General features: G+C 54.0%; 58 protein-coding genes and 2 tRNA genes (1 of these 60 only partly in view). 24 read left to right on the top strand and 36 right to left on the bottom strand.

What is annotated here, in order from left to right:
* Window positions 1-507 carry the 5' portion of a D-serine/D-alanine/glycine transporter gene (cycA, locus tag AC07RN_RS11120; protein ID WP_478336358.1) on the bottom strand. 903 nt of this gene lie to the left of the window's left edge, so 507 of the gene's 1410 nt are visible here — the first part of the coding sequence; the start codon lies at window positions 505-507; its stop codon lies off the left edge, out of view.
* A 307-nt stretch (window positions 508-814) separates the two neighbouring features.
* A complete protein-coding gene (fklB, locus tag AC07RN_RS11115) occupies window positions 815-1435 on the bottom strand; it encodes a BamJ family beta-barrel-assembly machinery protein (protein ID WP_012015790.1) in 621 nt (206 codons plus the stop codon).
* A gap of 254 nt (window positions 1436-1689) precedes the next feature.
* Here fklB and AC07RN_RS11110 point away from each other — a divergent pair, with 254 nt between their 5' ends.
* Window positions 1690-2322 carry an OapA family protein gene (locus AC07RN_RS11110; protein WP_478336357.1) on the top strand — a complete coding sequence of 211 codons (633 nt, stop codon included), beginning with the start codon at window positions 1690-1692 and terminating at the stop codon, window positions 2320-2322.
* 40 nt (window positions 2323-2362) lie between these two features.
* On the opposite strand, the gene AC07RN_RS11105 is transcribed toward AC07RN_RS11110, so the two are convergent.
* From AC07RN_RS11105 to rpsF, 5 genes are all read right to left on the bottom strand, one after another.
* Window positions 2363-3301, bottom strand: a complete 939-nt coding sequence (locus tag AC07RN_RS11105) for a DMT family transporter (protein ID WP_012015788.1) — start codon at window positions 3299-3301, stop codon at window positions 2363-2365.
* A 152-nt stretch (window positions 3302-3453) separates the two neighbouring features.
* On the bottom strand, window positions 3454-3903 hold the full coding sequence (gene rplI, locus AC07RN_RS11100) for a 50S ribosomal protein L9 (RefSeq protein ID WP_012015787.1): 450 nt from the start codon (window positions 3901-3903) through the stop codon (window positions 3454-3456).
* 41 nt (window positions 3904-3944) lie between these two features.
* On the bottom strand, window positions 3945-4172 hold the full coding sequence (gene rpsR / locus AC07RN_RS11095) for a 30S ribosomal protein S18 (protein WP_000135199.1): 228 nt from the start codon (window positions 4170-4172) through the stop codon (window positions 3945-3947).
* A 4-nt stretch (window positions 4173-4176) separates the two neighbouring features.
* Window positions 4177-4491: a primosomal replication protein N gene (gene priB / locus AC07RN_RS11090; RefSeq protein ID WP_006178996.1), complete on the bottom strand. Its 315-nt coding sequence runs from the start codon at window positions 4489-4491 to the stop codon at window positions 4177-4179.
* Window positions 4492-4497: 6 nt separating this feature from the next.
* A complete protein-coding gene (gene rpsF, locus AC07RN_RS11085) occupies window positions 4498-4893 on the bottom strand; it encodes a 30S ribosomal protein S6 (protein WP_011915632.1) in 396 nt (131 codons plus the stop codon).
* A gap of 344 nt (window positions 4894-5237) precedes the next feature.
* On the opposite strand from rpsF, the gene yjfY reads away from it, so the two are divergent.
* Complete coding sequence (yjfY, locus tag AC07RN_RS11080) at window positions 5238-5513, top strand: DUF1471 family protein YjfY (RefSeq protein WP_478336356.1); 276 nt, start codon at window positions 5238-5240, stop codon at window positions 5511-5513.
* A gap of 108 nt (window positions 5514-5621) precedes the next feature.
* Here yjfY and yjfP read toward each other — a convergent pair whose 3' ends face one another.
* On the bottom strand, window positions 5622-6347 hold the full coding sequence (yjfP, locus tag AC07RN_RS11075; protein ID WP_478336355.1) for an esterase: 726 nt from the start codon (window positions 6345-6347) through the stop codon (window positions 5622-5624).
* 139 nt (window positions 6348-6486) lie between these two features.
* Between yjfP and bsmA the strand changes: the two genes are divergently transcribed.
* The 3 genes from bsmA to AC07RN_RS11060 all read left to right on the top strand — a co-directional run bounded on the left by bsmA (window position 6487) and on the right by AC07RN_RS11060 (window position 9343).
* Window positions 6487-6816 carry a biofilm peroxide resistance protein BsmA gene (gene bsmA / locus AC07RN_RS11070; protein ID WP_072241921.1) on the top strand — a complete coding sequence of 110 codons (330 nt, stop codon included), beginning with the start codon at window positions 6487-6489 and terminating at the stop codon, window positions 6814-6816.
* Window positions 6817-6952: 136 nt separating this feature from the next.
* The gene (gene yjfN, locus AC07RN_RS11065) at window positions 6953-7240 is read left to right on the top strand and encodes a DUF1471 family protease activator YjfN (protein WP_011915628.1); all 288 of its coding nucleotides are present in this window, start codon (window positions 6953-6955) and stop codon (window positions 7238-7240) included.
* Between the two features lie 171 nt (window positions 7241-7411).
* Window positions 7412-9343 (top strand): methyl-accepting chemotaxis protein, encoded by a 1932-nt coding sequence (locus tag AC07RN_RS11060; protein ID WP_478336354.1) that lies wholly within the window; start codon window positions 7412-7414, stop codon window positions 9341-9343.
* Here the strand turns inward: AC07RN_RS11060 and AC07RN_RS11055 are convergent.
* The gene (locus AC07RN_RS11055) at window positions 9340-10962 is read right to left on the bottom strand and encodes an isovaleryl-CoA dehydrogenase (protein ID WP_478336353.1); all 1623 of its coding nucleotides are present in this window, start codon (window positions 10960-10962) and stop codon (window positions 9340-9342) included. The genes AC07RN_RS11060 and AC07RN_RS11055 overlap by 4 nt on opposite strands.
* A 192-nt stretch (window positions 10963-11154) precedes the next feature.
* Here AC07RN_RS11055 and AC07RN_RS11050 point away from each other — a divergent pair, with 192 nt between their 5' ends.
* The gene (locus tag AC07RN_RS11050; protein WP_478336352.1) at window positions 11155-12444 is read left to right on the top strand and encodes an MFS transporter; all 1290 of its coding nucleotides are present in this window, start codon (window positions 11155-11157) and stop codon (window positions 12442-12444) included.
* A 68-nt stretch (window positions 12445-12512) separates the two neighbouring features.
* Here the strand turns inward: AC07RN_RS11050 and rlmB are convergent, their stop codons facing one another.
* The 14 genes from rlmB to nnr all read right to left on the bottom strand — a co-directional run bounded on the left by rlmB (window position 12513) and on the right by nnr (window position 28364).
* Window positions 12513-13247: a 23S rRNA (guanosine(2251)-2'-O)-methyltransferase RlmB gene (gene rlmB / locus AC07RN_RS11045; RefSeq protein ID WP_235134589.1), complete on the bottom strand. Its 735-nt coding sequence runs from the start codon at window positions 13245-13247 to the stop codon at window positions 12513-12515.
* Window positions 13248-13349: 102 nt separating this feature from the next.
* Entirely contained in the window at window positions 13350-15824 is a 2475-nt protein-coding gene (gene rnr, locus AC07RN_RS11040; protein ID WP_011915623.1) for a ribonuclease R, read from the bottom strand.
* Window positions 15825-15862: 38 nt separating this feature from the next.
* A complete protein-coding gene (nsrR, locus tag AC07RN_RS11035; RefSeq protein WP_011915622.1) occupies window positions 15863-16288 on the bottom strand; it encodes a nitric oxide-sensing transcriptional repressor NsrR in 426 nt (141 codons plus the stop codon).
* A 190-nt stretch (window positions 16289-16478) separates the two neighbouring features.
* Window positions 16479-17777: an adenylosuccinate synthase gene (locus AC07RN_RS11030; protein WP_011915621.1), complete on the bottom strand. Its 1299-nt coding sequence runs from the start codon at window positions 17775-17777 to the stop codon at window positions 16479-16481.
* Window positions 17778-17878: 101 nt separating this feature from the next.
* A complete protein-coding gene (locus AC07RN_RS11025) occupies window positions 17879-18076 on the bottom strand; it encodes a DUF2065 domain-containing protein (protein WP_011915620.1) in 198 nt (65 codons plus the stop codon).
* A gap of 72 nt (window positions 18077-18148) precedes the next feature.
* Window positions 18149-19153, bottom strand: coding sequence for a protease modulator HflC (gene hflC, locus AC07RN_RS11020; protein ID WP_011915619.1), 1005 nt, complete (start codon window positions 19151-19153; stop codon window positions 18149-18151).
* A gap of 2 nt (window positions 19154-19155) precedes the next feature.
* On the bottom strand, window positions 19156-20421 hold the full coding sequence (hflK, locus tag AC07RN_RS11015; RefSeq protein WP_011915618.1) for an FtsH protease activity modulator HflK: 1266 nt from the start codon (window positions 20419-20421) through the stop codon (window positions 19156-19158).
* A gap of 58 nt (window positions 20422-20479) precedes the next feature.
* Window positions 20480-21760 carry a ribosome rescue GTPase HflX gene (gene hflX, locus AC07RN_RS11010; RefSeq protein WP_235134587.1) on the bottom strand — a complete coding sequence of 427 codons (1281 nt, stop codon included), beginning with the start codon at window positions 21758-21760 and terminating at the stop codon, window positions 20480-20482.
* A 75-nt stretch (window positions 21761-21835) separates the two neighbouring features.
* Window positions 21836-22147 carry an RNA chaperone Hfq gene (gene hfq / locus AC07RN_RS11005; protein ID WP_011915616.1) on the bottom strand — a complete coding sequence of 104 codons (312 nt, stop codon included), beginning with the start codon at window positions 22145-22147 and terminating at the stop codon, window positions 21836-21838.
* Window positions 22148-22232: 85 nt separating this feature from the next.
* Window positions 22233-23183, bottom strand: coding sequence for a tRNA (adenosine(37)-N6)-dimethylallyltransferase MiaA (gene miaA, locus AC07RN_RS11000; RefSeq protein WP_407438363.1), 951 nt, complete (start codon window positions 23181-23183; stop codon window positions 22233-22235).
* Window positions 23176-25017 carry a DNA mismatch repair endonuclease MutL gene (gene mutL / locus AC07RN_RS10995; protein ID WP_478336351.1) on the bottom strand — a complete coding sequence of 614 codons (1842 nt, stop codon included), beginning with the start codon at window positions 25015-25017 and terminating at the stop codon, window positions 23176-23178. Before mutL ends, miaA begins: the two co-directional genes overlap by 8 nt.
* A gap of 9 nt (window positions 25018-25026) precedes the next feature.
* Window positions 25027-26367, bottom strand: coding sequence for an N-acetylmuramoyl-L-alanine amidase AmiB (gene amiB / locus AC07RN_RS10990; RefSeq protein WP_478336350.1), 1341 nt, complete (start codon window positions 26365-26367; stop codon window positions 25027-25029).
* A 16-nt stretch (window positions 26368-26383) separates the two neighbouring features.
* Window positions 26384-26845 (bottom strand): tRNA (adenosine(37)-N6)-threonylcarbamoyltransferase complex ATPase subunit type 1 TsaE, encoded by a 462-nt coding sequence (tsaE, locus tag AC07RN_RS10985; protein ID WP_133631910.1) that lies wholly within the window; start codon window positions 26843-26845, stop codon window positions 26384-26386.
* Window positions 26838-28364 (bottom strand): bifunctional ADP-dependent NAD(P)H-hydrate dehydratase/NAD(P)H-hydrate epimerase, encoded by a 1527-nt coding sequence (gene nnr, locus AC07RN_RS10980; protein WP_478336349.1) that lies wholly within the window; start codon window positions 28362-28364, stop codon window positions 26838-26840. Before nnr ends, tsaE begins: the two co-directional genes overlap by 8 nt.
* Here nnr and queG point away from each other — a divergent pair.
* A complete protein-coding gene (queG, locus tag AC07RN_RS10975; protein ID WP_478336348.1) occupies window positions 28363-29502 on the top strand; it encodes a tRNA epoxyqueuosine(34) reductase QueG in 1140 nt (379 codons plus the stop codon). The genes nnr and queG overlap by 2 nt on opposite strands.
* 271 nt (window positions 29503-29773) lie before the next feature.
* Here queG and AC07RN_RS10970 read toward each other — a convergent pair.
* The 3 genes from AC07RN_RS10970 to orn all read right to left on the bottom strand — a co-directional run bounded on the left by AC07RN_RS10970 (window position 29774) and on the right by orn (window position 30810).
* Window positions 29774-29849: transfer RNA gene (locus AC07RN_RS10970), tRNA-Gly, on the bottom strand.
* A gap of 97 nt (window positions 29850-29946) precedes the next feature.
* Window positions 29947-30022, bottom strand: a tRNA-Gly gene (locus tag AC07RN_RS10965).
* A gap of 242 nt (window positions 30023-30264) precedes the next feature.
* Entirely contained in the window at window positions 30265-30810 is a 546-nt protein-coding gene (gene orn / locus AC07RN_RS10960) for an oligoribonuclease (protein ID WP_011915609.1), read from the bottom strand.
* A 107-nt stretch (window positions 30811-30917) separates the two neighbouring features.
* On the opposite strand from orn, the gene rsgA reads away from it, so the two are divergent.
* The 3 genes from rsgA (at window position 30918) to mscM (ending at window position 36431) form a co-directional block, all read left to right on the top strand.
* Window positions 30918-31970 (top strand): small ribosomal subunit biogenesis GTPase RsgA, encoded by a 1053-nt coding sequence (gene rsgA / locus AC07RN_RS10955; protein WP_190275361.1) that lies wholly within the window; start codon window positions 30918-30920, stop codon window positions 31968-31970.
* 97 nt (window positions 31971-32067) lie between these two features.
* Window positions 32068-33036, top strand: a complete 969-nt coding sequence (gene asd, locus AC07RN_RS10950; protein WP_133631914.1) for an archaetidylserine decarboxylase — start codon at window positions 32068-32070, stop codon at window positions 33034-33036.
* Between the two features lie 83 nt (window positions 33037-33119).
* Window positions 33120-36431, top strand: coding sequence for a miniconductance mechanosensitive channel MscM (gene mscM / locus AC07RN_RS10945; protein ID WP_478336547.1), 3312 nt, complete (start codon window positions 33120-33122; stop codon window positions 36429-36431).
* A gap of 43 nt (window positions 36432-36474) precedes the next feature.
* Here the strand turns inward: mscM and epmA are convergent, their stop codons facing one another.
* Complete coding sequence (gene epmA, locus AC07RN_RS10940) at window positions 36475-37452, bottom strand: elongation factor P--(R)-beta-lysine ligase (protein ID WP_449554869.1); 978 nt, start codon at window positions 37450-37452, stop codon at window positions 36475-36477.
* A 308-nt stretch (window positions 37453-37760) separates the two neighbouring features.
* On the opposite strand from epmA, the gene frdA reads away from it, so the two are divergent.
* The 6 genes from frdA to AC07RN_RS10910 all read left to right on the top strand — a co-directional run bounded on the left by frdA (window position 37761) and on the right by AC07RN_RS10910 (window position 42853).
* Window positions 37761-39551, top strand: a complete 1791-nt coding sequence (gene frdA, locus AC07RN_RS10935) for a fumarate reductase (quinol) flavoprotein subunit (protein ID WP_478336347.1) — start codon at window positions 37761-37763, stop codon at window positions 39549-39551.
* Window positions 39544-40278 carry a fumarate reductase iron-sulfur protein gene (frdB, locus tag AC07RN_RS10930; protein WP_011915603.1) on the top strand — a complete coding sequence of 245 codons (735 nt, stop codon included), beginning with the start codon at window positions 39544-39546 and terminating at the stop codon, window positions 40276-40278. The genes frdA and frdB overlap by 8 nt, the downstream gene beginning before the upstream one ends.
* Before the next feature lie 10 nt (window positions 40279-40288).
* Complete coding sequence (gene frdC / locus AC07RN_RS10925; protein ID WP_011915602.1) at window positions 40289-40684, top strand: fumarate reductase subunit FrdC; 396 nt, start codon at window positions 40289-40291, stop codon at window positions 40682-40684.
* Between the two features lie 10 nt (window positions 40685-40694).
* Entirely contained in the window at window positions 40695-41054 is a 360-nt protein-coding gene (gene frdD / locus AC07RN_RS10920) for a fumarate reductase subunit FrdD (protein ID WP_011915601.1), read from the top strand.
* A gap of 61 nt (window positions 41055-41115) precedes the next feature.
* Entirely contained in the window at window positions 41116-42258 is a 1143-nt protein-coding gene (gene blaLAQ, locus AC07RN_RS10915; protein ID WP_478336346.1) for an LAQ family class C beta-lactamase, read from the top strand.
* A gap of 64 nt (window positions 42259-42322) precedes the next feature.
* The gene (locus AC07RN_RS10910; protein WP_235134577.1) at window positions 42323-42853 is read left to right on the top strand and encodes a lipocalin family protein; all 531 of its coding nucleotides are present in this window, start codon (window positions 42323-42325) and stop codon (window positions 42851-42853) included.
* On the opposite strand, the gene sugE is transcribed toward AC07RN_RS10910, so the two are convergent.
* Window positions 42850-43167 carry a quaternary ammonium compound efflux SMR transporter SugE gene (gene sugE, locus AC07RN_RS10905; protein ID WP_011915598.1) on the bottom strand — a complete coding sequence of 106 codons (318 nt, stop codon included), beginning with the start codon at window positions 43165-43167 and terminating at the stop codon, window positions 42850-42852. The genes AC07RN_RS10910 and sugE overlap by 4 nt on opposite strands.
* A gap of 264 nt (window positions 43168-43431) precedes the next feature.
* On the opposite strand from sugE, the gene AC07RN_RS10900 reads away from it, so the two are divergent.
* Entirely contained in the window at window positions 43432-44031 is a 600-nt protein-coding gene (locus AC07RN_RS10900) for a LuxR C-terminal-related transcriptional regulator (RefSeq protein WP_449554871.1), read from the top strand.
* A gap of 46 nt (window positions 44032-44077) precedes the next feature.
* On the opposite strand, the gene ecnB is transcribed toward AC07RN_RS10900, so the two are convergent.
* The 3 genes from ecnB to efp all read right to left on the bottom strand — a co-directional run bounded on the left by ecnB (window position 44078) and on the right by efp (window position 45088).
* Complete coding sequence (gene ecnB / locus AC07RN_RS10895; RefSeq protein ID WP_011915596.1) at window positions 44078-44224, bottom strand: lipoprotein toxin entericidin B; 147 nt, start codon at window positions 44222-44224, stop codon at window positions 44078-44080.
* A 106-nt stretch (window positions 44225-44330) separates the two neighbouring features.
* Window positions 44331-44462 carry an entericidin A/B family lipoprotein gene (locus AC07RN_RS10890; protein ID WP_449554930.1) on the bottom strand — a complete coding sequence of 44 codons (132 nt, stop codon included), beginning with the start codon at window positions 44460-44462 and terminating at the stop codon, window positions 44331-44333.
* Between the two features lie 59 nt (window positions 44463-44521).
* Window positions 44522-45088 carry an elongation factor P gene (gene efp / locus AC07RN_RS10885; RefSeq protein WP_011915594.1) on the bottom strand — a complete coding sequence of 189 codons (567 nt, stop codon included), beginning with the start codon at window positions 45086-45088 and terminating at the stop codon, window positions 44522-44524.
* Between the two features lie 41 nt (window positions 45089-45129).
* Here efp and epmB point away from each other — a divergent pair, with 41 nt between their 5' ends.
* On the top strand, window positions 45130-46158 hold the full coding sequence (gene epmB, locus AC07RN_RS10880) for an EF-P beta-lysylation protein EpmB (RefSeq protein ID WP_478336345.1): 1029 nt from the start codon (window positions 45130-45132) through the stop codon (window positions 46156-46158).
* A 119-nt stretch (window positions 46159-46277) separates the two neighbouring features.
* On the opposite strand, the gene AC07RN_RS10875 is transcribed toward epmB, so the two are convergent.
* From AC07RN_RS10875 to AC07RN_RS10865, 3 genes are all read right to left on the bottom strand, one after another.
* The gene (locus AC07RN_RS10875) at window positions 46278-46631 is read right to left on the bottom strand and encodes a DUF4156 domain-containing protein (RefSeq protein ID WP_011915592.1); all 354 of its coding nucleotides are present in this window, start codon (window positions 46629-46631) and stop codon (window positions 46278-46280) included.
* A gap of 154 nt (window positions 46632-46785) precedes the next feature.
* The gene (gene groL, locus AC07RN_RS10870) at window positions 46786-48429 is read right to left on the bottom strand and encodes a chaperonin GroEL (RefSeq protein ID WP_011915591.1); all 1644 of its coding nucleotides are present in this window, start codon (window positions 48427-48429) and stop codon (window positions 46786-46788) included.
* 43 nt (window positions 48430-48472) lie between these two features.
* Complete coding sequence (locus tag AC07RN_RS10865; protein WP_011915590.1) at window positions 48473-48766, bottom strand: co-chaperone GroES; 294 nt, start codon at window positions 48764-48766, stop codon at window positions 48473-48475.
* A gap of 178 nt (window positions 48767-48944) precedes the next feature.
* Between AC07RN_RS10865 and yjeH the strand changes: the two genes are divergently transcribed.
* Window positions 48945-50186 carry an L-methionine/branched-chain amino acid transporter gene (gene yjeH, locus AC07RN_RS10860; RefSeq protein ID WP_478336344.1) on the top strand — a complete coding sequence of 414 codons (1242 nt, stop codon included), beginning with the start codon at window positions 48945-48947 and terminating at the stop codon, window positions 50184-50186.
* Between the two features lie 32 nt (window positions 50187-50218).
* On the opposite strand, the gene AC07RN_RS10855 is transcribed toward yjeH, so the two are convergent.
* Window positions 50219-50692, bottom strand: coding sequence for an FxsA family protein (locus AC07RN_RS10855; RefSeq protein WP_235134573.1), 474 nt, complete (start codon window positions 50690-50692; stop codon window positions 50219-50221).
* Between the two features lie 334 nt (window positions 50693-51026).
* Between AC07RN_RS10855 and aspA the strand changes: the two genes are divergently transcribed.
* The 5 genes from aspA (at window position 51027) to AC07RN_RS10830 (ending at window position 56609) form a co-directional block, all read left to right on the top strand.
* Window positions 51027-52463 carry an aspartate ammonia-lyase gene (aspA, locus tag AC07RN_RS10850; protein WP_011915587.1) on the top strand — a complete coding sequence of 479 codons (1437 nt, stop codon included), beginning with the start codon at window positions 51027-51029 and terminating at the stop codon, window positions 52461-52463.
* 118 nt (window positions 52464-52581) lie between these two features.
* Window positions 52582-53883: an anaerobic C4-dicarboxylate transporter gene (locus AC07RN_RS10845; protein ID WP_011915586.1), complete on the top strand. Its 1302-nt coding sequence runs from the start codon at window positions 52582-52584 to the stop codon at window positions 53881-53883.
* A gap of 112 nt (window positions 53884-53995) precedes the next feature.
* A complete protein-coding gene (cutA, locus tag AC07RN_RS10840) occupies window positions 53996-54319 on the top strand; it encodes a divalent cation tolerance protein CutA (RefSeq protein ID WP_011915585.1) in 324 nt (107 codons plus the stop codon).
* A complete protein-coding gene (locus tag AC07RN_RS10835) occupies window positions 54295-55986 on the top strand; it encodes a protein-disulfide reductase DsbD (protein ID WP_478336343.1) in 1692 nt (563 codons plus the stop codon). Before cutA ends, AC07RN_RS10835 begins: the two co-directional genes overlap by 25 nt.
* Window positions 55987-56033: 47 nt before the next feature.
* A complete protein-coding gene (locus AC07RN_RS10830) occupies window positions 56034-56609 on the top strand; it encodes a transcriptional regulator (RefSeq protein ID WP_011915583.1) in 576 nt (191 codons plus the stop codon).
* On the opposite strand, the gene AC07RN_RS10825 is transcribed toward AC07RN_RS10830, so the two are convergent.
* Window positions 56606-57196 (bottom strand): LysE family translocator, encoded by a 591-nt coding sequence (locus tag AC07RN_RS10825; RefSeq protein ID WP_478336342.1) that lies wholly within the window; start codon window positions 57194-57196, stop codon window positions 56606-56608. The genes AC07RN_RS10830 and AC07RN_RS10825 overlap by 4 nt on opposite strands.
* Window positions 57197-57227 lie beyond the last annotated feature (31 nt).

Below are 57227 nucleotides of genomic sequence, written 5' to 3'. Positions count from 1 at the left end.
GATTTTGATCATCGCGAACCAGAACTCCATCTCACCGAACATTTTGACGGTCGCAAGGTTAAGGCTCAGCAATAGCACGATCACCGCCAGCGACGCGACCCAGTCTGACAATCCGGGGAACCAAAATTGCGCATACGCGGTAATGGCGACAACATCGGCCATTCCGGTCACGACCCAGCAGAACCAGTAAGTCCAGCCGGTAAAATAGCCCGCCCACGGTCCGAGCAGATCGGAGGCAAAATCGCTAAAAGATTTGTATTCGAGATTCGAGAGCAGCAATTCACCCATTGCTCGCATCACGAAGAAAAGCATAAAACCGATGATCATATAGACGAATATGATGGATGGCCCGGCAAGACTGATGGTTTTACCTGACCCCATAAACAGCCCGGTACCAATGGCACCGCCGATGGCGATAAGCTGAATATGACGGTTTGTGAGATTGCGCCGCAGCGACTGTTCAGACGAAGCCTCTTCATCGGCGACGACTTTAACCTGATCTACCATGTGATTTTCCTGTTGTACCTGTCTGTGTTGTTTAGGCTCTTCTGGCCTTTAATGACGTCAAAACGCGACGATCCCTGATACAAGGACTCGTCGATAGTAGGTAAGAATCGGCAGGATGAATACTGTGAATTAGAGATTATGTTAATAATATGTTTAAAGTGAGTGTCATATCACTTGTACAATGCAAAACAGCTCACAAAAATACACGCAAAGCGTGCATATGCAAAATAAAATGTTGATATCACTGTAACTTTAGGTTTTATCACGCATTTTCCTCTCCCGAAGCGGGAGAGGAAAAGCGCGTCGATTACAGGATTTCCAGCAGCTCGACTTCAAATACCAGGGTGCTGAATGGTGGGATAGATGCACCCGCGCCACGCTCACCGTATGCCAGGTTTTGTGGGATCGTCAGTTCCCATTTAGAACCAACCGGCATCAGGGTCAGCGCTTCGATCCAGCCAGGAATCACGCCGTTAACCGGGAATTCTGCCGGTTCGCCACGCGCAACGGAGCTGTCGAACACGGTGCCGTCGATCAGTTTACCGGTGTAGTGCACGCGAACGTGGTTGGTGCGAGCCGGGATTGCGCCTTCGCCCTGAGTAATCACACGGAACTGGAGGCCAGATTCGGTGATATTCACGCCTTCGCGCTCACGGTTTTCTTCAAGATATTTCACGCCGTCAGCAGCCATTTCTTCAAAACGCTCACGACGAACGGCATCAGCACGCTCGTGGATTTCACGCAGTGCGCGATGAACAACGTCTACTGGCACTGCTGGCTGTTTGCCTTCCAGCGCGTCAGCGATACCCGCCACCAGCGCTTCAGGTAACAGTCCTTCCAGGCCGGATTCGCTCAACTGCTGTCCTACCTGCAAACCGATACCGTAGCTTGCCTGCGCTTCGATAGTGTCAAAAGTCGGGGTGGTCATGGGGGCTTCCTTCCATCACATTTAAAGTAGCGGGCAGCATAGCAGCCACGCCCTTACGGGTAAAACTTTGTCTTAAGTTAAGATGACAAACCGCCGCGAAACAGAAACAATAGGGCGTACCAGGATTTTTCCCAAACGTGGGACAGTGAAGGCGGCTTTGCTACGCCATTCAGGCAGTTAGCGAACTATACTTCTGAGAACAGGATATCGACCCGTGGATGACGGGTAAAAAGACGCGGAGCAGGAGGAGAGCCATGCCCGGGCGATTTGAACTGAAACCTACCCTGGCGAAAATCTGGCATGCGCCAGACAATTTTCGCATCATGGACCCGCTGCCGAACCTCCATCGCAGAGGCATCATCATTGCCGCCCTGCTGGTGGTGGTGGGCTTCCTGCTTCCTTCAGGCGATGACAGCGATACCGCGCCAGCGAGCCGCAACGCGCAGCTGGATATCCAGTCACAATCACAACCACAGCGCGATCAGCAGCCCATGCAGACACAGCTGGTGACACCGTCAAACGATCCCGGTCAAGTCGCGCCGGTTGAACCTGAACCGATCCAGGACGATCAGCCTCAGGAACAAGCCGCCGCACCACAGGCGCAGCAACCTACGGGTATCGACCAGCAATGGCGTTCGTATCGCGTCGAGCCTGGAAAGACGATGGCGCAACTGTTCCGCGACCACAATTTGCCGCCGACGGACGTCTATTCCATGGCGCAGGTAGAAGGGGCAGGTAAACCGCTCAGCAATTTGCAAAACGGTCAGATGGTGCAGATCCGCCAGAATGCCAGCGGCGTGGTGACGGGTTTGACGATTGATACCGGAAATGGCGAACAGGTGTTATTCACTCGCCAGACTGACGGGAGTTTTATCCGCGCGAAGTAATTCTCAGCCCGGTGACGCAACGTTCACCGGGCCTGGTTTTTTAGGCGGCCTTTTTACTGACTTTATTCACCCACCAAATTCCTGAACACACCAGCACCAGCGCGATGGCATATTTGATATCCAGAATATTTTCGCCAAGGAAAATGGCGGACAGCACCGTGCCTGCGACAGGTATGACAAAGTTGAACGGGGCGATCATGCTGACGCGGTTAACTTTCAGCAACATGCTCCATAGCGCAAAAGCGACGGAAGATAAGAGCGTCAGGTAACCCAGGATTGCGACGGCCTCCATGCTGTGCACTTCCAGCGTCCCGCCCGTCGAATAGCCGCCAACTACCAGCACCAGTCCGCCGATCGCCAACTGCCAGCCGGTCATCACGGTGGGATCGACCGTTTGGGAAATACGCTTGCCGTACAGCGTGGCGGCAGAGAGAATAAAAGCGGCCAGAACCACAAAGCCATCGCCTTGCCAGACAAAACTAAAGTCCATCAGCCCACTGTTGAAATTCACCAGCATCACACCCGCGAACCCCAGAATACAGCCAATGGTTTTGTTATAGCTGAGCTTGTCGTTTTGATAGATAAAATGCGCCAGCAGGACGCTGAAAAAGGTCCCGGTGGCGTTCATGATCGAACCTTTCACGCCCGTGGTATACGCAAGGCCAATATAAAAGAACGTGTACTGTATCGTGGTTTGCGTCAGTCCCAGCAGAGAGAGCTGCCCAAACTGTCGCGGGGTGAGTCTGGCGATGGGTTTACGCTGGGCGAGCGCAAAGATCAGCAGTAACAGCCCTGCGAAAAGAAAACGGTAACCTGCAAATACCACTTTAGACGGAATGTCATCGGTAGCTATCTGGAAGAGTTCATAACCGCTTTTAATTGCCGGATAGGAGCTACCCCACAGCAGACAACATAACGTCGCGCAGGCGTAAGCAACATTTTTACGGGCAAAAACGGGCACAGGCGGAGCGGAGTTCATGGCAGATCTCAAAAATAAAATGACGTTTCAATTCATTATCAGAGATTGCGGCAGCAATTGCTACCCTACAGGGAGAGTTGTGAGAGGTGCGGTGAGACAAAAAGCAAAACGCCGGCACAAGGCCGGCGCTTTTACGCTAACTCAGTAATAAATTACTCAGCTACAACGTTTACTACCAGTTTAGCGAACACTTCGCTGTGAACCTGGAAGTCCACTTCGTGCTCACCAGTGGTACGCAGAACGCCGTTCGGCATGCGAACTTCGCTCTTAGCCACGTCAACGCCAGCTGCAGTTACAGCGTCAGCGATGTCGCGAGTACCGATAGAACCGAACAGTTTACCTTCGTCGCCAGATTTAGACGCGATAGTAACGGTGCCCAGTGCGTTGATTGCTTCAGCGCGAGCGTTAGCAGCCGCCAGAACGTCAGCCAGTTTGGCTTCCAGTTCAGCACGACGTGCTTCGAAAAACTCTACGTTTTTCTTAGTAGCAGGAACAGCTTTACCCTGTGGAACCAGGAAGTTACGAGCGTAGCCCGCTTTAACGTTAACCTGATCACCCAGGCTGCCCAGGTTTGCTACTTTATCAAGCAGAATAACTTGCATTACCTTATCCTCTTAAAGTCGTATTAATGGACTGTGCCCGATTACTGATGACGATCAGTGTACGGCAGCAGAGACAGGTAGCGTGCGCGTTTGATAGCGCGAGCCAGCTGACGCTGATATTTTGCACGAGTACCGGTGATACGGCTTGGGACAATCTTACCGCTTTCGGTGATGTAGTTTTTCAGCGTTGCGATATCTTTATAGTCGATCTCTTGAACGCCTTCCGCGGTGAAACGGCAGAACTTGCGACGACGGAAATAACGTGCCATATGGCTAGTCTCCAGAATCTATCAAATCAATCTGCTCGGCATGCAGAACCATTTTGCTCAGACCGTTCTTTGCCTTGTGGCAAGAAATGAACCCCTGAACGGTTACTGCGCTACCGACCGTTATACTGTGAGTAATGGCCTGGTTTTCGTGTCCGCTAATAATAACGGGCATTTGGCACCACGCCTGCCGGTGAAACCCGGCTTCCTCCTGCACAGAACGATGCTCAAGCACGAACTGGCAATGAGGAATTCCTGATGGGCTGACCTTACGAAGGGGGGTCCTGCACACGGTACCGGACAACACCAGACGGTTGGTCATCAGAAATTACTCTTCAGAATCCCCAGCATCAGAATCATCTGCGGTTTCGTTTGCGAAATCATCGCGACGCTCACGGCGCTCGTCTTTCGCTTTAACCATCGGAGATGCTTCAGTAACTGCGTTTTTAGTACGCATTACCATGCTGCGGATAACGGCGTCGTTAAAGCGGAAGTTAGTTTCCAGCTCATCGATCGCTTCCTGCGGAGCTTCAACGTTCAGCAGAACGTAGTGAGCTTTGTGCAGTTTGTTGATCGGATAAGCCAGCTGACGGCGACCCCAGTCTTCCAGACGGTGGATCGTGCCTTCTGCTGCAGTGATTGCACCAGTGTAGCGTTCGATCATACCCGGAACCTGTTCGCTCTGGTCAGGATGGACCATAAAAACGATTTCGTAATGACGCATCGAATTGCTCCTTACGGATTATTCAGCCTCCTGTCTGGGTCAGCCGAGGCCCATGGAGGCAAGGAACGTTGTTAAAGGTCGGCTGAAAAATTGACGCGCCATTCTAATTGCGAACCCCCATAAACTCAAGCTGAATGCACAAATAATTCGCACAAAGCGCAAAGCCAGTCTAAGTGGATGATTTAAAATTAATCACATTCGAAAGCGCCATTTTTTTGAACAACAGCATCAGAAATGGTCGCGATTGCCCGCCAGATAAGCGATTACACTTTAATCAGACCCCATCCAGACACGACAGGAGAGGCCAATAACCGCAAACAGTACGTCGTCGTGGAGTACCGATCATGAAAAATATCGTAATCGTCATTTTGGCTGCGCTTGTGCTGAGTACAAACGCAATGGCAGCCATCAAGATAGACGGCCAACAGGCCAAAAATATGGATGATGTGCACAGCTTAGGCGTGATTTATATCAATCATAATTTCGCCACTGAAAGTGAAGCAGATCAGGCGCTTAATGAAGAGACCGATGCGCAGGGCGCAGCCTATTACCATGTGGTTTTAACGCGCGAACCCGGCAGCAACGGCAATATGCATGCAAGCGCAGATATCTACCGATAAGACTTGAACGTTAGCACCAGGAAAGCCAAAAACGAAAACATAATCCTAGTTTGACTTGCCCCCTGCCCGGGGGGCTTTTTTTATCCGCACCTGGTGTAAAACTTGGGTTTACAGGTGCTGGCGAAAGAACGCAACCGTGGCATCCAGCGCCGTTGGCGTGATGCGATGCTTAACACCCGCTTCCCACAAACACGTTAGATTTTGATCCAGTCCATCGCGTATTAAGGCTTGCTGCAAACGGAACGTCTCGCCAGCAGGCACGACGTCATCCGCTTCACCATGCCAGAGCAGCAACGGGCGATCGGCCAGACGCGGCAGCGCATGCGTGACCTCCCAGTCCGCGAGTGGAGAAACGCTTGCGTCAATATCGCCCGTCGGCGGGAAAAGCGTGTGAGCAAGCGTGGTGAAATAGCCCGACCCCATCAGGCTCGCGACGCATTTCACTTCCGGGTAACGTGTCATGATCCCCAACACCGTCATGCCGCCCATTGAACCTCCTGCTACGGCTAGTCGGTCATCAGCCACCCATCCCGCCTGATATAACGCATCTCGTAATCCGCTAAACTCCACCAAATTGCCGTGCAGAATGGGCCAGAACTGGCCCAGTCGCGCCTGTTCATCACCTGAAAATCGCGCGCCATGATCGGGGGCATCAGGCATCACGACACGAAAGCCCGCCTGCGCCAGTGCCACGGCAAAATAGCTGTACACCAGTTTTGATGACGTAAAGCCATGATAAAAAATAACAACCGGCAACGGCTGCTCACGCATTCCCGCCGGAAAAGCGTGTAGAATTTCGTGTTCGCCAAGCCGCTGCGTTGTAAGTTCAATCATGGTCGATCCTCTTGTCTGATGGGTGATTCATAATGTTGAGAACTGGATTACGCTTTCACGACATTTTCATTCGAAATTTATGTCACAGATAACAGTTTGGGAACATTCCCCCAAAAGGAAATTCGCAGACATCTACACTATGACTATCAGGAAACGAGATATGGTTATGCGCAGGTTCGCTGCTTTATTGCTGGTGTCGCTATTAATGGGCTGTAGCGCGTTGCAAGGCACGCCACAACCCGCTCCCGCGGCCACCGATCATCCTCAGGAAATTCGCCGTAATCAGACCGAAGGATTACAACGACTGGGTACCGTCAGTGCGTTAGTTCGCGGTTCACCGGCGGATGCAGAGGATGAAATAAAAGCCAAAGCTGTCGCTGCGAAAGCAGATTATTACGTCATCATTATGATTGATGAAACAATCATAACGGGACAGTGGTACTCACAAGCCATTTTGTACCGCAAATAACTGTCAGCATTTAAACGACATTTACACTGCTTTGCGTCCATAGACGTTTTCCTGTCCACAATAAACTCCATGCCTGTGACAAAGGAAGTGAGTTTATTTGCGAAGGATTGCCCGGCGGATACCGGAGAAATGTGAAATGGAGCTGACAATGAAACGATCTCTTGCTTTGACCTCACTGCTGCTCTCAGCTGGGCTGATGAGCACCACCGCGCAGTCAGCGGAATTTGCCAGTGCGGATTGCGTCACAGGCTTAAATGAAATTGGTCTGATCTCCGTGACTAATATTTCAGGGAGCCCGCAAGATGTTGAACGTGTGATTGCCTTAAAAGCGGATGAACAAGGTGCTTCGTGGTATCGCATCGTCCAGATGCAGGAGGACCGACATGCCGATCAGTGGCGAGTGCAAGCCATTCTCTACGCCTGAAACGCTCCCAAAAAAGCCACTTAATTTTAGTGGCTTTTCTATTTTTACAAATCGTTTATCTTGACTGTTGCTTATTCATTACATCAATGTAACATTTTGTTACATAAGTTTGGTAAATGTTATCCCCGCTCTGCCGTTGAACTGCCATACCTTTTCGACAATGAGCAATTTATGATCAATTTTTTCCGCCGTTCTGGTTTGGGCACCAAGCTTTCGCTGCTTACCGGTACGAGCGTTGCTACGCTCTTCCTGTTATTCACCTTTCTCCTGAGTCAAAAAGCCAGCCAACAGCTCGAAGCCCTTGCTGTGGAAGATCTGCATAACCAGTCCACGGGCGTGGTGGATATGGTCGAGATGTTCAACACCAGCCTTAGCGAAGAAGTCGAGAGTTACACCAAACTCTTCGGCACATTTCTGCCCCAACCGCTGAGCAGCGATGCCAGCCAAATGCGTACCATTAACGGGCAAAATGCACCTTTGCTGAAAGGAGGTGAAACTGAACTCCACGAAAACAATACCTTTTCTGATGATTTCCTGAACCGTACCGGCGCGATTTCAACCCTGTTTGTCCGCAGCGGTAATGACTTTATTCGTGTGGCGACGTCACTGCGCAAAGAAAACGGCGATCGCGCCATCGGCACCGTGCTGGATAATTCCAGCGCCGCGTTTGGCTCCGTGAGCAAAGGCGAAGTCTATCGCGGTCTGGCATTGCTGTTTGGCAAGCGCTACATCACCCAGTATCAGCCGGTTAAAGATGCGAGCGGCCAGGTGATTGCAATCGTTTTTGTCGGCGTTGATATCACCCGTTCCTGGAACGTGATGCGTGAAAAGATCCTCAATCGCCGCCTCGGCGACAGCGGTCATTTCTATGTGTTAGATCGCGGCAACGGCAAAACGCGCGGGCAATACCTGTTCCACTCCAGCGAAGAAGGAAAATTGCCGAAGTGGGATAACGAGATTCAGCAGCAACTTCTGAGCGGAAAATCCGGCACTCTGGAACGTCAAAGCGACGATGGCCGTACGCTTAAAATGGCGTATACGCCGTTGCCAGGCTGGAACTGGACAATCATCGGTGAAGTGGATAAATCCGTGTTGCTGGCCAACGTCAACGCCATGCGCGATCGCTTCCTGCTGGCGGGAATCGTGATCTCCGCCCTGTTCGCTGCGCTGTTTGTCGTGATTATCCGTCGCTGGTTAACCCGTCCACTGCGCGACGTTATCGATTTAGCTCGTCAATACGCTGCGGGCGATCTTCGGGCGGAACTGCCCGTCACCCGTCAGGACGAAGTTGGCCAGTTGATCGGCGCGATTAACGGCATTGGCGCCGGATTGCAGCAGATCGTTCAGCAGGTTCGCGAAGCGGCAGGTGAAATCCACCAGGGGACTAACGCACTGGCTTCCGATACCGGTGAAATCTCTGAGCAGATTAATAAACAGGCGAGCAGCGTTGAAGAAACGTCGGCGAGTATGGAGCAACTTGCCGCGACTGTGCAGCAAAATGCGGCAAACATGGAGCAAACTCAGCAGTTGGTTGGTGAGACCTCACGCGCCGTGCATCACGGCGGAGAAACCGTCGGAAACGCGGTCGCGACGATGGATGATATTCGCGACGCATCGAAACGTATCGAAGACATCACCCGCGTGATTGAGTCCATCGCGTTTCAGACCAATATCCTGGCGCTGAACGCCGCGGTGGAAGCTGCGCGTGCGGGTGAGCATGGCAAAGGTTTTGCCGTTGTCGCCCAGGAAGTGCGTGCGCTGGCCGCCCGCAGTGCCAATGCGGTAAAAGAAATCGAGCAGTTGATCGGCGATACGCTGAAGAAAGTGAGCGAAGGCCACCAGCTTTCCGAGCAAACCCAGCACGCGATGGCGTCGATCATTACGCATATCGATAACATCAACCAGTTGGTGACCGAGATTAACCACGCGTCGCATGAGCAATCTGCGGGGATACATCAGGTCAACCTGGCGATGACCCACATTGGCGAAGCGTCGCATATCAACGCCGATCGCGTTTCACGCAGCGAGCAAACTGCACAAACGCTGCGGGAGAAGGGATCGCATCTGGCTGAAGTGGTCAGCATTTTCCGCTTAAAACACTAAACCACCCGCCCCGTGGCGCGCAGCAGTAGGTCATTTTTGACCTGCTCGCTCAGCACCAGGCTGCCACGGGCATCCAGCATCATGCGGCACCACGCCTGCGCCACCGGGGGCGATGCGTGCCGCAGCATTTGTGCACCTGCGCCCAATAAAAATATCAGCTGGCTGATCTCCCGCCCCTGCGACTCCTGAGGCTTACGCAGCTTCTGCTGCAGCTGCCGCCAGCTGCGATCAAAATGTCGGTCCTGCCCTTTTACCTGGGCAAAATCCTCCTGTAGTACGTCGAGAATGGCAGGTTGCTTCGCCAGGACGCGCAAAACGTCCAGGCACATAATGTTGCCCGACCCTTCCCAGATGCTGTTCACCGGCATTTCGCGGTAAAGACGCGGCAATTCACTCTCTTCGCAATAGCCTGCGCCGCCCAACACTTCCATCGCCTCCGCCACAAAGGGGATTCCCGCTTTACAGACGCTGTATTTCGCGGCAGGCGTAAAGAGCCGCGCCCAGGCGGTTTCCTGCGGGTCTTCGCGCTGATCCCAGGCGCGCGCCAGACGAAACAGCAGCGCGGTTTGCCCTTCAAGCTGAAGGGCCATGCGACTCAGCACTTCGCGCATCAACGGCTGATCGACCAGATTTTTGCCAAATGTCTGGCGCTGGTGAGCGTGGTACAGCGCAACAGAAAGCGCACGGCGCATCAGCCCGTGACTACCCAACGCGCAGTCAACGCGCGTCAGTCCACCCATTTTGAGGATCTGGCGTACGCCTTCGCCCTCCTCCCCCAAAATCCAGCCAGAAGCCTCCATGAACTCCGCTTCGCTGCTGGCGTTGGAGCGATTGCCGAGCTTATCTTTCAGGCGTTCCAGCCGCACGGCGTTGCGCTGCCCGTCAGGTAATATGCGCGGGACGAAAAAGCATGAAAGCCCCCCTTTTGCTTGCGCCAGCACCAGATGCGCATCGCTCTGAGGCACGGAGTAAAACCATTTATGTCCCACCAGCCGATAGCTGCCGTCACTGCATTTTTCGGCGCGCGTGGTGTTGCTCAGGACATCCGATCCGCCCTGTTTTTCGGTCATTCCCATCCCGATTAAGAGTCCGCGTTTTTGCCCACCAGGCGCGATATGCGGATCGTAACGATCGCTCATCAGCGGCGTCAGCCAGTCGTGAAAAGGTTTAGGGAGGGATTGCTGTAATAATGGCGTCGCGGCAAACGTCATGGTCACCGGGCAAAGCGTCCCAGCTTCCACCTGCGCATGGAGAATGAATCGTGCCGCGCGCGCGACAAACGATCCCCTCCGGGCCTGATCTTCCCACGCCAGATTATGGACCCGATTCGCACACAGCCCCTGCATGAGCAAATGCCACGCCGGATGAAACCGTACATCGTCCAGCCGCTCGCCCGCAGCGTTATAGCGTAAAAGTTCAGGGGGATTTGCGTTAGCAAGCCTGCCTAGCTCCAGCGATTCCGCCGTGCCCAACTGCTGGCCGATACTGGCGAGCAACTCTATGTCCCACTCCGCCCCCTCGCGGATGACGGCGTCGCGTAGCGCGCAATCGGAAAGAAACAGATTACTGTTGGAAAGGGGTAACGGCTGATTAAAAACGGTATGTGTCTGCCAGTGCATGGTGCGTCCCTCCTTCAATGGCAATGAAGGTCATTATGGACAACGACCGCGGAAGCTGCATGGGAGTCGGGTCACAAGGCAGCGATCTTGCTGAGATCATTCGTGAAACAGGTCACACAATATAAGAATAAACTATTTCACTCTGGTCATTCTGTTGAATAATTTATTCTCACCTTCCAGAAGAGAATCATTATGCAATCTTCCCAACGTGCGCCGGATGCGCATAAGCGCGCTTTAGTTGCAGGCTCTATTGGTAACTTTATCGAATGGTATGAGTTTGCGGTGTATGGCTTTATGGCCACCGTTATTGCGAAAAACTTCTTCCAGCTTGAAGGTGAAGCAGGAACGACCAGCCTCATTCTGACCTACGCTTCGTTCGCGATTGCGTTTTTCTTCCGCCCGTTGGGCGCGGTGGTGTTCGGGCGAATGGGCGACCGCATTGGGCGTAAACCCACGTTGATCATTGTGCTGGTGCTGATGACGCTCGCGACGGCGGCGATCGGTATCGTGCCGGTCTACGCCAGCATTGGCATTGCCGCGCCGCTTCTCATCACCGGGCTACGCATTTTACAGGGGCTGTTTGCGGGGGGTGAATATGGCGGCGCTGTGTCGCTGATGACCGAATTTGCCCCGCGCGGCAAACGCGGGCTTTACGGTGCATGGCAGTCCTTTACCGTGGCGCTGGGTCTGTTAGCCGGTGCAGGAATTGTGGCGCTGCTTTCTGCCGTCCTCACACCCGAAGCGCTGCACGACTGGGGCTGGCGCATTCCGTTCTTCCTTGCGCTGCCGATGGGCGTGGTCGCACTTTGGCTGCGGGTCAGCATGGAAGAGACGCCAAGCTTTGTGAAGCAGCAGGAAAACCCGGTCGTTGCGAAGGCGCAGGCCGGTGCGGCGCTCAAGGCCATCGTGATGGGGATAGGACGCGTGATGGTGTGGTCGGCTGCGGGTTATACCTATCTGGTCATCATGCCCACCTATCTACAGTCGGCGCTGCACACCGGCTTTAACCAGGCGCTGCTGATTGCCGTGATCTCGAATGTCGGATTTGCGCTAACCATTATTCCATCGGGGATATTGAGCGACCGAATCGGTCGTCGCACGGTGATGCTGATCGCCACTGGGCTATTGCTGGTTCTGGCGCTACCGCTGCTAAAAGTGTTACAGGCCGAGTCCACCACGCTGGCGATTAAAGCTATTGTCGTGCTGATTGCAGGCGGTTTGGTGGGAATGCTGGCAGGGCCAGGACCGGCGATGCTGTCGGAGATGTTCCCGACGCGCGTGCGTTACACAGGGCTTGGGCTGGCGTATTCGTTGTCGAACGCGATTTTCTCAGGCTGTGCGGGCTTAATCATTACAGGCTTGATCAAACAGACGGGTAATCTGGATATTCCGGCGTACTACGTGATGGCGACAGCGGTGGTCAGTATGGCGGCGCTAATGACGCTTAATAAAGATGACCATTTGCGGTCGTTAGAGGAGTAAGGTTGCCACTGTCTGGCGCTCTAACCCACGGAGAAAAAATAAGGCCGTCCTGTGGACGGCCTTACTGTTTATTTGGTGCGCTGACGAACCGCTTCAAACAGGCAAATCCCGGTCGCAACGGAGACGTTCAGAGACGACACGCTACCCGCCATCGGGATGCTGATCAGCTCATCGCAATGTTCGCGAGTCAGACGACGCATACCTTCGCCTTCTGCGCCCATCACCAGTGCCAGACGGCCAGTCATTTTACTCTGGTAAACGGTATGATCGGCTTCACCCGCCGTACCGACGATCCAGATATTCTCTTCCTGAAGCTGACGCATAGTGCGCGCCAGATTGGTCACGCGGATCAACGGAACGTTTTCCGCTGCGCCACAAGCCACTTTCTTCGCCGTCGCATTCAGTTGCGCCGCACGATCGCGTGGAACGATCACCGCATGCACACCTGCTGCATCGGCACTGCGCAAACACGCGCCGAGGTTGTGTGGATCGGTCACGCCGTCGAGGATCAGGAAGAACGGGTTATCCAACTCGGCAATCAAGTCCGGAAGATCGTTTTCCTGGTACTGACGACCCGGTTTCGCACGGGCAATAATCCCCTGATGGACCGCACCTTCACTTTTCTCGTCGAGGAACTGACGGCTAGCCAGCTGAATTACTACGCCCTGAGCTTCCAGCGCATGGATCAGCGGGAGCAGACGTTTGTCCTCACGGCCTTTCAGAATAAACACTTCCTGAAAACGCTCTGGAGCGCGCTCCAGCAGGGCCTGCACCGCGTGGATGCCGTAAATCATTTCACTCATTGATGGACTCGTCTTTCACTCTGTTAACGGATCACCCTCACCCCAGCCCTCTCCCACAGGGAGAAGGAGGAAAATGCTCCCATGGGAGGGGTGAGGGAAAAATTACTCAGCGATTTTTTTCTTCGCTGCGCGTTTTGCTTTGGTGGCAGCGGCTATTTTTTGCGTTTTAGCCGACGGTTTTTTCGCGCCTTTTTCCGCTTTCTCAGCTTTCGCTTTTGGGGATTGTGGAGCTTTTGGCTGTTTCGGTGCTGCTTTGCCTTTGTCACCCCGGAAAGCGCTGTCTGGCTCGAAGTTCACCTTTTTACCTGCCTGACGACGTTTGCCGTTGCTCTTACCGCCAGACCCTTTTTTCGCACTTTCACGCGCGGTTTTACCCACATTACGCGGCGCGCGTTCGCTGGAAATCAGGCTGAAATCAATCTTACGCTCGTCCATATTCACGGCTTCAACGCGCACTTCTACGCGATCGCCCAGACGATACGTTTGACCGCCGGACTCACCGGTCAGGCGTTGTCCCACCTGATCGTAACGATAGTAATCGTTGTCCAGCGAGGAGACGTGCACCAGACCATCGATGAACAGCTCATTGAGACGGACGAAGAAACCAAAGCCGGTCACGCTGGCAATCACGCCTTTAAAGACGTTGCCCACCTGATCCAGCATAAAGTCACACTTCAGCCAGTCCGCAACATCACGCGTGGCTTCATCGGCGCGACGTTCCGCCATAGAACAGTGCTGACCTAACTGCAGCACCTCTTCCATCGAATAATGGTAGCCGCCGGTTTCAGTGGTATTGCCCTTATGCCCCTGCTCTTGCGCTACCAGATATTTAATGGCGCGGTGCAGTGACAGATCCGGATAACGACGGATCGGCGAGGTAAAGTGCGCGTAAGACTGCAGCGCCAGACCAAAGTGACCACGGTTTTCCGGATCGTAAATCGCCTGTTTCATCGAACGCAGCAGCATGGTTTGCAGCATTTCTGCGTCAGGCCGATCGGCGATCGCAGTCAACAGTTCGGCGTAATCACGCGGCTCTGGCTTGCTGCCGCCTGGCAATTCAAGACCCAGCTCCGCCAGAACAGAACGGAAAGAGGTGATGGCTTCGGTCGTCGGCTTATCGTGGATACGGAACAGCGCAGGCTCTTTGGCTTTCTCAACGAAACGCGCCGCCGAGATGTTGGCTAAAATCATGCATTCTTCGATAAGCTTGTGCGCATCGTTACGCTGGGTCTGCTCGATACGTTCGATACGGCGCTCAGCGTTAAAGATGAACTTGGCTTCTTCACTCTCAAAGGAGATCCCGCCACGCTCTTCGCGCGCTTGCTCCAGCGTTTTGTAGAGGTTGTGCAGCTCTTCGATGTGTTTAACCAGCGGCGCATATTGCTCGCGCAATTCCTGATCGCCCTGCAGCATATGCCAGACTTTGGTATAGGTCAGACGGGCATGCGAGCTCATCACCGCTTCATAGAATTTGTAGCCGGTTAAGCGCCCTTTGGTAGAGATGGTCATTTCACAGACCATACACAACCTGTCGACCTGCGGGTTCAGAGAACACAGGCCGTTGGAGAGCACTTCTGGCAGCATCGGTACGACCTGCGACGGGAAGTACACCGACGTACCGCGACTGCGCGCTTCGGCGTCGAGCGGCGTGTTAGGGCGAACATAATAGCTGACATCAGCAATCGCCACCCACAAACGCCAGCCGCCGCCGCGTTTCTTCTCGCAGAATACGGCGTCATCGAAGTCACGCGCATCTTCGCCATCGATAGTCACCAGCGGCAAATCACGCAAGTCCACGCGACCGACTTTGGCTTCTTCCGGCACCTGTTCGTTCAGATCTTTGACCTGTTCTTCAACCGCGTGCGGCCAGACGTAAGGGATTTCATGCGTACGCAGCGCCATGTCCACAGCCATGCTGGTACCCATGTTATCGCCCAGCACTTCCACGATTTTACCGATCGCCTTGGTACGGCGGGTTGGACGTTGGGTGAGTTCAACCACCACCACAAAGCCCATTCGCGCGCCCATTACCTCTTCCGGTGGGATCAGGATGTCGAAGCTCATACGGCTGTCGTCCGGCACCACAAAGCCCACGCCGGCATCGGTAAAGTAACGACCGACAATCTGGCTGTTTTTAGGCACCAGCACACGCACCACGCGCGCTTCGCGACGGCCTTTACGATCGGCCCCCAGCGGCTGCGCCAAAATCTGGTCGCCATGGATGCACATTTTCATCTGTTCAGATGACAGGTACAGATCGTCTTTACGCCCTTCGACGCGCAGGAAACCGTAACCATCGCGGTGACCGATAACGATGCCTTTCAGCAGGTCGAGACGTTCTGGCAGCGCGTAGCACTGACGGCGGGTAAAGACCAACTGACCGTCACGTTCCATGGCGCGTAGACGGCGGCGAAGGGCTTCAATTTGCTCTTCACCTTCAATATTTAATTCAACGGCAAGTTCTTCACGATTGGCGGGTTTTTCGCGCTTTGTTAAGTGTTCGATGATGAACTCGCGGCTTGGGATAGGATTCGCGTACTTTTCTGCTTCGCGGTCCTGGAAAGGATCATGTGACATAGCGGTTCCTCCGTTGTCAGCTCCGGCGAAAATTTTCTTCATTCCACCAGCAATAATTTATACAGCGGTTGATTCTCTTCAACCAAATCGGCCAGCGTGTAGTTATCCAGTTCCATAAGGAAACTTTGCACAGCCTTAGAAAGTGCCTGTTTGAGGCGGCATGCGGGGGTGATGTGGCAAAAATCGCTGCTGCAATTCACCAGAGACAGCGGCTCCAGTTCACGCACCACGTCCCCTACACGAATACTCTGTGCGGGTTTACCGAGACGAATTCCCCCGTTTTTCCCGCGGACGGCAGTCACGTATCCCGCACGGCTAAGTTGATTGATTATTTTGACCATATGATTACGGGACACGCCGTAGACCTCTGTAACTTGAGAGATACTGGTCATCTGCCCTTGTGGCAACGACGCCATGTAAATCAGCGCACGTAAGCCGTAATCGGTGAAACTCGTTAACTGCACATCAACCTCAGGAAAAGGGAAAAACGCGGTTTAACCGCAGAGATATTCAATAATGATGATAAACCAGCCAGATAGTTAACGGCGAATTTATTTAAACGGAAAGGGGTAAAAGCGGAAACAGAGGGCAAAAACCAGATGGAACAGCGTTTATCCGGCCTACGGATCGCTCCGTAGGCCAGCAGTCACGAAATTATGCGTCGAACGGGTCGCGCAGAATCATCGTTTCACTACGGTCAGGGCCGGTAGAGATAATATCGATCGGCACTTCAGTCAGTTCTTCAATACGCTTGATGTAATCCAGCGCCGCCTGCGGCAGGCCGCTACGCGCTTTCACGCCAAAGGTGGTTTCTGACCAGCCTGGCATGGTTTCGTAGATTGGCTCGATGCCTTCCCAGTCATCAGCGGCCAGCGGAGTGGTTGTCACTTCGCGACCATCTGGCATACGGTAACCGATGCACAGTTTCACTTCTTTCAGGCCGTCCAGCACGTCAAGCTTAGTCAGGCAGAAGCCAGACAGGGAGTTGATCTGCACGGCACGACGCACGGCGACCACATCCAGCCAGCCGGTACGACGACGACGACCGGTAGTCGCGCCAAACTCGTTGCCTTGCTTGCACAGGAACTCGCCGATGTCATCAAACAGCTCAGTCGGGAACGGACCTGCACCCACGCGAGTGGAGTAAGCTTTGATGATACCCAGAACGTAATCCACATAACGCGGGCCCAAGCCGGAGCCGGTCGCCACGCCACCCGCGGTGGTGTTAGAGGAGGTCACGTACGGATAGGTACCGTGGTCGATATCCAACAGTGTACCCTGAGCGCCTTCGAACATGACGAAATCGCCACGCTTGCGCGCCTGGTCCAGCAGATCGGACACATCCACAACCATACCGGTCAGGATATCCGCTACCGCCATGACATCATCCAGCACTTTCTGGTAGTCAACAGCGTCAGCTTTATAGAAGTTCACCAGCTGGAAGTTGTGATATTCCATCACTTCTTTCAGTTTGTCAGCGAAGGTGGCTTTGTCGAACAGGTCGCCAACGCGCAGACCGCGGCGAGCAACTTTATCTTCATAAGCAGGGCCGATACCACGGCCAGTGGTGCCGATAGCTTTTGCGCCGCGCGCTTTTTCACGCGCCACATCCAGCGCCACGTGATAGTCGAGGATCAGCGGGCAAGCTTCGGAGAGCAGCAGACGCTCACGAACCGGGATACCACGGTCTTCCAGGCCTTTCATCTCTTTCATCAGCGCAGCAGGAGACAGCACAACACCGTTACCGATGATGCTGGTCACATTGTCGCGAAGAATACCTGATGGAATGAGATGGAGGACGGTTTTTTCACCGTTGATTACGAGAGTATGGCCCGCGTTGTGGCCACCCTGATAGCGTACAACATATTTAGCACGTTCAGTCAGAAGATCAACGATCTTCCCTTTACCTTCGTCACCCCATTGGGTGCCCAGTACGACAACGTTGTTACCCATTTTAAAAATCACCGATTGCTTAAAAATGGATTCTACCACCGCTTTTTCAGATATACAGCACTTTTTGCCCGCAATATAAGGCAAATCCGACCACTTTTTGATCAGCCAATCGTTTTCCTCAACATGTAGTAGATAACGATACCGGCAACCACAAGACCCCCTCCAAAACGACGCAAAATATTATCCGGCAGTTGGCTCATGGTGGCAATCATGCGTCGCCAGGCACGCGGATAAAGCATCGGTCCCAGGCCTTCCAGCACCAAAACTAACGCCAGTGCCAACAGGATGGTTGAATTCATTTTGGATCCTTATAAAAGAAAACCACCGCCTCGGAAGAGAGCGGTGGTTTGATCACTCAAACGGCGTTGAGTTTATCGCGTGGCGTTGCCTGGCGTCTTCATATAACGGAAGAAATCGCTATCCGGGCTGAGCACCATCACATCCTGGTTGCTCTGGAAGCTGTTTTCATAAGCACGCAGGCTACGGATAAAGGCATAGAAATCCGGATCCTGACTGAATGCATCAGCAAACAGTTTCGCGGCTTCTGCATCGCCTTCACCGCGCATAATGCGGCCCTGACGTTCAGATTCTGCCAGCGTTTTCGTTACTTCATAATCGGCAGTGGCGCGCAGCTTTTCAGCTTCTTCCTGACCTTGTGAACGGTGGCGACGGGCAACCGCTTCACGCTCAGCGCGCATACGGTTGTAGATCGCTTCGGACACTTCGGCAGGCAGGTTGATCTGCTTAATACGCACGTCAACGACTTCGATACCCAACGCAGCCATACTGTTCGGGTTGATCACCGGCGCTTTGCCGTTAGTCTCGGTCTGAACACGTTCAGCTGCTTTCGCAATCGCATCATCTGCGGCTGGCGTTGCGACTTCGTCTTCGGTACCCGCAGAACCGGAGTTCAGCGCATCACGGACTTCAATCGTCAGACGACCACGAGAATCGGTGACGATATCTTTCACATCCAGACGACCAATTTCAGAACGCAAACGGTCAGAGAACTTACGTTTCAGCAGCACTTCCGCCTGAGAGACGTCACCGCCGCCCGTTGCCAGATAGTAGCGGCTAAAATCGCTGATACGCCATTTGATGTAGGAATCGACGATCAGGTCTTTTTTCTCTTTGGTCACGAAACGGTCGGCCTGGTTATCCATGGTCTGGATACGGGCATCGAGCATTTTCACTGATTCGATCATCGGGAGCTTGAAGTGCAGACCCGGCTCGAAAACCAGCGGTTTGTTTTCATCGTCACGCAGAACTTTGCCGAAGCGCATGGTGATACCGCGTTCGCCCTCTTTCACTACAAAGATTGAGGCATAAAGCACTACCAGCACGATGATAATTATCGCAATAACTGACTTACGCATCGTTATTCCCCCTGACGCTGGCTGTCGTTACGCTGCGCGTTAGCGCGACGTTGGTCCATGATGTCACCATCGGTTGAAGACGACGTGTTTTTGGCGTTAGAGTTGCTCCCGGACGCAGGAGGCAGGCGCAGCAGATTGTTGGCTCCGCTGTTATCCTGTTTCGCGCCAGAGGCACTACCGCCTTTCAGCATCTGGTCCAGCGGCAGAACCATCAGGTTGCCACCTTTGCTGTCATTCACCAACACTTTACGGGTATGGCTCAGCACTTTCTCCATGGTCTCGATATACAGACGTTCACGGGTAATTTCCGGAGCGGCTTTATATTCAGGCAGGAGCTTAGCAAAGCGGGCTACTTCACCCTGCGCTTCCAGCACGGTCTGAGTCTTATACGCACGCGCCTCTTCAAGGATACGTTGCGCCTGACCGTTAGCACGTGGCTGAACTTCGTTGGTGTAGGCTTCTGCTTCACGGATGTACTGCTGCTCATTTTCACGAGCGGAAATCGCATCATCAAACGCAGCTTTCACCTCTTCCGGCGGACGAGCAGCCTGGAAGTTGACGTCCAGCAGGGTGATACCCATGTTGTACGGACGAATGGTCTCTTCCAGCTCACGCTGGGTATCGCTACGAATAACGGTACGACCTTCAGTCAAAATACGGTCCATGGTGTATTTGCCGATCACACCACGCAGCGCACTGTCAGTCGCCTGACGCAGGCTATCGTCCGCGCTGGTCACACTGAACAGGTAGTTTTTAGGATCGGTGACGCGGTACTGCACGTTCATCTCGACGCGAACCACGTTCTCGTCAGAAGTCAGCATCACGCCGGACGCCGCCAGTTCACGAACCGATTCTACGTTTACCGCAGTCACGTTATCGACAAACGTTGGCTTCCAGTTCAGACCCGGCTCAACCAGATGGCTAAACTTGCCGAAGCGAGTGACAACACCGCGCTCAGCTTCTTTAATGGTGTAGAAACCGCTGGCGGCCCAAATGATCACCACGGCAGCGGCAACAATGCTCACTACGCGGCCACCAAGGTGCGGGCGTGGCCCCTGCGGGGCATTTCCGCCGGAACCAGAACCGGAACCTTTACCACCAAAACCGCCCAGCTTTTTACTTAGCTTGCGGAAGATGTCGTCCAGATCAGGAGGCCCCTGCTCGCGACCACCTTTGTTGCCATTTCCCCCAGAGTTGCCGCCTTGATTATTGCTGCTTCCCCACGGGTCGCGGTCTTGTCCGTTATTACCGGGCTGATTCCACGCCATGTATATGCTCCATATTTGTTATGCAAGGGCGAATATCTTCAGGACTACCCTAATCTGATCAGACTACGTAGTCGATCAACGTAGGTTCTTGTTTACAGAGGCGACGCCAGTCAACGATTGGCATACGCACCTGCATCCCCACGCTGCCGTCATCCTCCATCCACTCTTTTTCTATCGCCTGAAGTTGATAAAACCGGCTGCGCAGCTTGCCTTCCTGTGGTGGCAGACGCAGCGTGTGCTGAGCAACCTCACCGGAAAGACGTTCTGTTAAAGCCTGGAAAAGCAGTGGCACGCCAACCCCGGTCTGTGCAGATAGCCAGACCCGAATCGGTTTGTTCTCATCATCTCGGTCGATACGCGGCTCGAAATCTTCGAGCATATCGATTTTATTCATCACCAACAGCGTTGGGATATCGTCCGCTTCAATCTCTTCAAGCACGGTATTCACCGCATCGATATTTTCCTGCAAGCGGAAATCGGCGGCGTCAATAATATGCAGCAGCAGGGTCGCCTGACGCGTCTCCTGCAAGGTCGCTTTAAACGCCGCCACCAAATCGTGTGGCAAATGACGAATAAAGCCTACGGTATCCGCCAGCACGGTTTCGCCGACGTCCGCAACATCAATACGGCGAAGCGTAGGGTCAAGCGTCGCAAACAACTGGTCTGCGGCGTAGACTTCAGCATTGGTAATCTGGTTAAACAGGGTGGATTTACCGGCATTGGTATACCCCACCAGCGACACCGTTGGGATGTCAGCTTTGGTTCGCGAACGACGTCCTTGCTCACGCTGTTTCTCGACTCTTGCCAGTCGCGAAAGGATCTGGGTAATACGACCACGCAGTAGTCGACGGTCAGTTTCGAGCTGGGTTTCACCCGGGCCGCGCAAACCAATACCGCCTTTTTGTCTTTCAAGGTGGGTCCAGCCACGCACAAGGCGCGTTGCCAGATGACGCAATTGCGCCAGCTCAACCTGCAATTTCCCCTCGTGGGTACGTGCACGCTGAGCAAAAATATCTAATATCAGGCCGGTGCGGTCGATAACACGACATTCGCACAGACTTTCCAGGTTACGCTCTTGAGCCGGAGACAACGCATGGTCAAACAGCACGACTGACGCGCCGGTTGCTTTTACGGCTTCCGCAATTTCGATTGCTTTACCTTCGCCTACAAAAAACTTCGGGTGCGGTGCTTTACGACTACCAGTAATCACCTGCATTGCTTCGACGCCAGCAGAAGAGACCAGAGCTTCAAACTCCTCAAGGTCTTCTTTATCTTTGTCTTGCGTAAAATAGATGTGTACCAGCACCGCATGCTCACCGGCATCATAACGGTCAAACAAGCGTATTATCCTCAATATAAATCAGCGGGGAACGCAGAAAACCTGGCTCCCCGTGTGGAAAAACAGCCCGCAACCTTATTCGGTTTCGTCGCTGTCTTGCGCAGGAGCAGAAGAACCCTGTGCGTTGCTGCCATGATGGAAGTTACTACCGGTGCCGCCGCCAGCGTTGTTGCTGTGATGAGAAACTGGACGGGACGGAACAACAGTAGAGATAGCGTGCTTATAAACCATCTGGCTGACCGTGTTTTTCAACAGGATCACGAACTGATCGAAAGATTCAATCTGACCTTGCAGCTTAATACCATTCACCAAATAAATAGAAACTGGAACACGTTCACGACGCAGTGCGTTCAAGAACGGATCTTGTAAAGATTGCCCCTTAGCCATTCTCTCTTTTCCTTATATGTTTGTTTTGTACTTAGAACCTTGCGATTCTGAAAAATTGCGCACGGTACGACTTAATTGTACACACTCAGTCTGCGATAGCACCCACAACCTGTAAAACTTCGTTGTATGACTGTTCAGGTTTTTCACTGTCTAACCAGTGAATCCCCTCCCAACCACGCAACCAGGTTATCTGCCGCTTCGCCAACTGTCTGGTGGCGCAAACACCTCGATAAACCATTTCATCGTATGAGATCTCACCTTCAATGTATGACCACATCTGGCGATATCCGACACAACGAATGGAAGGCATGTCCGTATGCAAATCTCCGCGAGCAAATAACGCCCGCACTTCTGCTTCAAAACCTGAAGCTAACATCTGATGAAAACGCTGCTCAATTCGTTGATGGAGCAGTTCACGGCTCGCCGGGGCGATGGCGAACTGATGCACCTGATACGGCAGAGCCTCGCCTGACGTTTGCGTCAGTTCCGTTAAAGTTTTACCCGAAATGAAAAAAACTTCCAGTGCTCGGGAAAGCCTTTGCGGATCATTTGGATGAATCCGTGCTGCGGCAACCGGATCAACCTCTTCCAGTTGCTTATGCAACGCGCTCCATCCCTGCTCTGCCGCCTGCTGCTCAATCTTGGCTCTTACTTCAGGATCCGCTGATGGCAAAGGTGATAACCCCTCCAACAGTGCCTTAAAATAAAGCATGGTACCGCCGACCAACAACGGTATCCGTCCCGCCGCGGTTATCTCAGCCATCTCAGCGAGCGCATCGCGACGGAAATCCGCTGCGGAATACGCCTGCGCCGGGTCGAGAATATCCAGCAACCGGTGCGGTGCCGCATGCAGTTCTTCTGCATTTGGCTTCGCCGTGCCGACATCCATCCCTTGATAAATAAGGGCAGAATCGACGCTAATCAACTCTACTGGCAAAACTTTACGTAACTCAATGGCTAACGCCGTTTTACCGGAGGCCGTAGGCCCCATCAAAAAAATCGCCTTAGGCAGGCTCGCCTTACTCACATCACTCATCTTTCAGGGCTTTCATCGCCGAATGCAAATCAACAGGTTGTAATAAACCACCCGGCGGAGCTTTGACCAATTGTGGACAAAGACGTTCAACTTCCGCCAATACGGTAATGGCCTGAGCCATACTCCACAGATTGTGGTCACTCGCGAGATGGCGGGCGATCCACTGCGCGGTATTGGCAGCGTCAAAGGATGTTTGCTGCGCCAGGTAGCCTATCAGTTCAGGAATCAAGTTTTGTAAATTTTGTTGGCGTAAGGGTAAAGGCACCGCGCGAATGGTCACATGATGTGCTTCTACAACAAATTCAATGCCCATTTCCACCAACACCGCTTTTGCACGGTTTAAAACCGCCACTTCTTCTGCTGACACTTTAAGCCGGACGGGAATCAACAGCGGCTGTGCGCACGCTGCGTTTGTTCCCGGCGTCAGCTGCACTTGTTTGAGCCAGCGCTCCGCGACGGGTAACGCCAACAACGCAAGGTGGCTATCGCGTTCAAGTAAAGCCATGTCCGGCGCAATAATGGTCAGCACGCGCCCAAAACTCTGGCTGTGCCCATCCAGTGCCGGAGCCGACTGCGCGACATTCTCTTTACGTTCAACCGCGGGAGTATCCAGTAATTTGCTGTAAAGCGCACCCTGCTGTTTCTGATAAACCGGTGCATGGGGATAGTTCGCCCCGGTTGGACGCGGCGCACTTGCGCCCGATGAATAGCGCGGCGCTTCAGGCTGTCGCGCAACCGCAGGCTCAGCAAACTGGTTGCGCCCCGCCGCGACGCGGTTTTCCGGGATTGGCCGTGGGCTGATGGCCTCTTCGGTCAGAGGTAACGACGGCTCAGCCTGCTGCTGAAGCACGCTCAGCACGCCCTGATAAATAAAATCGTGAACCAGTCGCGACTGATGGAAACGCACCTCATGCTTGGCTGGATGCACGTTGACATCCACCTGATGCGGATCGATTTCAAGATAAAGCACAAACGCAGGCTGCTGATCGGCACCCAGTTTGTCTTCACAGGCCTGGCGAATCGCATGATTTATCAGGCGATCGCGCATCATACGGCCATTCACATAGCAATATTGAATCTCGGCCAGCGTCGCGTTCATCGTTTTCGGGTCGGCAACCCAGCCGCGCATCGCTAGATCGCCATGCTGCCACTCAATCGCCAGCGCCTGTTCGAGAAAAGCCGTACCACAAATTGCGCCCAGACGGCGCTCTTTCTGCCCGCCCTCCGCCACCGCGCGATACTGGCGCATCACCTTACCGTTATGGCTGAGGTTAATCGTGACGTCAAAACGCGCCAGCGCGATGCGGCGAATGATCTCATCGATGTGGTTGAATTCGGTTTTTTCGGTACGCATGAACTTGCGGCGCGCGGGCGTGTTGTAAAACAGATCCAACACTTCCAGCGTCGTACCCACCGGGTGGGCTGCGGGTTTGACCGTCACGTCCATATCACGCCCTTCGGCGTAAGCCTGCCAGGCTTCCTGCTGTTCAGCCGTGCGGGAGGTGAGCGTCAGGCGGGATACGGAGCTGATACTGGCCAGCGCTTCGCCACGAAAACCGAGGCTGATAATGGCTTCCAGATCGTCGAGCGAGGCAATTTTACTGGTGGCATGACGCGCCAGCGCCAGCGCCAGCTCGTCTTTTTTGATGCCGCAGCCGTTGTCACGGATGCGGATAAGCTTTGCACCACCGCGCTCGATATCAATATCAATGCGGGTCGCGCCCGCATCAAGACTGTTTTCGACGAGTTCCTTCACAACCGATGCAGGACGCTCTACCACTTCGCCGGCGGCGATTTGGTTCGCAAGCTGCGGCGGCAGAACCTGAATCGGCATGAATTCTCCTTAGTGGGTCGCGCTCATCTCACCGGGAAGGGCTGCGCTGGCAGTTTGTCCCCCGCCCCCTGGCGGCGCTGACTGTAACGGGTGAGACGCAAAGTAATTGCGCAGACCGTTGTAAATAGCATCGGCGATTTCCTGCTGATAACTGTCGCTCGCCAGCAGGCGCTCTTCGCCGTTATTACTGATAAAGCCGGTTTCGACCAGAATCGACGGGATGTCCGGCGAACGCAACACGCCAAGACTGGCGTGCTCAGGACGGCGTTTGTGGATAGCACCCACGCTCTGCAATTGGCTTATCACGTTAGTGGCAACATCATACCCGACGCGCTGGGAATGACCGAATTGTAAATCCAGTACCGCCTGGCTGAGATACGGGTCGGACTGACTGTTTGCCAGCACATCACCTGCGCCACCCAACAGTTCAGACTGTTTCTCGTGCTCTTCCAGCCAGTTCGCCATCTCGCTGTTAGCGCGGCGATTCGACAACACCCAAACGGAAGCGCCGGTCGCGCTGCGATTTGGCGCAGCATCCGCATGAATTGACACCAGGAAGTTAGCGTTTTGCTTACGCGCAACGTCAGAACGCCCCATGACGGAGATAAAGTAATCGCCATCGCGGGTCATCACGCCTTTAAACATCGGGTCGTCATTCAGACGTTCGCGCAGTTTGCGCGCAATCGCGATGGTGACGTTTTTCTCACGCGTACCGCCAGGGCCAATTGCGCCAGGATCTTGCCCGCCGTGCCCCGCATCAATGGCGATAATCACTTTCTCGTCACTGGTATTCGTGGCAGGACGAGCGCGTGCCGCAGGGCGCGTGACCGTATTACTGCTGGTGACGCTGGTCATGCGATCGTTTTCCGCTTTGAACGGATTACGTGCAGGTTCAGACGGACGCGATGCGACAATCGGCGCTTCAACGCGTTTCGCCACGACAGGCGGCGGCGGCGGCGGCGGAGCATCAGCATTGATCGTAAAGACCACGGTGTAATTCGCACCGTTTTGCTGCTTCACGGCGCGGGTTTTACCGTTTTGGGTGAGATCGACCACCAGCCGTAAAGACTGCGCATCTTTCGCCGTACCGGAACGAATGCTTTTAACCAGGTTATTGCCGCTAAATTGCAGCGGCAGGCCCTGAATCACGCCAGTCTGTTTGATATCCAGCGCCACGCTGCGCTTATCAACCTGCGAAAACGCATAATCCGGATCGCCCATAAAACTGAAGGTAATCCGCGCCTGCGAATCACCGTTGGAGACCTGAATATCCGATAAACTTGCGGCTCCAGCCTGTGCGCACAGCAGCACCGTTGCAGCCAACAACCAACCTTTAACGCGATTAATCATCCCGTTATCCCTGAGTTCAGCCAGCTAAACGCGCCAGCAAGGAATTACCTGATGAGGAAACAGCACTGATGCGTGCCTCACGCCCTTGAGCCTGGTAATCTAAGTGAATTTCGACGTCCGGGTCAGGCAACACACCCGCACCTTGTTGCGGCCACTCCACCAGGCAAATGGCGTCGTTGGCAAAATAGTCACGGATCCCCATAAATTCGAGCTCCTCAGGGTCCGCAAGACGGTAAAGATCGAAGTGGTACACCATCAGATTGTCGAGGGTATAGGGTTCAACCAGCGTATAAGTCGGGCTTTTCACGTTCCCTTTATGGCCCAGGGCCTGCAAAAATCCCCGGCTAAACGTTGTTTTACCCGCACCCAAATCGCCATACAAATAAATGACGGTCGCGCCCTCACAGGCCAGCGCCAGGCGCTTGCCAAGATCCAAAGTTGCCTGCTCGTCGGGTAAAGCCATCACTCGATTAGTCATTTTCTACGTCAATCACATCTGGGTTAACAACACGCCGCAGCGTGTCAAAAAGATCGGTGGCCAGCATACCGCGCGTTCCGTAGCGAACCGCGAGCTTATCTGCTGCCGCACCGTGGACCACGCAGCCTACACTGGCTGCTTCGTAAGGGTTGAAATGTTGTCCTAGCAACGCGCCGATAATACCGGAGAGCACATCGCCCATTCCGCCACTCGCCATTCCCGCATTGCCCGCGTCAATAATGCTGAGCGCGCCAGACTCACAGGCCACAATCGTGCCCGCCCCTTTTAAAACTGCAACACCTCCGTAACGTTTTACCAGACGCTGCGCAGAAAGTAAGCGATCGTTTTCAATTTCTGCGACGCTGCAGCTAAGCAGCCGCGCGGCCTCGCCGGGGTGTGGCGTCAGGATGCGATTGTGACGTTTATCAGGGTTGATTGCCAGAAGGTTAAGCGCGTCGGCATCCCACAGCATCGGTTTACGACAATTCTCGACCTTTTGTAGCGCGTTCTTGCCCCACGCTTGTTGCCCCAACCCTGGACCAATGACCACCACATCGGCCCACTCCAGGCTTGCATCAAGGGATTCTGGCGTCAGTTCATGAGCCATCAGTTCAGGGCGAGCGGTAATAATGGGAAGGATATTGTCGATGCGCGTCAGCACGCGTACCAGGCCGGCTCCCGCACGCAGCGCGGCTTCTCCAGTCATGCGAATCGCACCCGCAGTGCCATGATCGCCGCCAATAATCACCAGCTTGCCGTGATCGCCTTTGTTCGATGTGCGGCGGCGCGGCGGCAGCAACGCCTCAAGTTGATTCGCATCCAGGCGTGCGATGGGCGGTTCTTGTCCGGCGAGCCAGCTTTCAAGCCCCAGCGCATGGTGATGCAGTTTTCCCACCACATCGCGCGCTTTGCCGGTCAGTAATCCAGGCTTGAGCGCAATAAACGTGACCGTAAGCTTTGCGTGAATCACCGCTCCCGGCGTCGCACCCGTCTGGGCAATCAGGCCCGACGGAATATCCAGCGCAATAACAGGAGCCGGATAGGCATTCGCTTTATCGATAAGCGTTGCAATATTTTCGCGTGGAGCCAGCCTGAGCCCCGTCCCCAGCAGTCCATCAACAATCAGATCAATCCCTTCTGGCCAGCTGATATCGGCGGCATGAATCTCCCCACCCGCATTCAGCCACGCCTCACGCGCTTCGCTCGCCTCTTCTGGCAGCGGTTTTTCACTTTCGATGGCCAGCAGCGTGGCGCGCAGGCCAGCAGCAACGGCCAGACGCGCGACCACATAACCGTCGCCACCGTTGTTGCCGTGCCCGCACAAAATAAGCCAGTGTTTTGCCTCAGGACACGTTTCTCGCGCCACGGAAAACGCCGCCTCGCCCGCACGGAGCATCAGTTCATACAGCGTGATACCCAGGCTATCTGCGGCCTCTTTTTCAGCGCGACGGAGGTCATCCGCAGGCCAAATGGAATGTGGTATACTGATGGGGTTTTTCTTCATTGTATGGTCCGTCATGTCACAGCCCCTCGATCTCAATCAGTTAGCGCAAAACATTAAACAGTGGGGCGCTGAGCTTGGCTTCCAGAAAGTCGGTATCACCGATACCGATCTTTCCGCGAGCGAGCCAAAACTGCAGGCCTGGCTGGACAAACAGTACCACGGCGAAATGGAGTGGATGGCGCGCCACGGTATGATGCGCGCGCGCCCTCATGAGCTATTGCCGGGTACCTTGCGCGTTATCAGCGTTCGCATGAACTATCTCCCCGCCAACGCGGCGTTTGCCCGCACGCTGAAAGATCCGTCGCTGGGTTATGTCAGCCGTTACGCCCTGGGGCGTGACTACCACAAACTTCTGCGTAACCGCCTAAAAAAACTGGGGGAAACCATCCAGGAACATTGTGGCTCGCTGAATTTTAGACCGTTTGTCGACTCTGCGCCTATTCTTGAGCGCCCGATAGCCGAAAAAGCAGGCCTGGGATGGACAGGTAAGCACTCACTTATCCTAAGCCGTGATGCAGGTTCGTTTTTTTTCCTGGGCGAGCTACTAATTGATTTACCGCTGCCCGTGGATGGTCCGGTTGAAGAAGGTTGCGGGCGCTGCGTGGCATGCATGACGATTTGCCCGACGGGTGCGATTGTTGAGCCTTATACCGTTGATGCGCGCCGCTGCATCTCGTATCTCACCATCGAACTGGAAGGGGCCATCCCGGAAGCGTTTCGTCCTCTTATCGGCAACCGCATTTACGGTTGCGACGATTGCCAGCTGATTTGCCCGTGGAATCGCTACTCGCAGCTGACAGATGAAGACGATTTCAGCCCGCGTAAAGCCCTGCACGCTCCGAAACTCATTGAGTTATTTGCCTGGGACGAAGCTTATTTCTTGCGGATAACGGAAGGGTCTGCGATTCGACGCATTGGTCATCTGCGCTGGCTGCGAAATATTGCCGTTGCATTAGGAAACGCCTCCTGGGATGAAGCGAATATCACAGCGCTGGAAAAGCGCAGAGGTGAGCACCCACTTCTTGATGAGCACATAGAATGGGCGATTGCGCAGCAAATTGAGAAGCGAAATGCCTGCGTGGTTGAGGTGCAATTACCGAAGAAACAGCGACTGGTCAGAGTGATCGAAAAAGGGCTTATCCGCGACGCCTGATATATTCACAGGCTGTGAATAAAATTACCAAACCAGATACCATCAGGCTTTGCAAACAGGTCAAGTGATCTGGATAGCATTTTGAAACTAAATTTTATTGATATTATTCATACAGTTAAAAAATAACCCTTCACCGTGCGAAGCGTTTGGTCGTTTCGCTAAGGCGGTATTAACTGTGGATAACTCTGTTTACAAGAATATTTCAAATACAATAGAAAATGTCCCCAACGAAGGAATTCGCTGTGGATAATCTGGAGATTGGAGAAGAATTTGGAGCGGGAAACGAGACTCGAACTCGCGACCCCGACCTTGGCAAGGTCGTGCTCTACCAACTGAGCTATTCCCGCTTAATCTTTGTCTTTCAAGCCGCCACTGCGTTGACCGCCTTGCTGCAACTTGAAATCCTGCGATTGGTGGTGCGTATCTTGCGATACTTTTCAAATTTGGAGCGGGAAACGAGACTCGAACTCGCGACCCCGACCTTGGCAAGGTCGTGCTCTACCAACTGAGCTATTCCCGCATAATCTTCGTCTTTCAAGACGCCACTTCGTTAGCCGCGACCCGAAATACTGCGATTAAATTTGATGCTTCGTAACGCGTAATTCTCTGTCGTTACGGGAGGCGCATTATACGAGAAATCCTTTTAGCTGCAACCCCCCTGAAAGCGATTTTTTAAAAATCACGTTCAAGTGATTAATTAATCGGCAAGCTGGACAATTTAACGGCAAATACCCGGCCGCGCAAGCGTACCGGGCATAAAAATCAAAGCTTAATGAAATTCTCGCGGTAAAACGCCAGTTCGGCCACTGACTCGCGAATGTCATCCATTGCCTGATGCGTTCCCTGCTTCTTAAAGCCGTCTAAAATTTCCGGCTTCCAACGACGCGCCAGCTCTTTGAGCGTGCTCACGTCCAGATAACGGTAATGGAAATACGCCTCCAGCTCCGGCATGTACTTAAACAGGAAGCGGCGGTCTTGCCCAATGCTGTTACCGCAAATCGGCGATTTGCCCGCTGGAATCCACTGCTTCAGGAATTCAATCGTTGCCAGCTCCGCTTCGCGATCGCCTTGGGTGCTGGCTTTCACTCGCTCCACCAGCCCACTGCCGGTATGCGTCCGCACGTTCCAGTCATCCATCAGCGCCAGTTGCGCGTCGGACTGATGCACCGCAATCGTCGGGCCTTCAGCCAGGATATTCAGGTTCGCATCGGTCACCAGCGTCGCGATTTCAATGATGCGATCGCGCTCGGGATCAAGGCCGGTCATTTCCAGATCGATCCAAATCAGGTTGTTTTCATCTGCGCTCATGTTATTTTCCACCCTTCTCGCATAACCGGCTGTAGCAGGTTAACTAGTATTAATTAGTGTGTATCATAGAGGTTTTGCCCGTTATGGGCGACCAGGAGCCAGCACGATTGAGTAAAAATAAACTCTCCAAAGGGCAACAGCGCCGCGTAAATGCCAACCATGAACGCCGTCTTAAGACCACTTCGGAGAAACCCGATTACGACGACAACCTGTTTGGCGAAGCAACAGAAGGCATGGTCATTAGCCGTTTCGGCATGCATGCTGACGTAGAAGCCGCCGACGGTGGCGTTCACCGCTGCAACATCCGCCGCACCATCCGATCGCTGGTGACCGGCGACCGCGTCGTTTGGCGACCGGGAAAAGCAGCCGCTGAAGGCGTCAGAGTAAAAGGCATCGTCGAAGCGGTTCATGAGCGCACATCGGTGCTCAATCGTCCTGATTTTTACGACGGCGTTAAACCTATCGCCGCCAATATTAATCAGATCGTGATTGTTTCGGCGATTTTACCCGAACTTTCGCTCAATATTATCGACCGCTATCTTGTTGCCTGCGAAACGCTTGAAGTCGAACCACTGATCGTTCTGAACAAAATCGATCTGCTTGATGACGAAGGCATGCGTTTTGTGAATGAGCAGATGGATATCTACCGTAAGATTGGCTATCGCGTGCTGATGGTGTCGAGCCATAAGAAAGATGGCCTGAAGCCGCTTGAAGAAGCGCTGACAGACCGTATCAGCATTTTTGCGGGCCAGTCTGGCGTGGGTAAATCCAGCCTGCTGAACAACCTGCTGGGGTTACAGGAAGAGATCCTCACCAACGATGTGTCGGACAACTCGGGTCTGGGCCAGCACACCACCACGGCTTCTCGCCTGTATCATTTCCCCCACGGCGGCGATGTAATCGACTCCCCCGGCGTTCGTGAATTTGGTCTGTGGCATCTTGAACCGGAACAAATCTTCAACGGATTTGTCGAATTCCATGAGTATTTAGGCGCTTGTAAATACCGCGACTGCAAACACGACAATGATCCTGGCTGCGCCATTCGTCAGGCGGTTGAAGAAGGCAAAATCGCGGCAACGCGCTTCTACAATTATCACCACATTCTCGAAAGCATGGATCAGGTAAAAACACGTAAAAACTTTTCTGATTCTGATAACTGACAACTAAGCTAAGCGTCGCTAAAATCGTCCCCTTTTTTCAGGTTCCGGCTGCGTTAAGCCGGATCAGGAACGACAAAACAATGGCCTGGAGGCTACCTTGTTAAACTCATTTAAACTTTCGCTTCAATACATTCTGCCGAAACTATGGCTCACCCGCCTGGCGGGTTGGGGCGCGAGCAAACGAGCGGGCTGGCTGACGAAGCTGGTTATCGATCTGTTCGTTAAATACTACAAGGTCGATATGAAAGAAGCGCAGAAGCCGGATACTGCCAGCTATCGCTCCTTTAACGATTTTTTCGTGCGCCCACTGCGTGATGAAGTTCGCCCGCTGAATACCGATCCCAACGTGCTGGTGATGCCTGCTGACGGCGTGATCAGCCAGCTCGGCAAGATTGAAGAAGACAAAATCCTGCAGGCCAAAGGCCACGACTACAGCATGGAAGCCCTGCTGGCAGGAAACTATCTGATGGCGGATCTGTTCCGTAACGGCTCGTTTGTGACCACTTACCTGTCGCCGCGTGACTATCACCGCGTACATATGCCGTGCAACGGTATCCTACGCGAAATGATCTATGTGCCAGGCGACCTGTTCTCCGTGAATCATCTGACCGCGCAGAACGTGCCGAATCTGTTCGCCCGTAACGAGCGCGTCATCTGCCTGTTTGATACTGAATTCGGTCCGATGGCCCAGATTCTGGTGGGTGCGACGATTGTGGGCAGCATTGAAACCGTTTGGGCTGGAACGATTACCCCACCGCGTGAAGGCGTTATCAAACGCTGGACATGGCCGGCTGGCGAAAGCGAAGGGTCAATCGCCCTGCTGAAAGGCCAGGAAATGGGTCGGTTCAAACTCGGTTCAACAGTGATTAACCTGTTCGCACCGGGCAAAGTTAACCTGGTAGAGTCGCTGAAAAGCCTGTCCGTGACTAAGATTGGTCAACCGCTGGCCATCTCTACCGAAACCTTCGTGACACCGGATGCAGAACCTGCGCCGCTGGCAGAAGAAGAGATCAAAGCTGAACACGACGCCAGCCCGCTGGTTGACGACAGTAAAGACCCAGTCTAAAACATACGCACACCCTTCAGGCTGCCCTGAGCCAACCGCCAGCAGGCAGCCTGAAGCAAAAAATGTATGAAGGAATCGCTGACGTGCGCCTGATAATTATTTTTCTGATGGCCTGGTGCCTCAGTGTGGGGGCGTATGCAGCAACAGTCCCCGACGCCAAACAAATCACCCAGGAACTGGAACAGGCTAAAGCGGCAAAACCCGCTCAGCCCGAGACCGTTGAGTCGCTCCAGGCCGCCCTGAATGCGCTTGAAGAACGTCAAGGCTCTCTTGAGCGTGCGCAGCAGTATCAACAAGTTATTGATAACTTCCCTAAACTCTCGCAAACGTTACGTTCACAGCTGACGAATCTGCGCGATGAGCCGCGTGACGCACCATTGAGTATGACGTCCGACGCCCTGAATCAGGAAATCCTGCAGGTCAGCAGCCAGTTGCTGGAAAAAAGCCGTCAGGCGCAGCAGGAACAAGAGCGCGCCCGCGAAATCGCGGATTCCCTGAGCCAACTGCCGCAACAGCAAACCGATGCCCGTCGCCAGCTCAATGAAATTGAACGCCGGATCGGGACGCAGCCGAGTAACACCCCGCAAAATCTCAGTTTGCAGGCGGAATCAGCCAAACTAAAAGCCCAGGTTGATGAGCTTGAGCTCGCCCAACTGTCGGCCAATAACCGTCAGGAACTGGCGCGTATGCGTTCAGAACTGGCGCAAAAGCAGAGCCAGCAACTTGATGCCTATCTGCAAGCTCTGCGCAATCAGTTGAACAGCCAACGCCAGCGTGAAGCCGAGCGCGCGCTGGAGAGCACCGAACTGCTGGCGGAAAACAGCGAAAACCTGCCTGCGGGCATCGTCGATCAGTTCAAAATTAACCGTGAGCTTTCTGCTGCGCTTAACCAACAGGCTCAGCGTATGGATCTGGTGGCGTCTCAACAGCGCCAGGCCACTAATCAGACGCTGCAGGTGCGTCAGGCCCTGAACACGTTGCGTGAGCAATCGCAGTGGCTCGGCTCATCGAATTTACTCGGTGAAGCCTTGCGTGCGCAGGTTTCGCGTCTGCCGGAAATGCCAAAGCCGCAGCAGCTCGACACCGAAATGGCGCAATTGCGCGTTCAGCGTCTGCGTTTTGAAGATCTGCTCAATAAACAGCCGCAAATTCGCCAGCTTAAGCAGGCGGATGGTAAGCCGTTGACCAGCGAGCAAAACCGCATTCTGGAAGCGCAACTGCGTACCCAACGCGAACTGCTGAACTCGCTGTTACAGGGCGGTGATACGCTCATTCTCGAACTCACCAAGCTGAAAGTCTCCAATAGTCAGCTTGAAGACGCGCTGAAGGAAGTCAACGAGGCGACGCATCGCTATCTGTTCTGGACCTCCGATGTTCGGCCCATGACCTTCTCCTGGCCCATTGATATCGTGCAGGATCTGCGTCGTTTGATTTCGCTGGATACGTTTGGTCAGGTGGGCAAAGCGAGCGTGATGATTCTCACCAGCAAAGAGACCATCTTCCCGCTGATGGGCGCACTGATCCTGGTGGGGTTTAGTATTTACTCGCGCAGGCATTTCACCCGCTTCCTGGAACGTTCCAGCTCCCGCGTGGGTAAAGTGACGCAGGACCACTTCTGGCTCACGCTGCGCACCGTTTTCTGGTCGATTCTGGTGGCATCACCGCTGCCGGTTCTGTGGATGACGCTGGGCTATGGCCTGCGAGAAGCATGGCCATATCCGCTCGCCGTGGCGATTGGCGATGGCGTAACCGCCACGGTTCCGCTGCTATGGGTGGTGATGATTTGCGCCACTTTTGCCCGTCCCAATGGCCTGTTTATCACCCACTTCTCCTGGCCGCGCCAACGTGTGTCGCGCGCGATGCGCTATTACCTGTTGAGCATCGGACTGATTGTGCCGCTGATTATGGCGCTGATTATGTTCGATAATCTTAACGACCGTGAATTTTCCGGCTCGCTCGGACGGCTGTGCTTTATGCTGATCTGCGGCGCGCTGGCCATGGTCACTCTGAGCCTCAAACGCGCGGGCATTCCACTGTATGTCGATAAAACTGGCAGCGGCGACAACATGGTGAACCGCATGCTGTGGAACCTGCTGCTCAGCGCCCCGCTGGCGGCAATTCTGGCCGCTGCCGTGGGGTATCTCGCCACCGCGCAGGCGCTGCTGGCCCGTCTGGAAACGTCGGTCGCGATCTGGTTCCTGCTGCTGGTGGTGTATCACGTCATTCGCCGCTGGATGCTGATTCAGCGCCGCCGACTGGCGTTCGATCGCGCCAAGCATCGCCGAGCTGAAATTCTTGCCCAACGTGCGCGTGGTGAAGAAGATCCGCACAGCACTAGCAGTACAGAAGGCAATATGGATGTCGATGAAGTCGAGCTGGATCTTGACGCCATCAGTACCCAGTCCTTGCGGCTGGTGCGATCCATCCTGATGCTGATCGCGCTGTTGTCGGTCATCGTTCTGTGGTCGGAAATCCACTCGGCGTTCGGCTTCCTGGAGAACATTTCGCTGTGGGATGCCACCTCGACCGTTCAGGGTGTCGAAAGCATTGAACCGATAACGCTGGGTGCGGTGCTGATAGCGATTCTGGTCCTGATTATCACCACCCAACTGGTGCGAAACTTCCCTGCCTTGCTGGAACTGGCGCTGTTGCAGCATCTGGATTTAACCCCCGGCACCGGGTACGCCATCACCACCATCACTAAATATCTGATCCTGCTGTTTGGCGCGCTGATGGGCTTTTCGATGATAGGTATTGAATGGTCTAAGCTGCAATGGCTGGTTGCCGCGCTGGGTGTCGGGTTGGGCTTTGGCTTGCAGGAGATCTTCGCCAACTTTATTTCGGGCCTGATCATTCTGTTCGAGAAACCGATTCGTATTGGCGATACCGTGACGATCCGCGATCTGACCGGCAGCATTACCAAGATCAACACCCGCGCCACGACGATCAGCGACTGGGATCGCAAAGAGATCATCGTGCCGAACAAAGCGTTTATCACCGAACAGTTTATCAACTGGTCGCTTTCCGATTCCGTGACGCGCGTGGTGCTCACCGTGCCTGCGCCATCGGACGCCAACAGCGAAGAGGTGACGCAGATTCTGTACACGGCGGCGGAGCGCTGTTCGCTGGTGATTGATAATCCGGCACCGGAAGTGTTCCTGGTAGATTTACAGCAGGGGATTCAGATTTTCGAGCTGCGTATCTACGCCGCTGAGATGGGGCACCGTATGCCGCTGCGTCACGAAATCCATCAGCTGATTCTGGCTGGCTTCCGTGAACACGGGATTGATATGCCGTTCCCACCGTTCCAGATGCGTCTGGAAACACTCGATGGACGTAAAACGGGTAGAACACTGTCGTCGGCAACGCGTAAGCGCACGGCGGGGAGTTTGTAATACCGCGTTAACCCTCTCTCATTGGGAGAGGGTTAACGTACTGTCATGCGCGATCGACCGTAAAAGCAATCACATCCGCCAGTTGCTCAGCCCCGAGCGCCAGCATCACCAGACGATCGACGCCCAATGCCACGCCGGAGCTATCCGGAAGACCGGCTTTTAATGCTTCCAGTAAATTCGTATCAATAGGCTGCTGCGGCAATCCGCGTGCGGCGCGCTTGCGGTTATCCTGATCAAAGCGCTGCTGCTGCTCGCGGGCATCCGTCAGTTCGTGGAAACCATTCGCCAGCTCAATACCTTTGTAATACACCTCAAACCGCTCGGCGACGCGGTGATCTTCGGTGCTGATCTGCGCCAGCGACGCCTGGCTTGCCGGGAAGTGATAAACAAAAGTCGGGCGATCTTTGCCAATGTGGGGTTCAACACCAAAAGCAAACAGCAGCTGCAATAAGGTATCGCGGTCTTCTTCCGTGTCCGCGACATTGCTGAGATCCAGCTTTGCCGCCGCTTCACGCAGCTGTATTTTGTCCGCCGACAGCGGATCGATTTCCAGATGACGCTGGAAGGCCTGCTGATAAGAGAGCGTTTCTGCCCCTGCGCAATCCAGCACCTGTTGCAGCAAGTCGTCCACTTCGTTCATCAGACGATACATGTCGTAATGCGGGCGATACCACTCCAGCATGGTGAATTCCGGATTGTGGTGACGGCCCATCTCTTCATTGCGGAAGCTGCGACACAGCTGATAAACCGGCCCACAGCCCGCCGCCAGCAGGCGCTTCATGTGATATTCCGGGCTGGTCATCATGTAGAGGTTCATCCCCTGCGAGTGGCCAGGCCCCACGAAACGGGTTTCAAACGGCACCAGATGAATATCGGTTACCGTCGCCTGGCTCATGCACGGCGTTTCCACCTCCAGTACGCCACGGTCAGCAAAGAAACGACGGATTTCCGTCATAATTGCCGCGCGTTTTAACAGGTTTGGGATGGATGCGCTCGGCTGCCAGGTGGCCGTTTCGCTCATGAGAATTTCTCCGATTTCAGACAAGGGCACGAAGTCTACTCGTTAGCGTCGGGAGTGACAAATTTTGCACACTAAATTCTCTCGATTCAGCCGACCGTGTGATTTCGTGACGCAATTCATCAATTGAGATGATAAATCGGCGCACAGAACAGCAAAAAAATCGAACACGTCAAATTTCCCCGACATCCATACGGTTATACTGTTTTACCCATAAAGGAGCAGTGGAATCTCTTTCGCAATCGCCCTCGGGCAGGTGAACACCGTTAAGGCATTCGCGTTGCGGAATAACAAAAATCTGGAGGAATGTCGTGCACACTTTTCAAGCCGATCTGGTCGTTATAGGCGCTGGCGGTGCGGGATTACGCGCTGCTATTGCTGCAGCGCAGGCTAATCCGAATGCTAAAATCGCGCTGATTTCAAAAGTCTATCCGATGCGCAGCCACACGGTTGCCGCAGAAGGAGGATCCGCCGCCGTCGCGCAGGATCATGACAGCTTCGAATACCATTTCCACGACACGGTGGCCGGTGGCGACTGGCTGTGCGAACAGGATGTCGTTGACTACTTCGTTCATCATTGTCCAACCGAAATGACGCAACTGGAACAGTGGGGATGCCCGTGGAGCCGCCGTGAAGATGGCAGCGTCAACGTGCGCCGTTTCGGCGGCATGAAAATCGAACGCACGTGGTTTGCCGCCGACAAAACCGGCTTCCACATGCTGCACACCCTGTTCCAGACATCCCTCCAGTTCCCACAAATTCAACGCTTCGATGAACACTTCGTCTTGGATATTCTGGTCGATGACGGTCAGGCGCGCGGTCTGGTGGCGATGAACATGATGGAAGGCACCCTGATGCAGATCCGCGCAAATGCCGTGGTGATGGCAACCGGCGGTGCGGGTCGTGTTTACCGTTACAACACCAACGGCGGGATTGTCACCGGCGACGGAATGGGCATGGCGTTACGTCACGGCGTTCCGCTGCGCGATATGGAATTTGTGCAGTATCACCCAACCGGCCTGCCGGGTTCCGGCATTCTGATGACGGAAGGCTGCCGCGGTGAAGGCGGAATTCTGGTCAATAAAGATGGCTATCGCTATCTGCAGGATTACGGCATGGGCCCAGAAACCCCGCTTGGCGAACCGAGAAACAAATATATGGAACTCGGCCCGCGCGACAAAGTATCCCAGGCGTTCTGGCACGAGTGGCGCAAAGGCAACACCATTTCGACGCCGCGCGGTGATGTGGTTTATCTCGATCTGCGTCATCTTGGTGAGAAGAAATTGCTGGAACGACTGCCGTTCATTTGTGAACTGGCAAAAGCCTACGTCGGTGTCGATCCGGTAAAAGAGCCGATTCCTGTCCGTCCAACCGCGCACTACACCATGGGCGGTATCGAAACCAATCAGGAGTGCGAAACCCACATTAAAGGGCTGTTTGCCGTCGGCGAATGTTCTTCTGTCGGACTGCACGGCGCGAACCGCCTCGGCTCTAACTCGCTGGCAGAGCTGGTGGTCTTTGGCCGCATGGCCGGCGAAAAAGCCGTTGAGCGCGCGGCGACAGTCGGCGAAGCCAACGGTGCTGCACTGGACGCACAGGTCGCTGATGTTGAGAAGCGCCTGAAAGCGCTTCTCAATCAGGAAGGCAACGAGAACTGGTCGAAGATCCGCGATGAAATGGGTCTGTCGATGGAGGAAGGTTGCGGTATCTACCGTACGCCGGAGCTGATGCAAAAAACGGTTGATAAGCTGGCGGAACTGCAGGAGCGCTTCAAGCGCGTGCGTATTACCGATACGTCCAGCGTGTTTAACACCGATCTGCTCTACACCATTGAGCTGGGCCACGGCCTGAACGTCGCCGAATGTATGGCGCACTCTGCCCTGGCACGTAAAGAGTCGCGCGGCGCGCATCAGCGTCTGGACGAAGGGTGCACCGAGCGTGACGATGTCAATTTCCTCAAGCACACCCTCGCTTATCGCGACGCAGACGGTACCACTCGTCTGGACTACAGCGATGTAAAGATCACCACGCTGCCACCGGCGAAACGTGTTTACGGTGCAGAAGCGGAAGAAGCCGACAAAAAGGAGACGGCAAATGGCTGAGATGCAAACGCTGAAAATTGAAGTGGTGCGCTACAACCCGGAAGTGGACGCCGCACCGCACAGCGCATTCTATGAAGTGCCTTATGACGAGCAAACGTCCCTGCTGGATGCCCTCGGGTACATCAAAGATAACCTGGCTCCGGACCTGAGCTACCGCTGGTCTTGCCGCATGGCGATCTGCGGTTCCTGCGGCATGATGGTCAATAAAGTGCCGAAGCTGGCGTGCAAAACCTTCCTGCGTGAATACACGAAAGGCATCAAGGTCGAAGCGCTGGGCAACTTCCCAATCGAGCGCGATCTGGTGGTCGATATGACTCACTTTATCGAGAGTCTGGAAGCGATTAAGCCGTACATTATCGGTAATCCGCGTACGCCGGATCAGGGTCCAAACACCCAGACGCCTGCGCAGATGGCGAAATACCATCAGTTTTCCGGCTGTATCAACTGCGGTCTGTGCTACGCGGCCTGCCCACAATTCGGCCTGAATCCGGAGTTTATCGGCCCGGCTGCGATTACGCTGGCGCATCGCTACAACGAAGACAGCCGCGACCACGGTAAGAAAGAACGTATGGCGCAGTTGAACAGTCAGAACGGCGTGTGGAGCTGTACTTTCGTGGGCTACTGCTCCGAAGTGTGCCCGAAACATGTCGATCCGGCCGCCGCCATTCAGCAGGGTAAAGTGGAAAGCTCGAAAGACTTTCTTATCGCTACCCTGAAACCACGCTAAGGAGTGCATGATGACGACTAAACGCAAAGCCTACGTGCGGCCAATGCCGTCCACCTGGTGGAAAAAACTGCCGTTTTATCGCTTCTATATGCTGCGTGAAGGCACTGCGGTTCCGGCGGTCTGGTTCAGCCTTGAGCTGATGTATGGGGTGTTTGCCCTGAAACACGGTCCGGAAACTTGGGCGGATTTTGTCGGGTTCCTGCAAAATCCGGTGGTGTTGATCCTGAACCTGATCGTGCTGGCGGCCGCGCTGCTGCATACCAAAACCTGGTTTGAGCTGGCACCGAAGGCCGCGAACATCATTGTTAAAGGCGAAAAAATGGGACCTGAGCCGGTTATTAAAGGGCTTTGGGCGGTGACTGCAGTCGTGACTGCGGTCGTTCTGTTTGTCGCACTGTTCTGGTAAGGAGGCCTGAGTGATTAATCCAAATCCAAAGCGCTCTGACGAGCCGGTATTCTGGGGTCTGTTTGGCGCAGGCGGAATGTGGAGCGCCATCGTCGCCCCCGTCATTATTCTGCTGGTCGCCATTTTGCTGCCGCTGGGGCTGTTCCCGGGCGAGGCACTGGGATACGAGCGTGTACTGGCATTCGCGAGCAGCTTTATTGGTCGCGTCTTTATCTTCCTGATGATTGTCCTGCCGCTGTGGCTGGGGCTGCACCGTATTCATCACGCCATGCATGATTTAAAAATCCACGTACCCAACGGCAAATGGGTATTTTACGGTCTGGCGACGATCCTGACCGTGGTAACTTTGGTGGCTATCGTCACTATCTGATATTGTGGTTCTTCATCCGGCCCGCCCTTTCCGGCGGGCTTTTTTTATGGAAGAGAATCAGATGAAAAAATCCCTTTGCGCCGTGCTGCTGCTCAGCGCGTCATGCTCTACGCTTGCCGCCCCTCACACAGACAAACAGATCGCGGATGCCGTCAATCGTATCGTGACGCCACTCATGAAAGAACAGGCGATCCCGGGCATGGCCGTCGCCGTGATTTATCAGGGAAAGACGCACTATTTTGTCTACGGTAAAGCGGATATCGCCGCGAATCAGCCAGTGACTCAGCGCACCGTGTTTGAACTGGGCTCTGTAAGCAAAACCTTCACCGGCGTTCTGGGTGGCGAAGCCATCGCACGCGGAGAGATCAAGCTTGACGATCCCGCAAGCAAATACTGGCCTGAGCTGACGGGAAAACAATGGCAAGGTATTACTCTGCTGAATCTGGCTACCTACACCGCAGGCGGTTTGCCGCTGCAGGTGCCCGATGACGTGACCGATCGGGCGGCCCTGCTGCGGTTCTACCAAAACTGGCAGCCGCAGTGGTCCCCGGGCGCAAAACGCCTGTACGCCAATGCCAGTATCGGTTTGTTTGGCATGCTGGCGGTCAAGCCATCAGGGATGGATTTTAAACAGGCGATGACCACGCGCGTATTTCAGCCGCTTCAACTGAATCACACCTGGATTAACGTCCCGGCAGCAGAAGAGAAGCATTACGCCTGGGGCTATCGTGACGGCAAACCGGTGCACGTTTCGCAAGGCATGCTTGATGCTGAAGCGTATGGCGTCAAAACGACCATTGAAGATATGGCGAGCTGGGTTCAGGCCAATATGAATCCTGCGGGCGTTAAAGATGAAATGCTAAAGCAAGGGATCGAACTGGCTCAGTCACGTTACTGGCGTATTGGTGAGATGTATCAGGGCTTAGGCTGGGAAATGTTGAACTGGCCGGTGAAAGCAAAAACCGTCGTCGACGGCAGCGACAATAAAATCGCGCTGGCACCGTTGATGGCCGTCGAGGTGAATCCCCCCGCGCCTGCTGTTAAAGCCTCGTGGGTGCACAAGACGGGTTCAACCGGCGGATTTGGGAGCTACGTCGCCTTTATTCCTGAAAAGAACATCGGCATCGTGATGCTGGCGAACAAGAGCTATCCTAACCCTGCGCGTGTCGATGCGGCGTACCGCATTCTGGCCACGTTGAAATAACCGATTTACCCACATTTTCCTTGCTGTCATCTACACTTAACAAAAAAACAGCAAGGAAATTGCTATGCGCATTTTGCCTGTTATCGCCGCGGTGACAGCCGCATTTCTCGTTGTTGCCTGTAGCTCTCCGACGCCACCTCCAGGCGTCACCGTCGTCACCCCTTTCGATTCGCAACGTTATCTTGGCAAATGGTATGAAATCGCCCGGTTTGATCACCGTTTTGAGCGAGGATTACAGCGCGTGACGGCAACCTACAGCTCCATGGATGATGGCGGAATTCAGGTGGTCAACCGGGGATATAATCCTGAGCGCGGAATGTGGCAGCAGGTGGTTGGCCAGGCCTACTTTACCGGCGATCCGAACAGAGCGGCCCTGAAAGTCTCGTTCTTCGGGCCATTCTATGGCGGCTATAACGTCATCGCGCTGGACAAAGAATATCGCCATGCGTTGGTATGCGGGCCAGATCGCGACTATTTGTGGATACTCTCTCGCACGCCGACCATTTCAGAAGAGATGAAACAGCAGATGCTTGCTGTCGCGACCCGGCAAGGGTTTGATGTCTCGAAATTAATGTGGATTGAACAGCCGCATTAGTGCGTGCTGATTTTCAACCCGATAATTCCTGCCACGATTAACGCGAGGCTGGCGATACGCGCCGGGCTCGCGGACTCTCCCAACAGCAGAATGCCGGTGATCGCCGCGCCGACCGCGCCAATGCCCGTCCAGACAGCATAAGCGGTCCCCACGGGCAGCGTTCGCATCGCCCACGAGAGTAGCGCAATGCTGACAATCATCGCCGTCACCGTAATAATGCTTGGGGTCAAACGGGTAAAACCGTGGGTGTATTTCAGGCCAATCGCCCAAACGACTTCAAGCAAACCAGCAATCAAAAGAATTATCCAGGACATATCAGGCTCCTTAACTTAAATAACAGTATGGGGCCGTCCCCGATGTTCGAAGCGCTTGCAGGTCGTCCCGCAAGGCATAAGCAGAGCGTGTATTTTCCGCACAAAGCGAATATATTTCAATCCATTTCTTAAAGACAGGTAATAGCCGGAAATAGCAGCGGTATGCAGCGGAGTTCGCTCCTTTATCACTCATCCGACTTGTTTAAGATAGGGGGTGCTTTCTGATGACAGTCAGCCTATCCCTTTGCCTGATGCGAAAACGACATGTTTAAAATTCTTTTGATTGACCGTTGTCACTTCACCCGTTCAGGGCTTGAAGCATGGCTCAATCATTCTGGTTTGTTCACTGGTGATTTTACGATAACGGGTGTGAATAACCTTTTCCTTGCAAGAGAACATATTCTTCACTGGAAACCCACGCTGGTTATCGCTGACTTAAATAGTTTTATGCAGGATATGAATGATACGCAGCAATTATCTTCGCTGTTGAATGCGAGCGAGAGGCTGCCGTTTATATTACTGCAATCCAGCGAGCAGACCGATATGTCAGGGTATATTAAGCAATACCCGCTGTGGGCCACGCTCTGCAAAAGTGCCCGGCTGGAATCGCTGGCGAGAGTCATTAACGAAGCGTTGAGCACACGTGCTCACTGCGCATCTCCGCGAGTCACGCCGCCGCTTCTGACACGACAAGAAGAAAAGGTTTTAACCCTCTGGATGGAAGGTGCCAGCAACCAGAAGATAGCCGGGCAGCTCAGTATCAACAGTAAAACGGTGTATACCTACAAACGAAATATCCGTGTGAAACTGCATATGGATACGCGTTTTTCACCGTTCTTATCCCTTCAGGCAGTGCAAAGCTGACGGTACGGCAATCGTTCGTATTCCGTACCGTCGGATATCACACTGCTTAGTTCTGCGCTTTAGTCGCCGCGCCAGAAATTGCGCTACCGCCGTCCGAAATATCCTGACCCACGCCGCGCGTGGTATTACAGGCGGTCAACACCGAAGAAAGCACCAGAACAGAAAAGATCGCTGCAATTGTTTTCTTAACCATAATATCTTCCTTTTATAGCCAATGTTATTTGTGTATAGCTACTTAAGGATAGACAAGATCTTGTGGTTCGACGGAAAAGGACGGATTTTTAGGAAAATTAGAAGATTTAGCTGGCGGCGTGAGAAATGGCATGACCGAGGGATTTGATGTCTTCGCCTACGCCACGCGCGGTATTGCAGCCAGACAGGATGGTGCTGGAAAGCGTCAGTATCAGCAGAATTTTAATCGTACGTTTCATCATCCCTGCCTGAATATTACAGGCGCAGCGAGCGCTGCGCCTTAAGTCTTTTACATGAATTACTTCACGCGAGATACGTATTCGCCAGAGCGGGTATCGACTTTGATGACTTCGCCAGTCTGTACGAACAGCGGTACTTTAACCACTGCACCGGTAGACAGTTTGGCTGGCTTGCCGCCAGTACCTGCAGTGTCACCCTTCAGACCTGGATCGGTTTCGATGATTTCCAGTTCTACGAAGTTTGGTGGAGTCACGGAGATTGGCTGACCGTTCCACAGAGTTACGATGCACTCTGCCTGATCCAGCAACCATTTCGCGTTTTCACCAACGGCTTTCTCATCAGCAGACAGCTGCTCAAAAGTCGTGTTATTCATGAAGTGATAAAACTCACCGTCGTTGTACAGGTAAGTAAGGTTCATATCGACCACGTCCGCGCCTTCTGCAGAGTCAGTAGATTTGAACGTTTTCTCAACGCGGGTACCGGTCAGCAGGCGACGCAGCTTAACGCGCGCAAATGCCTGGCCTTTACCTGGTTTAACGAACTCGCTAGCTTCAACCGCATACGGTTCGCCATCCATCATGATTTTAAGACCAGCACGAAAATCGTTGCTATAGTAAGTCGCCATAAGGCCCTCTGAAAATTGTTAACTGGTAGCTAAGCCACAAAATGGCGCATATTGTAACCCTAAATACCCCGTACAGAGAAGATTGGTTATCGCAACTTGCCGATGTCATCACCAGTCCTGATGAACTGCTGCGTCTGTTGAATATAGACTCTGATGAAAATATGCTGGCTGGCCGTGAGGCAAAGCGTCTTTTTGCGCTGCGCGTGCCGCGGGCATTTGTCGCGCGCATGGAGAAAGGCAACCCTAACGATCCACTTTTAAAACAGGTGCTTACATCGAAAGATGAATTTGTTACCGCACCCGGATTTAGCACCGATCCGTTAGAAGAGCAGAACAGCGTCGTGCCCGGTTTGCTGCACAAATACCGTAACCGCGCACTGCTGCTGGTGAAAGGAGGCTGCGCGGTAAATTGTCGTTATTGCTTCCGCCGCCACTTCCCGTACGCCGAAAATCCGGGTAATAAGCGCAACTGGCAGGTGGCGCTGGACTATATTGCGGCCCATCCTGAGCTGGATGAGATTATATTTTCCGGCGGCGATCCGCTCATGGCGAAGGATCACGAGCTTGACTGGCTGCTTACGCAGTTGGAAGCGATACCGCATATTAAGCGCTTACGTATTCACAGCCGTTTGCCGATTGTCATCCCCGCGCGTATTACTGACCGCCTGGTTTCCCGCTTTGCAGCGTCCCCTTTGCAAATTCTGTTGGTTAATCATATTAACCATGCAAATGAGATCGATGAGACGTTCCGCTCTGCGATGACGCGTCTGCGTAACGCGGGCGTGACGCTGTTGAATCAAAGCGTGCTGCTGCGCGGCGTGAATGATAACGCTCAGACACTTGCTGACCTGAGCAACGCGCTGTTTGACGCGTCGGTGATGCCCTATTACCTGCACGTGCTGGACCGAGTTCAGGGCGCGGCGCATTTCATGGTGAGCGATGAAGAAGCCCGGCAGATTGTGCGGGAGTTGTTGACGCTTGTTTCCGGCTATATGGTGCCAAAACTGGCGAGAGAAATCGGCGGTGAGCCAAGTAAAACGCCGTTAGATTTACAGCTGCGACAGAATTAATCCCCTCCCTCTCCCGATCAAAGAGGGTGACGGCTCCCACACCCATTTGTCAGAATTTGCGCCGATCCATCCCCTCTCCCGTGGGAGAGGGTTAGGGTGAGGGCATCAGAGCGCATCGATCAATTCGGGCACTTATAAACCTGACCGTTCATTGTGCTGGCGGTCGGAACAAAGCTCGACAGCACGCCCTGGGTTGGGCTGCTGACGCCATAAATCACGTTACCCCCCAACGCGGCAGCCTGATTACGTAGCGCGTTCGCCGCACCACGCATTGAACCGCCCTCATCACCGTGTTGGCCTGACATCCAGTTACTTTGTTCACCGGTCGCCGTGCCTAATAGCTGACATTCGCTGCCCGGCTTATCTTCCACAAAGCGAACGCCCTGACCACCTGCGGATAGCTCGTTACTGGAGCTACAACCCGCCAGCAGCAATGCTGCCCCTACGATCCCTGCACAGACTGTTACGCGCATGTTATTCCTCGTTTTCAATAAGCTGGACAAGAGTTGTCCCTGTCTAAACCTTATACTAAAAAGATGACCAAAAGAAAAACCCCCAGACATTTCTGCCCGGGGGTTTTTCATTTATGGGAGCTATGCGCCCTGTATTCTTCAGGGCGCAGGGCAATTACATCATGCCGCCCATTCCACCCATACCACCCATGCCGCCTGCACCTAAGTCAGGACCGTCGCCTTTCGGCACATCGGTAATCATGCATTCGGTGGTGATCATCAGACCTGCTACAGATGCCGCGTACTGCAGAGCAGAACGAGTCACTTTAGTCGGGTCCAGGATACCCATGTCGATCATGTTGCCGTATTCTTCGGTTGCTGCGTTGTAACCGTAGTTACCGTCGCCCGCTTTCACGGTGTTAGCCACCACTGAAGGCTCTTCGCCGCAGTTCAGAACGATCTGACGCAGTGGTGCTTCCATTGCGCGCAGCGCAACTTTGATACCCACGTTTTGATCTTCGTTCTGGCCACGCAGTTCGCTCAGTTTAGACGCCACGCGAATCAGGGCTACGCCACCACCAGCAACCACGCCTTCTTCTACTGCTGCACGGGTCGCGTGCAGAGCATCGTCAACGCGTGCTTTCTTCTCTTTCATTTCAACTTCGGTCGCTGCACCGACTTTGATAACCGCAACGCCGCCAGCCAGTTTCGCTACGCGCTCCTGCAGTTTTTCGCGGTCGTAATCAGAGGTCGCTTCTTCGATTTGCTTACGAATCTGACCAACACGGCCCTGAATAGCGGCTTCTTCACCCACGCCATCGATGATGGTGGTGGTGTCTTTGTTGATGATGACGCGTTTCGCCTGGCCCATATCTTCCAGGGTCGCTTTTTCCAGCTCCATACCGATCTCTTCAGAGATAACGGTACCGCCAGTCAAGGTTGCGATGTCCTGAAGCATCGCTTTACGACGGTCGCCGAAGCCAGGTGCTTTAACAGCAGCCACTTTCACGATACCGCGCATGGTGTTAACCACCAGCGTTGCCAGTGCTTCGCCTTCAACGTCTTCAGCGATGATCAGCAGTGGTTTACCTGCTTTCGCAACGGCTTCCAGAACAGGCAGCATTTCGCGGATGTTGGAGATTTTTTTGTCAGCCAGCAGGATGAACGGGCTTTCCAGTTCAACAGCGCCAGTTTCTGGCTTGTTGATGAAGTATGGAGACAGGTAGCCACGGTCGAACTGCATACCTTCAACCACGTCCAGTTCGTCTTCCAGGCCAGTACCGTCTTCAACGGTGATCACGCCTTCTTTACCGACTTTATCCATCGCTTCAGCGATCAATTTACCTACGGTTTCGTCGGAGTTAGCGGAGATAGTACCAACCTGCGCAATAGCTTTGGAGTCAGAGCATGGGACGGACAGGGTTTTCAGCTCTTCAACAGCGGCGATAACCGCTTTGTCGATACCACGTTTCAGATCCATCGGGTTCATGCCCGCAGCAACCGCTTTCAGGCCTTCAGTGATGATAGCCTGCGCCAGTACTGTTGCGGTGGTGGTGCCGTCGCCTGCAGCGTCGTTCGCTTTAGAGGCAACTTCTTTCACCATCTGTGCGCCCATGTTTTCGAACTTGTCTTCCAGTTCGATTTCACGTGCGACGGAAACACCATCTTTGGTGATGGCTGGAGCGCCGAAGGATTTATCCAGCACTACGTTACGACCTTTCGGGCCGAGGGTAACTTTTACTGCGTCTGCCAGTACGTTTACGCCGCGCAGCATTTTCACACGAGCGTCGTTACCGAATTTTACGTCTTTAGCTGCCATTTTATCTTTCCCTTAAATTCGTATGTTCAGTGTCGTTCGCGGATTACGCTTCAACAATTGCCAGAATGTCGCTCTCGGACATGATCAACACTTCTTCATTGTCGATCTTCTCGGATTTCACGCCGTAACCATCGTTGAAAATCACGATGTCGCCCACTTTAACGTCCAGTGGCTGCACAGTACCGTTTTCCAGGATGCGGCCCTTACCGACAGCGATGATTTCGCCACGAGTTGATTTGGTTGCTGCAGAACCGGTCAGAACGATGCCGCCCGCAGATTTGGTTTCAACTTCTTTACGCTTGACGATCACACGATCATGTAACGGACGAATACTCATTGATAGCTCTCCTTCGAGAAAGTCATTATCAGTTATGGAAGACGCCGGGCCGTAAAAGGTTTACCGACTGGTGACCTGAGAGATGGGGGTCGAAAATAGCCCCTTCAAGGGGTTGTCGAAAAAAAATTTGCGAAAGTGTTACCATCGCTTCTCTTTTGGCAGTGGCAGGACGAGGTCAATGAGTGGACTAAAACAGGAGTTGGGACTCGCGCAGGGTGTGGGTTTACTCTCAACTTCCTTACTGGGAACCGGCGTGTTTGCGGTGCCCGCACTGGCGGCGCTGGTGGCCGGAAACAACAGCCTATGGGCGTGGCCCGTGTTGATTGCTCTGGTCTTTCCGATAGCCATTGTCTTCGCGATCCTTGGCCGCCATTTCCCCAGCGCGGGTGGTGTGGCGCATTTTGTCGGCATGGCGTTTGGTCCTCGCCTCGAGCGCGTCACGGGCTGGCTTTTTCTGTCGGTGATTCCAGTTGGCTTGCCCGCCGCCCTGCATATCGCCACCGGTTTTGGCCAGGCGCTGTTCGGCTGGCACGATGAGCAACTGCTGTTTGCAGAGCTGGGCACGCTGGCGATCGTCTGGTGGGTGGGCTCACGCGGGGCCAGTTCCAGCGCCAATCTGCAAACGCTAGTCGCCATACTGATTGTGGCGTTGATTGCGGCGATCTGGTGGGCGGGTGACATTAGCGTGGGCGAAATTCCGTTCCCGGCCCTCTCGGACGTGGATAATTCGCAGCTCTTCGCCGCGCTTTCAGTGATGTTCTGGTGTTTTGTCGGGCTGGAAGCTTTTGCGCATCTGGCATCAGAATTTAAACAGCCTGAGCGTGATTTTCCCCGCGCGCTGATGATTGGCTTGTTGCTGGCCGGAACGGTTTACTGGGCGTGTACCGTGCTGGTGCTGCACTTCAATGCCTACGGTTCTGACACCGCTGCGGCCGCATCGCTGCCGGGTATCGTTGTACACCTGTTTGGAGTGAAAGCGTTGTGGATTGCCTGTGTGATTGGCTATCTCGCCTGCTTCGCCAGCCTGAACATCTACATTCAAAGCTTTGCTCGCCTAATGTGGTCCCAGGCGCAATACAAGCCGGACAGCCGTCTGTCACGCCTGTCGAAGCGTCAGTTGCCGACAAATGCGTTAAACGCGGTACTGGGCTGCTGCGTGTTGAGTACGCTCGGCATTTACTGGCTCAACATCAATCTGGATGCGCTCATCATCTATGCCAACGGTATTTTCATCATGATTTACCTGCTGTGTATGCTGGCAGGGTGTCGATTGCTGACGGGGCGTTTTAGAGGGCTGGCGATAATCGGTGGCGCGCTGTGCCTGCTCCTGCTGGCCATGGTGGGCTGGAAAAGCCTCTATGCGATTATTATGCTGACGGGACTGTGGTTCTTGCTCCCCAAGCGCAGCATCATTACATAGCAAAACGCCCGGCAATGCCGGGCGTTGTTGTCTTAGCGGTCGTCGTCTTTGTGATCGAGGCGGTCACGCTGATCGTCTTTACGCTGGTATTCCCCTTCAAAGGTATCCCCATTTCCCGGTCCGGTAGTGAATCCACCGCCAGGCATCCGGTTAAAGCGCAGATGCGGCAAAAGGCGCATCGTCAGCAGTTTTTGCACCGGCGGTAACAGCAGCAACAGGCCCAGGAAATCGGTGAAAAATCCTGGGAGGATCAGCAGCAGGCCAGCAAGAATCAGCGACACACTTTTGATCATCTCCTCAGCAGGGCTTTCACCCGCCGCCATCTTTTGCTGCATCAACAGGAAATTTTTGAATCCCTGATTACGTACCAGCGACATACCTATCACGGATGTGAATATGACCAGAATCAGCGTCAGCAGGACACCCATCACGTGGGCGACCTGGATAAAAATGGAAATCTCTATGTAAACATAGAGAAAAATGGCAATTAAAGGTATCCAGCGCACTGGCTTCTCCTGTGTGGCAGACGCCGTCTGGCCCCTGTCTGAATGTGTTTGCGAATCGCGTTTCTTTGAAATGGTGACGGTTAGCCAAAATTCAATCGGTTTGCACGGATATTTTTTTGGAAACATTCAAGCGGTGATTCATTTCACAGATTAATAATTATCATGTCGCGAGGGCGATAATAAGTGATCCAGGTTACGGCAATTCGCTATCATCAGCATATCATCTCGGGTATCTGGCTGATTGAGGGAATAATCGTCGGTCAGCAAATATTCAAAACCACATATCTACTGTGTGTTTAGTACAATCCATCGGCAGCTTTAAAAGAAGGTTCACATGTTAAACAACATTCGTATCGAAGAAGATTTGTTGGGTACCAGGGAAGTTCCAGCGGATGCCTACTACGGTATTCACACTCTGAGAGCGATTGAGAACTTCTACATCAGCAATAACAAAATCAGTGACATCCCTGAGTTTGTACGCGGTATGGTGATGGTGAAGAAAGCCGCAGCCCTGGCAAACAAAGAGCTGCAAACCATTCCTAAAAGCGCTGCAAATGCCATTATCGCAGCCTGCGATGAAGTGTTGAACAACGGAAAATGCATGGACCAGTTCCCGGTCGACGTCTATCAGGGCGGCGCAGGCACCTCCGTGAACATGAATACCAACGAAGTATTGGCAAACATTGGCCTGGAGCTGATGGGTCACCAGAAAGGTGAGTACCAGTACCTCAATCCTAACGACCACGTAAACAAGTGCCAGTCCACCAACGACGCCTACCCGACCGGTTTCCGTATCGCGGTTTACGCGTCCGTTGTGAAACTCATTGACGCGATTAACCAGCTGGGCGACGGTTTCCAGCGCAAAGCGGTTGAGTTCCAGGACATTCTGAAAATGGGTCGTACCCAGCTGCAGGATGCGGTGCCGATGACCCTCGGCCAGGAATTCCACGCGTTTAACGTGCTGTTGAACGAAGAGACCCGCAACATTCTGCGCACCTCTGAACTGCTGCTCGAAGTGAACCTGGGCGCAACCGCCATCGGGACTCGCCTCAATACCCCTGACGGCTATCAACAGTTGGCCGTCGAGAAACTGGCGGAAGTGTCTAATCTCGCGGTTGTACCCGCCGAAGACCTGATCGAAGCGACATCCGACTGCGGCGCTTACGTCATGGTGCACAGCGCGCTGAAACGTCTGGCGGTTAAACTGTCCAAAATTTGTAACGACTTGCGCCTGCTCTCTTCCGGTCCGCGCGCTGGCCTGAACGAAATCAACCTGCCAGAGCTGCAGGCCGGTTCGTCCATCATGCCTGCTAAAGTGAACCCGGTAGTGCCAGAAGTGGTGAATCAGGTTTGCTTCAAAGTCATCGGTAACGACATCACCGTCACCATGGCGTCCGAAGCCGGTCAGCTGCAGCTGAACGTGATGGAGCCCGTGATTGGCCAGGCCATGTTTGAGTCCATCCACATCCTGACCAACGCCTGCTACAACCTGCTGGAAAAATGCATCAACGGCATCACGGCCAATAAAGCCGTGTGTGAAAGCTTCGTCTACAATTCTATCGGCATCGTCACCTATCTGAACCCGTTCATCGGCCACCACAACGGCGATATCGTTGGTAAGATTTGTGCTGAAACCGGTAAGAGCGTGCGCGAAGTGGTCCTTGAGCGTGGATTGCTGACAGAGGCTGAACTGGATGATATCTTCTCGCCGCAAAACCTGATGCATCCGGCATATAAAGCGAAACGGTATACCGATGAAAGCGAACAGTAACCGTTCCGGTTAAATTTCCGAAAGGCACGTCACCCGGTGACGTGCCTTTTTTCTTTTCAGGCTTTACCAAATACTCAACAATTTAATATCAACTTGTTAATAAGCAAGGAAGGTCCTTATGTTTGGAGCAGAACTCGTCGTCGTGCTGTTGGCGATTTATTTGGGAGCAAGGCTCGGGGGGATCGGCATTGGTTTTGCCGGTGGTCTCGGCGTGCTCGTTCTTACCCTCATCTTTCAGATTAAACCCGGCGCTATCCCGTTCGACGTTATCGAAATCATCATGGCGGTTATCGCCGCGATTGCTGCCATGCAAGTGGCTGGCGGTATGGACTACCTGGTGAGTCTGGCAGAACGTATGCTGCGTCGTCATCCAAAATACATCACCTTCCTTGCGCCGCTGGTTACGTGGTTCATGACCATTCTGGCCGGTACTGGCCACACGGCGTTCTCCACGCTGCCGGTCATTACCGAAGTGGCGAAAGAACAGGGTATCCGCCCGTCTCGTCCGCTCTCCATCGCCGTTGTCGCCTCACAGATTGCGATCACCGCGTCGCCAATCTCAGCGGCCGTCGTCTTCTTCGCCGGGATTCTTGAACCCCTGGGCGTGAGCTACCTGACGCTGCTGTCGATCTGTATTCCGGTCACGCTGATTGCCGTCATGCTGACTGCCGTGGTGTGTAATTTCCTCGGCGCTGAGTTGAAAGACGATCCGGTCTATCAGGAACGTCTGGCGAAAGGCGAAGTGAGACTGCGCGGCAGCCAGGTGTTTGAGCTGAAACCGCATGCGAAACGCTCCGTGCTGCTGTTCCTGATCGGTATCATTGCGGTGATGTTCTATGCCACCGCGATCAGTGACACCGTCGGACTGATTCAGAACCCGGTTCTGCCGCGTAACGAAGCCATCGTGGTCTTTATGCTGACCATCGCCACGCTGATTAGCATCACCTGTAAAATCGACACCAGCGAAGTGCTGAACGCCAGCACCTTTAAATCCGGTATGAGCGCCTGCGTGTGCGTACTGGGCGTGGCGTGGCTCGGTGATACTTTCGTGAAAGCGCACATCACCGATATCCAGACCGTGGCGGGCGATCTGCTGCATAACTATCCGTGGCTGCTGGCCGTGGTACTGTTCTTTGCAGCAACCCTGCTGTATTCCCAGGCAGCAACCACCAAAGCGCTGATGCCTGCGGCGTTGATGCTGGGCGTAACGCCGCTGACGGCGATTGCCTCTTTCGCAGCCGTCTCCGCGCTGTTCGTCCTGCCAACCTACCCAACCCTGCTGGCGGCGGTAGAAATGGACGACACCGGCTCCACCCGTATCGGTAAATATGTGTTTAACCATGCGTTCCTGATCCCGGGCGTGATAGCAATATCCCTTTGCGTAATCCTCGGGTTTATCATTGGCGGCGTGATTCTGTAACCTCTTAAATGTTGTAAAATTTGTTAAATTCGGGCCGCTCAGCGGCCCGATTCATTAATGCCCTCCGACCCGCCGTGATATAGTGATTTTTTCGCGATGAGGAGGTCGACTTGTGAACACGCCTGACGCCGTTGTTGTGCTTTGTACCGCTCCCGATGAAGCAACCGCCCAGGAACTGGCCGCCAAAGTACTTACTGACAAGCTCGCGGCCTGCGTTACGATCCTGCCTGGCGCCACCTCCCTGTACTACTGGGAAGGCAAGCTCGAGCAAGAGTACGAAGTGCAAATGCTGCTTAAAACCTCGGTAGCGCATCAGCAGGCGCTCCTGGATTGCCTCAAATCTCATCATCCTTACCAGACTCCGGAACTGCTGGTTCTTCCAGTGTCCCACGGCGATAACGACTATCTCTCATGGCTCAACGCTTCTTTACGCTGATCCTGCTGCTGTGCAGTACATCAGCCTTTGCCGGGTTGTTCGACGCACCTGGCCGCTCAAACTTTATTCCTGCTGATCAGGCGTTTGTCTTCGACTTCCAGCAAAACCAGCACGATCTCAGCCTCAACTGGCAGATCAAAGACGGATATTACCTCTACCGAAAACAGGTCAGCATCACGCCAGCTAATGCGAAAGTCGGCGAGCCGCAACTGCCTGCGGGCGAGTGGCACGAAGACGAGTTTTACGGCAAAAGCGAAATCTACCGCTACCAGCTTGTCGTGCCGGTCAGCGTCAATCAAGCCGCTACAGGCGCGACGATCACCGTGACGTATCAGGGCTGTGCCGACGCCGGTTTCTGCTATCCGCCAGAAACCAAAATTGTGCCGCTCAGTGAAGTGGCTGCGGCGGCTCAGCCTGCTGCGCCTCCTTCCACTGAGAAGGGGGAAGACAGCGCAGAACTGCCGTTCTCCGCGCTCTGGGCGCTACTCATCGGTATCGGTATCGCCTTTACGCCGTGCGTGTTGCCGATGTATCCGCTCATCTCAGGCATTGTGCTAGGCGGTAAACAACGTTTATCCACCGGTCGCGCCTTGCTGCTGGCGTTTATCTACGTTCAGGGCATGGCGCTCACCTATACCGCGCTCGGGATTGTGGTTGCCGCTGCCGGGCTCCAGTTCCAGGCCGCGCTTCAGCATCCGTATGTGCTGATCGGCCTGTCGGTCGTGTTTACTCTGCTGGCGCTGTCGATGTTTGGCCTGTTCACCCTGCAACTGCCCTCCTCGCTACAAACGCGTTTAACGCTGATGAGCAATCGCCAACAAGGCGGCTCCGCAGGTGGCGTGTTTGTGATGGGTGTGATTGCCGGGCTGATTTGCTCGCCGTGCACCACCGCGCCGCTGAGCGCGATCCTGCTCTACATCGCGCAAAGCGGGAACATGTGGCTGGGCGGCGGCACGCTCTATTTGTACGCGCTGGGCATGGGTCTGCCGCTGATTCTGGTCACCGTGTTTGGCAACCGTCTGCTGCCGAAAAGCGGGCCGTGGATGGAAACGGTCAAAATCGCCTTCGGTTTCGTCATCCTGGCGCTGCCGGTGTTCCTGCTGGAGCGCGTGATGGGTGACGTATGGGGCCTTCGTTTGTGGGCCATTCTTGGCGTCGCATTCTTCGGCTGGGCGTTTATCACCAGCCTGCAGGCGCAAAAAACGTGGATGCGTATCGTACAAATCATTCTGCTGGCGTCTGCGCTGATCAGCGTGCGACCGCTTCAGGATTGGGCATTTGGCACACCTGCTGCGCAAAATCAGGCTCATCTTAACTTCATTCAAATCAGCAACGTTGATGAGCTGAACCACGCGCTGGCACAGGCAAAAGGCAAACCCGTGATGCTCGATCTGTACGCCGACTGGTGTGTCGCCTGCAAAGAGTTCGAAAAATACACCTTTAGCGATCCGCAGGTGCAAAATGCGTTAAAAGATACGGTTCTGTTGCAGGCGAACGTAACCGCCAATAATGCGCAGGACAAGGCTTTACTGAAACAACTCAGGGTGCTCGGTCTGCCGACGATTTTGTTCTTTAATGCGCAGGGAGAAGAGCAGTCGAGCGAACGAGTGACAGGATTTATGGATGCAACCGCGTTCAGCGCGCATTTGCGCGATCGCCAACCGTAAACGACACTGTTAACGGGATAAACCGTTAGCATTGGGAGGAGAAAACCGTGCAACGCGAAGACGTACTGGGACAAGCCCTGCAATTACTTGAGATACAAGGGATCGCCAGCACCACGCTTGAGATGGTCGCCGAACGCATCGATTATCCACTGGATGAATTGCGCCGTTTTTGGCCGGATAAAGAAGCGCTGCTCTACGATGCGCTGCGCTATCTCAGTCAGCAGGTCGATATCTGGCGCAGACAGCTGATGCTGAACGACGCGCTGACGGCCGAGCAAAAAGTACTGGCGCGCTATACCGCGCTGGCGGATTGCGTGCGTAACAACCGTTACCCTGGCTGCCTGTTTATCGCCGCCTGCACGTTCTACCCCGATCCGGGCCACCCGATCCATCAGCTCGCCGATCAGCAAAAACGTGCCGCCCACGACTTTACCCACGAGCTGCTCACGAAGCTTGAGGTTGACGATCCGGCGATGGTCGCTAAACAGATGGAGCTGGTGCTTGAAGGCTGCCTGAGCCGCATGCTGATCAATCGTAGCCTGACCGACGTGGAGACGGCGCACCGTCTGGCGGAAGATATTCTGCGCTTCGCTCAGTGTCGCATGGGTGGCGCGCTAACCTAAGCCAGCATTCCCGCCCACGCGGAGACAAATAGACACAGCGCCATCAGGCGCTGAAAGCGCACCATCGCCACGGTGGTGCGAAACACCCGGTTCACCGCTTTTCCCAGCCACGCCCAGCACATCAAACACACAATCGAAATTATCAGAAACCACAGCGCCATTAACGCCACATCATGCAGCGCATTCGCGCTTGCCGGTGCAAACAAGCTCACAACCGCCAGCGCCATCATCCATGTTTTGGGGTTAATCACCTGCAATAGCGCCGCCGCGCGGGCCGTAAAACGTCGATGTGATGGCGTCGATAAATTGGCCGCTGGGGCGCTGAACAGCTGCCAGCTCATCCAGCTCAGCCATAGAACCCCTGCCCAACTCATCACCTGACGAACCAGCGGATATTGGCGTAAAACCTCCCCAGCCCCCGCACCGGAAATCAACACAATCAGGCTTGCCGCAAAACATCCGCCCAGAATCGCAGGCATGGTTTTTTTAACGCCAAAGTGCTGGCTGTTGGTCAGAACGAGAATATTAGTCGGGCCGGGCGTTATCGAGGCGACAAACGCAAACAGCAGAAACGGCATCAGATTCACAGGTGACTCCTTATTTTTAGAGTCCTGACTG

The sequence above is a fragment of the Lelliottia sp. GFLA7 genome, from assembly GCF_056490165.1.
Note: the sequence above shows the minus strand (reverse complement) of the source record. Positions and strands in the feature narration are given on the sequence as shown.

Coding starts and splice junctions, on each gene's coding strand:
- rpsR (WP_000135199.1), bottom strand. CDS start 4,172: ATGGCACGTTATTTCCGTCGTCGCAAGTTCTGCCGTTTCACCGCGGAA.
- orn (WP_011915609.1), bottom strand. CDS start 30,810: ATGAGCGCAGATGAAAACAACCTGATTTGGATCGATCTGGAAATGACC.
- mutL (WP_478336351.1), bottom strand. CDS start 25,017: ATGCCGATTCAGGTTCTGCCGCCGCAGCTTGCGAACCAAATCGCCGCC.
- AC07RN_RS10835 (WP_478336343.1), top strand. CDS start 54,295: ATGGCTCAACGCTTCTTTACGCTGATCCTGCTGCTGTGCAGTACATCA.
- yjeH (WP_478336344.1), top strand. CDS start 48,945: ATGAGTGGACTAAAACAGGAGTTGGGACTCGCGCAGGGTGTGGGTTTA.
- epmA (WP_449554869.1), bottom strand. CDS start 37,452: ATGAGCGAAACGGCCACCTGGCAGCCGAGCGCATCCATCCCAAACCTG.
- frdB (WP_011915603.1), top strand. CDS start 39,544: ATGGCTGAGATGCAAACGCTGAAAATTGAAGTGGTGCGCTACAACCCG.
- groL (WP_011915591.1), bottom strand. CDS start 48,429: ATGGCAGCTAAAGACGTAAAATTCGGTAACGACGCTCGTGTGAAAATG.
- rplI (WP_012015787.1), bottom strand. CDS start 3,903: ATGCAAGTTATTCTGCTTGATAAAGTAGCAAACCTGGGCAGCCTGGGT.
- hflC (WP_011915619.1), bottom strand. CDS start 19,153: ATGCGTAAGTCAGTTATTGCGATAATTATCATCGTGCTGGTAGTGCTT.
- AC07RN_RS11030 (WP_011915621.1), bottom strand. CDS start 17,777: ATGGGTAACAACGTTGTCGTACTGGGCACCCAATGGGGTGACGAAGGT.
- aspA (WP_011915587.1), top strand. CDS start 51,027: ATGTTAAACAACATTCGTATCGAAGAAGATTTGTTGGGTACCAGGGAA.
- hflK (WP_011915618.1), bottom strand. CDS start 20,421: ATGGCGTGGAATCAGCCCGGTAATAACGGACAAGACCGCGACCCGTGG.
- rnr (WP_011915623.1), bottom strand. CDS start 15,824: ATGTCACATGATCCTTTCCAGGACCGCGAAGCAGAAAAGTACGCGAAT.
- miaA (WP_407438363.1), bottom strand. CDS start 23,183: ATGAGTGATGTGAGTAAGGCGAGCCTGCCTAAGGCGATTTTTTTGATG.
- AC07RN_RS10875 (WP_011915592.1), bottom strand. CDS start 46,631: ATGCGCGTAACAGTCTGTGCAGGGATCGTAGGGGCAGCATTGCTGCTG.
- fklB (WP_012015790.1), bottom strand. CDS start 1,435: ATGACCACCCCGACTTTTGACACTATCGAAGCGCAGGCAAGCTACGGT.
- rpsF (WP_011915632.1), bottom strand. CDS start 4,893: ATGCGTCATTACGAAATCGTTTTTATGGTCCATCCTGACCAGAGCGAA.
- hfq (WP_011915616.1), bottom strand. CDS start 22,147: ATGGCTAAGGGGCAATCTTTACAAGATCCGTTCTTGAACGCACTGCGT.
- queG (WP_478336348.1), top strand. CDS start 28,363: ATGTCACAGCCCCTCGATCTCAATCAGTTAGCGCAAAACATTAAACAG.
- epmB (WP_478336345.1), top strand. CDS start 45,130: ATGGCGCATATTGTAACCCTAAATACCCCGTACAGAGAAGATTGGTTA.
- AC07RN_RS10910 (WP_235134577.1), top strand. CDS start 42,323: ATGCGCATTTTGCCTGTTATCGCCGCGGTGACAGCCGCATTTCTCGTT.
- blaLAQ (WP_478336346.1), top strand. CDS start 41,116: ATGAAAAAATCCCTTTGCGCCGTGCTGCTGCTCAGCGCGTCATGCTCT.
- yjfY (WP_478336356.1), top strand. CDS start 5,238: ATGAAAAATATCGTAATCGTCATTTTGGCTGCGCTTGTGCTGAGTACA.
- yjfP (WP_478336355.1), bottom strand. CDS start 6,347: ATGATTGAACTTACAACGCAGCGGCTTGGCGAACACGAAATTCTACAC.
- efp (WP_011915594.1), bottom strand. CDS start 45,088: ATGGCGACTTACTATAGCAACGATTTTCGTGCTGGTCTTAAAATCATG.
- AC07RN_RS11105 (WP_012015788.1), bottom strand. CDS start 3,301: ATGAACTCCGCTCCGCCTGTGCCCGTTTTTGCCCGTAAAAATGTTGCT.
- AC07RN_RS10900 (WP_449554871.1), top strand. CDS start 43,432: ATGTTTAAAATTCTTTTGATTGACCGTTGTCACTTCACCCGTTCAGGG.
- tsaE (WP_133631910.1), bottom strand. CDS start 26,845: ATGACTAATCGAGTGATGGCTTTACCCGACGAGCAGGCAACTTTGGAT.
- frdC (WP_011915602.1), top strand. CDS start 40,289: ATGACGACTAAACGCAAAGCCTACGTGCGGCCAATGCCGTCCACCTGG.
- ecnB (WP_011915596.1), bottom strand. CDS start 44,224: ATGGTTAAGAAAACAATTGCAGCGATCTTTTCTGTTCTGGTGCTTTCT.
- nnr (WP_478336349.1), bottom strand. CDS start 28,364: ATGACGGACCATACAATGAAGAAAAACCCCATCAGTATACCACATTCC.
- AC07RN_RS11055 (WP_478336353.1), bottom strand. CDS start 10,962: ATGCACTGGCAGACACATACCGTTTTTAATCAGCCGTTACCCCTTTCC.
- AC07RN_RS11050 (WP_478336352.1), top strand. CDS start 11,155: ATGCAATCTTCCCAACGTGCGCCGGATGCGCATAAGCGCGCTTTAGTT.
- bsmA (WP_072241921.1), top strand. CDS start 6,487: ATGACTATCAGGAAACGAGATATGGTTATGCGCAGGTTCGCTGCTTTA.
- rlmB (WP_235134589.1), bottom strand. CDS start 13,247: ATGAGTGAAATGATTTACGGCATCCACGCGGTGCAGGCCCTGCTGGAG.
- amiB (WP_478336350.1), bottom strand. CDS start 26,367: ATGATTAATCGCGTTAAAGGTTGGTTGTTGGCTGCAACGGTGCTGCTG.
- priB (WP_006178996.1), bottom strand. CDS start 4,491: ATGACCAACCGTCTGGTGTTGTCCGGTACCGTGTGCAGGACCCCCCTT.
- AC07RN_RS11110 (WP_478336357.1), top strand. CDS start 1,690: ATGCCCGGGCGATTTGAACTGAAACCTACCCTGGCGAAAATCTGGCAT.
- AC07RN_RS11060 (WP_478336354.1), top strand. CDS start 7,412: ATGATCAATTTTTTCCGCCGTTCTGGTTTGGGCACCAAGCTTTCGCTG.
- AC07RN_RS10845 (WP_011915586.1), top strand. CDS start 52,582: ATGTTTGGAGCAGAACTCGTCGTCGTGCTGTTGGCGATTTATTTGGGA.
- yjfN (WP_011915628.1), top strand. CDS start 6,953: ATGGAGCTGACAATGAAACGATCTCTTGCTTTGACCTCACTGCTGCTC.
- AC07RN_RS11025 (WP_011915620.1), bottom strand. CDS start 18,076: ATGAATTCAACCATCCTGTTGGCACTGGCGTTAGTTTTGGTGCTGGAA.
- AC07RN_RS10890 (WP_449554930.1), bottom strand. CDS start 44,462: ATGAAACGTACGATTAAAATTCTGCTGATACTGACGCTTTCCAGCACC.
- sugE (WP_011915598.1), bottom strand. CDS start 43,167: ATGTCCTGGATAATTCTTTTGATTGCTGGTTTGCTTGAAGTCGTTTGG.
- AC07RN_RS10865 (WP_011915590.1), bottom strand. CDS start 48,766: ATGAGTATTCGTCCGTTACATGATCGTGTGATCGTCAAGCGTAAAGAA.